Annotated in this window: 48 protein-coding genes, 4 tRNA genes and 1 pseudogene (1 of these 53 running past the window's edge); 25 read left to right on the top strand and 28 right to left on the bottom strand. The window is 44.7% G+C overall.

The genetic code is table 11. The annotated features are described in order from the left end of the window. Nucleotides 1–458: the start of an ATP-binding protein gene (locus tag MHN02_RS15635; RefSeq protein WP_239247252.1), read on the bottom strand. The gene continues 2,068 nt to the left of window position 1, outside the view; only the first 458 of its 2,526 coding nucleotides appear in the window; it begins with the start codon at nt 456–458; the stop codon falls past the left edge of the window. Between the two features lie 125 nt (nt 459–583). Between MHN02_RS15635 and MHN02_RS15630 the strand changes: the two genes are divergently transcribed. Next, nucleotides 584–943 (top strand): VOC family protein, encoded by a 360-nt coding sequence (locus tag MHN02_RS15630; RefSeq protein WP_014948877.1) that lies wholly within the window; start codon nt 584–586, stop codon nt 941–943. A gap of 118 nt (nt 944–1,061) precedes the next feature. Here the strand turns inward: MHN02_RS15630 and asd are convergent, their stop codons facing one another. Beyond that, nucleotides 1,062–2,186 carry an aspartate-semialdehyde dehydrogenase gene (gene asd, locus MHN02_RS15625; protein ID WP_014948878.1) on the bottom strand — a complete coding sequence of 375 codons (1,125 nt, stop codon included), beginning with the start codon at nt 2,184–2,186 and terminating at the stop codon, nt 1,062–1,064. Between the two features lie 480 nt (nt 2,187–2,666). Between asd and MHN02_RS15620 the strand changes: the two genes are divergently transcribed. Beyond that, on the top strand, nt 2,667–3,233 hold the full coding sequence (locus MHN02_RS15620) for a cytochrome b (protein ID WP_014948879.1): 567 nt from the start codon (nt 2,667–2,669) through the stop codon (nt 3,231–3,233). A 137-nt stretch (nt 3,234–3,370) separates the two neighbouring features. On the opposite strand, the gene MHN02_RS15615 is transcribed toward MHN02_RS15620, so the two are convergent. From MHN02_RS15615 to MHN02_RS15605, 3 genes are read right to left on the bottom strand one after another with little or no spacing between them, the layout of a single operon-like run. Then, nucleotides 3,371–4,969 (bottom strand): sensor domain-containing diguanylate cyclase, encoded by a 1,599-nt coding sequence (locus MHN02_RS15615; protein WP_336246476.1) that lies wholly within the window; start codon nt 4,967–4,969, stop codon nt 3,371–3,373. After that, nucleotides 4,962–5,405 carry a hypothetical protein gene (locus tag MHN02_RS15610; protein ID WP_014978775.1) on the bottom strand — a complete coding sequence of 148 codons (444 nt, stop codon included), beginning with the start codon at nt 5,403–5,405 and terminating at the stop codon, nt 4,962–4,964. Before MHN02_RS15610 ends, MHN02_RS15615 begins: the two co-directional genes overlap by 8 nt. A 9-nt stretch (nt 5,406–5,414) precedes the next feature. Then, entirely contained in the window at nt 5,415–6,659 is a 1,245-nt protein-coding gene (locus MHN02_RS15605) for a hypothetical protein (RefSeq protein ID WP_239247248.1), read from the bottom strand. Between the two features lie 332 nt (nt 6,660–6,991). Between MHN02_RS15605 and MHN02_RS15600 the strand changes: the two genes are divergently transcribed. Both MHN02_RS15600 and MHN02_RS15595 read left to right on the top strand, forming a co-directional pair. Continuing rightward, complete coding sequence (locus MHN02_RS15600) at nt 6,992–7,489, top strand: YgjP-like metallopeptidase domain-containing protein (RefSeq protein WP_239247246.1); 498 nt, start codon at nt 6,992–6,994, stop codon at nt 7,487–7,489. A 113-nt stretch (nt 7,490–7,602) separates the two neighbouring features. After that, nucleotides 7,603–8,022, top strand: coding sequence for a CBS domain-containing protein (locus tag MHN02_RS15595; protein ID WP_239247244.1), 420 nt, complete (start codon nt 7,603–7,605; stop codon nt 8,020–8,022). A 103-nt stretch (nt 8,023–8,125) separates the two neighbouring features. On the opposite strand, the gene MHN02_RS15590 is transcribed toward MHN02_RS15595, so the two are convergent. Both MHN02_RS15590 and MHN02_RS15585 read right to left on the bottom strand, forming a co-directional pair. Next, nucleotides 8,126–11,167 carry an efflux RND transporter permease subunit gene (locus tag MHN02_RS15590; RefSeq protein WP_239247242.1) on the bottom strand — a complete coding sequence of 1,014 codons (3,042 nt, stop codon included), beginning with the start codon at nt 11,165–11,167 and terminating at the stop codon, nt 8,126–8,128. A 3-nt stretch (nt 11,168–11,170) separates the two neighbouring features. Continuing rightward, entirely contained in the window at nt 11,171–12,253 is a 1,083-nt protein-coding gene (locus MHN02_RS15585) for an efflux RND transporter periplasmic adaptor subunit (RefSeq protein ID WP_239247262.1), read from the bottom strand. A 209-nt stretch (nt 12,254–12,462) separates the two neighbouring features. Between MHN02_RS15585 and MHN02_RS15580 the strand changes: the two genes are divergently transcribed. Both MHN02_RS15580 and MHN02_RS15575 read left to right on the top strand, forming a co-directional pair. Then, nucleotides 12,463–13,077 carry a TetR/AcrR family transcriptional regulator gene (locus MHN02_RS15580; protein WP_014976048.1) on the top strand — a complete coding sequence of 205 codons (615 nt, stop codon included), beginning with the start codon at nt 12,463–12,465 and terminating at the stop codon, nt 13,075–13,077. Between the two features lie 509 nt (nt 13,078–13,586). Further along, nucleotides 13,587–15,668 carry a TonB-dependent siderophore receptor gene (locus MHN02_RS15575; protein ID WP_239247240.1) on the top strand — a complete coding sequence of 694 codons (2,082 nt, stop codon included), beginning with the start codon at nt 13,587–13,589 and terminating at the stop codon, nt 15,666–15,668. 94 nt (nt 15,669–15,762) lie between these two features. Here MHN02_RS15575 and MHN02_RS15570 read toward each other — a convergent pair whose 3' ends face one another. The 7 genes from MHN02_RS15570 to MHN02_RS15540 all read right to left on the bottom strand — a co-directional run bounded on the left by MHN02_RS15570 (nt 15,763) and on the right by MHN02_RS15540 (nt 25,523). After that, complete coding sequence (locus MHN02_RS15570) at nt 15,763–16,254, bottom strand: GNAT family N-acetyltransferase (RefSeq protein ID WP_239247238.1); 492 nt, start codon at nt 16,252–16,254, stop codon at nt 15,763–15,765. A gap of 93 nt (nt 16,255–16,347) precedes the next feature. Then, nucleotides 16,348–19,527: an efflux RND transporter permease subunit gene (locus MHN02_RS15565; protein WP_061485278.1), complete on the bottom strand. Its 3,180-nt coding sequence runs from the start codon at nt 19,525–19,527 to the stop codon at nt 16,348–16,350. 9 nt (nt 19,528–19,536) lie between these two features. Further along, a complete protein-coding gene (locus MHN02_RS15560) occupies nt 19,537–20,685 on the bottom strand; it encodes an efflux RND transporter periplasmic adaptor subunit (protein ID WP_014948891.1) in 1,149 nt (382 codons plus the stop codon). A gap of 139 nt (nt 20,686–20,824) precedes the next feature. Further along, the gene (locus MHN02_RS15555; RefSeq protein ID WP_110287825.1) at nt 20,825–21,940 is read right to left on the bottom strand and encodes a GGDEF domain-containing protein; all 1,116 of its coding nucleotides are present in this window, start codon (nt 21,938–21,940) and stop codon (nt 20,825–20,827) included. 2 nt (nt 21,941–21,942) lie between these two features. Then, nucleotides 21,943–22,554, bottom strand: coding sequence for an ABC-type transport auxiliary lipoprotein family protein (locus MHN02_RS15550; RefSeq protein WP_239247236.1), 612 nt, complete (start codon nt 22,552–22,554; stop codon nt 21,943–21,945). A 177-nt stretch (nt 22,555–22,731) separates the two neighbouring features. After that, nucleotides 22,732–24,384, bottom strand: a complete 1,653-nt coding sequence (pqiB, locus tag MHN02_RS15545; protein WP_239247234.1) for an intermembrane transport protein PqiB — start codon at nt 24,382–24,384, stop codon at nt 22,732–22,734. Then, a complete protein-coding gene (locus MHN02_RS15540) occupies nt 24,381–25,523 on the bottom strand; it encodes a paraquat-inducible protein A (protein WP_239247232.1) in 1,143 nt (380 codons plus the stop codon). Before MHN02_RS15540 ends, pqiB begins: the two co-directional genes overlap by 4 nt. 308 nt (nt 25,524–25,831) lie before the next feature. On the opposite strand from MHN02_RS15540, the gene MHN02_RS15535 reads away from it, so the two are divergent. Then, the gene (locus MHN02_RS15535; RefSeq protein ID WP_239247230.1) at nt 25,832–26,710 is read left to right on the top strand and encodes a hypothetical protein; all 879 of its coding nucleotides are present in this window, start codon (nt 25,832–25,834) and stop codon (nt 26,708–26,710) included. A 90-nt stretch (nt 26,711–26,800) separates the two neighbouring features. Here MHN02_RS15535 and asnS read toward each other — a convergent pair whose 3' ends face one another. After that, nucleotides 26,801–28,198, bottom strand: a complete 1,398-nt coding sequence (gene asnS / locus MHN02_RS15530) for an asparagine--tRNA ligase (RefSeq protein WP_239247228.1) — start codon at nt 28,196–28,198, stop codon at nt 26,801–26,803. A gap of 325 nt (nt 28,199–28,523) precedes the next feature. Between asnS and MHN02_RS15525 the strand changes: the two genes are divergently transcribed. Next, on the top strand, nt 28,524–29,012 hold the full coding sequence (locus MHN02_RS15525) for a hypothetical protein (protein WP_014976053.1): 489 nt from the start codon (nt 28,524–28,526) through the stop codon (nt 29,010–29,012). A gap of 182 nt (nt 29,013–29,194) precedes the next feature. On the opposite strand, the gene MHN02_RS15520 is transcribed toward MHN02_RS15525, so the two are convergent. Further along, complete coding sequence (locus MHN02_RS15520; RefSeq protein WP_014948899.1) at nt 29,195–30,163, bottom strand: calcium/sodium antiporter; 969 nt, start codon at nt 30,161–30,163, stop codon at nt 29,195–29,197. Nucleotides 30,164–30,415: 252 nt separating this feature from the next. Between MHN02_RS15520 and MHN02_RS15515 the strand changes: the two genes are divergently transcribed. After that, complete coding sequence (locus MHN02_RS15515) at nt 30,416–31,903, top strand: RimK family protein (protein WP_039227337.1); 1,488 nt, start codon at nt 30,416–30,418, stop codon at nt 31,901–31,903. Then, on the top strand, nt 31,900–33,174 hold the full coding sequence (locus MHN02_RS15510) for a GNAT family N-acetyltransferase/peptidase C39 family protein (protein WP_014948901.1): 1,275 nt from the start codon (nt 31,900–31,902) through the stop codon (nt 33,172–33,174). Before MHN02_RS15515 ends, MHN02_RS15510 begins: the two co-directional genes overlap by 4 nt. Before the next feature lie 125 nt (nt 33,175–33,299). On the opposite strand, the gene MHN02_RS15505 is transcribed toward MHN02_RS15510, so the two are convergent. The 3 genes from MHN02_RS15505 to bioA all read right to left on the bottom strand — a co-directional run bounded on the left by MHN02_RS15505 (nt 33,300) and on the right by bioA (nt 36,011). Next, the gene (locus MHN02_RS15505) at nt 33,300–33,581 is read right to left on the bottom strand and encodes a hypothetical protein (RefSeq protein WP_239247226.1); all 282 of its coding nucleotides are present in this window, start codon (nt 33,579–33,581) and stop codon (nt 33,300–33,302) included. Between the two features lie 470 nt (nt 33,582–34,051). Then, complete coding sequence (locus MHN02_RS15500) at nt 34,052–34,573, bottom strand: DUF2937 family protein (RefSeq protein ID WP_239247224.1); 522 nt, start codon at nt 34,571–34,573, stop codon at nt 34,052–34,054. 172 nt (nt 34,574–34,745) lie between these two features. After that, complete coding sequence (gene bioA, locus MHN02_RS15495; RefSeq protein ID WP_039227342.1) at nt 34,746–36,011, bottom strand: adenosylmethionine--8-amino-7-oxononanoate transaminase; 1,266 nt, start codon at nt 36,009–36,011, stop codon at nt 34,746–34,748. Nucleotides 36,012–36,109: 98 nt separating this feature from the next. Between bioA and bioB the strand changes: the two genes are divergently transcribed. From bioB to bioD, 4 genes are read left to right on the top strand one after another with little or no spacing between them, the layout of a single operon-like run. Beyond that, nucleotides 36,110–37,234, top strand: a complete 1,125-nt coding sequence (gene bioB / locus MHN02_RS15490; RefSeq protein ID WP_049585902.1) for a biotin synthase BioB — start codon at nt 36,110–36,112, stop codon at nt 37,232–37,234. After that, nucleotides 37,234–38,595 carry an 8-amino-7-oxononanoate synthase gene (locus tag MHN02_RS15485; protein ID WP_239247222.1) on the top strand — a complete coding sequence of 454 codons (1,362 nt, stop codon included), beginning with the start codon at nt 37,234–37,236 and terminating at the stop codon, nt 38,593–38,595. Before bioB ends, MHN02_RS15485 begins: the two co-directional genes overlap by 1 nt. Nucleotides 38,596–38,597: 2 nt before the next feature. Continuing rightward, the gene (locus tag MHN02_RS15480) at nt 38,598–39,698 is read left to right on the top strand and encodes a methyltransferase domain-containing protein (RefSeq protein WP_239247220.1); all 1,101 of its coding nucleotides are present in this window, start codon (nt 38,598–38,600) and stop codon (nt 39,696–39,698) included. Then, nucleotides 39,695–40,465, top strand: coding sequence for a dethiobiotin synthase (gene bioD, locus MHN02_RS15475; protein WP_239247218.1), 771 nt, complete (start codon nt 39,695–39,697; stop codon nt 40,463–40,465). The genes MHN02_RS15480 and bioD overlap by 4 nt, the downstream gene beginning before the upstream one ends. Here bioD and pepE read toward each other — a convergent pair. Next, nucleotides 40,436–41,158 (bottom strand): dipeptidase PepE, encoded by a 723-nt coding sequence (gene pepE, locus MHN02_RS15470; RefSeq protein ID WP_014978798.1) that lies wholly within the window; start codon nt 41,156–41,158, stop codon nt 40,436–40,438. The two genes, bioD and pepE, sit on opposite strands and share 30 nt — an antisense overlap. 93 nt (nt 41,159–41,251) lie before the next feature. On the opposite strand from pepE, the gene MHN02_RS15465 reads away from it, so the two are divergent. The 8 genes from MHN02_RS15465 (at nt 41,252) to MHN02_RS15430 (ending at nt 49,099) form a co-directional block, all read left to right on the top strand. After that, nucleotides 41,252–41,728: a low molecular weight protein-tyrosine-phosphatase gene (locus MHN02_RS15465; protein WP_239247216.1), complete on the top strand. Its 477-nt coding sequence runs from the start codon at nt 41,252–41,254 to the stop codon at nt 41,726–41,728. Nucleotides 41,729–41,785: 57 nt separating this feature from the next. Then, nucleotides 41,786–42,763, top strand: coding sequence for an iron chelate uptake ABC transporter family permease subunit (locus MHN02_RS15460; RefSeq protein ID WP_239247213.1), 978 nt, complete (start codon nt 41,786–41,788; stop codon nt 42,761–42,763). A gap of 16 nt (nt 42,764–42,779) precedes the next feature. Beyond that, entirely contained in the window at nt 42,780–43,730 is a 951-nt protein-coding gene (locus MHN02_RS15455) for an ABC transporter ATP-binding protein (RefSeq protein ID WP_202940847.1), read from the top strand. Between the two features lie 178 nt (nt 43,731–43,908). Further along, nucleotides 43,909–45,252: a 3-deoxy-7-phosphoheptulonate synthase class II gene (locus MHN02_RS15450; RefSeq protein WP_014978802.1), complete on the top strand. Its 1,344-nt coding sequence runs from the start codon at nt 43,909–43,911 to the stop codon at nt 45,250–45,252. Between the two features lie 131 nt (nt 45,253–45,383). Next, a complete protein-coding gene (locus MHN02_RS15445) occupies nt 45,384–46,382 on the top strand; it encodes a DUF4118 domain-containing protein (protein WP_156078139.1) in 999 nt (332 codons plus the stop codon). A 4-nt stretch (nt 46,383–46,386) separates the two neighbouring features. Next, nucleotides 46,387–47,082: a response regulator transcription factor gene (locus MHN02_RS15440; protein ID WP_075176251.1), complete on the top strand. Its 696-nt coding sequence runs from the start codon at nt 46,387–46,389 to the stop codon at nt 47,080–47,082. Further along, the gene (locus MHN02_RS15435; protein WP_014948916.1) at nt 47,082–47,738 is read left to right on the top strand and encodes a TrkA family potassium uptake protein; all 657 of its coding nucleotides are present in this window, start codon (nt 47,082–47,084) and stop codon (nt 47,736–47,738) included. The genes MHN02_RS15440 and MHN02_RS15435 overlap by 1 nt, the downstream gene beginning before the upstream one ends. After that, complete coding sequence (locus tag MHN02_RS15430) at nt 47,735–49,099, top strand: TrkH family potassium uptake protein (RefSeq protein WP_239220154.1); 1,365 nt, start codon at nt 47,735–47,737, stop codon at nt 49,097–49,099. Before MHN02_RS15435 ends, MHN02_RS15430 begins: the two co-directional genes overlap by 4 nt. Here MHN02_RS15430 and MHN02_RS15425 read toward each other — a convergent pair. The 3 genes from MHN02_RS15425 to MHN02_RS15415 form a co-directional block, all read right to left on the bottom strand. Further along, nucleotides 49,096–49,419, bottom strand: coding sequence for a hypothetical protein (locus MHN02_RS15425; RefSeq protein ID WP_061094648.1), 324 nt, complete (start codon nt 49,417–49,419; stop codon nt 49,096–49,098). The two genes, MHN02_RS15430 and MHN02_RS15425, sit on opposite strands and share 4 nt — an antisense overlap. A gap of 65 nt (nt 49,420–49,484) precedes the next feature. Then, nucleotides 49,485–49,700 (bottom strand): DUF3820 family protein, encoded by a 216-nt coding sequence (locus MHN02_RS15420; RefSeq protein ID WP_014948919.1) that lies wholly within the window; start codon nt 49,698–49,700, stop codon nt 49,485–49,487. Beyond that, nucleotides 49,701–51,521, bottom strand: coding sequence for an ABC transporter ATP-binding protein/permease (locus tag MHN02_RS15415; protein ID WP_069944013.1), 1,821 nt, complete (start codon nt 51,519–51,521; stop codon nt 49,701–49,703). Nucleotides 51,522–51,845: 324 nt separating this feature from the next. Here MHN02_RS15415 and moaA point away from each other — a divergent pair, with 324 nt between their 5' ends. After that, a complete protein-coding gene (gene moaA / locus MHN02_RS15410; protein WP_069944014.1) occupies nt 51,846–52,814 on the top strand; it encodes a GTP 3',8-cyclase MoaA in 969 nt (322 codons plus the stop codon). A 128-nt stretch (nt 52,815–52,942) separates the two neighbouring features. Beyond that, nucleotides 52,943–53,470 (top strand): GNAT family N-acetyltransferase, encoded by a 528-nt coding sequence (locus MHN02_RS15405; protein ID WP_014948922.1) that lies wholly within the window; start codon nt 52,943–52,945, stop codon nt 53,468–53,470. Nucleotides 53,471–53,515: 45 nt separating this feature from the next. On the opposite strand, the gene MHN02_RS15400 is transcribed toward MHN02_RS15405, so the two are convergent. From MHN02_RS15400 to MHN02_RS15380, 5 genes are all read right to left on the bottom strand, one after another. Next, nucleotides 53,516–55,138 (bottom strand): response regulator, encoded by a 1,623-nt coding sequence (locus tag MHN02_RS15400; RefSeq protein ID WP_239247210.1) that lies wholly within the window; start codon nt 55,136–55,138, stop codon nt 53,516–53,518. Nucleotides 55,139–55,382: 244 nt separating this feature from the next. Next, nucleotides 55,383–55,458, bottom strand: a tRNA-Val gene (locus MHN02_RS15395). A 37-nt stretch (nt 55,459–55,495) separates the two neighbouring features. Next, a tRNA-Val gene (locus MHN02_RS15390) sits at nt 55,496–55,571 on the bottom strand. A gap of 37 nt (nt 55,572–55,608) precedes the next feature. Beyond that, a tRNA-Val gene (locus MHN02_RS15385) sits at nt 55,609–55,684 on the bottom strand. Between the two features lie 38 nt (nt 55,685–55,722). Next, nucleotides 55,723–55,798: transfer RNA gene (locus MHN02_RS15380), tRNA-Val, on the bottom strand. Nucleotides 55,799–56,478: 680 nt separating this feature from the next. Here MHN02_RS15380 and MHN02_RS15375 point away from each other — a divergent pair. Next, a pseudogene (locus tag MHN02_RS15375) lies at nt 56,479–57,641 on the top strand (IS256 family transposase). The last annotated feature ends 30 nt before the right edge of the window (nt 57,642–57,671 follow it).

The following is a 57,671-nucleotide window of genomic DNA, read 5'->3' as shown; positions in this document are numbered from 1 at the left end:
TCGCTGTAAGTTAATACCTGGTAAATAAGCGCGTAGGCCTTTACGCTTGGCGGAATATCAGGCGTTGCTACAACGCGGTTAAAGTGCTCGTAGGCTTTGTCGTAGTCTGCTGAAATACCATACATTCTTGCTACGCCAGTAGCTATTGTAAGCCCTTCACTCGAGTTGTCTTGCAACGCAATCAGCGAATTTAAGATTTTTTCGGAAGGGCGTTGATGTATTGAGAGTTGGTACTGAACATAAAGCGCGCCCACTTTTCTTTTTTCATCTTGCGTTAATGTGTCAGATAACAACCAAGCTTCAAGCTTTTCTATTGCTGCCCCTATAGGCGTAGGCACTAAGGTTTCAACGTCCACTTTAATTTCGCTGACCTTGTCTGAGATAGATGCATGAACACTAACCGTTCCCATACTCCAAGTTAGGGCAAGCAATAAAGCCAAACTAATAAAATGCTGCAAACTAAGTGACCCGAATAAATGCTATTTGTCTTATGTTAAACGATTAAGCACGTTTAGAATTTAATCGATAAGTCTAAAGTTGGTGATAGTATGAGCTCATCATTTTTTAAAAAGAGGAGAGTGACATGCAAGAAAGCACCAAACTCAACTATGTAGAATTTGCATCTCTAGATATTCGCCGCTCAAAAGCGTTTTTTGAAAGTGCGTTTGGCTGGTGTTTTACCGATTATGGCAGTGAATACAGTGCGTTTAGCAATGCTGGCATGGACGGAGGGATTTTTTCTGCACAACGTGTGATGAAGGCAGAAAGTGGTGCGCCTTTATTGGTGCTGTATTCCAATAACATTTCTGAATCGCAAGAATGTGTAGAAAAAGCAGGTGGAGCAATTACTAAACCGTTGTTTGACTTCCCGGGGGGCTGTCGCTTTCATTTTGTCGAGCCAGGTGGTAATGAGCTTGCTGTTTGGTCTGAGTCGGCAAAATAGCGCTATCGTGTCAACGAAGTCTAGTGATTCTGGCTTTTATAGTCTGATAAAAAACGCCTTGCGTGTAATGACACAGCAAGGCGCTCTAAATTCAGATTAATTAGCTATAAGCTTGACGTTACTTTTGCTCAAGCACAATGCGCAGCATTCTGCGAAGCGGCTCTGCGGCACCCCACAATAGCTGATCGCCGACAGTAAATGCCGAGATATATTCAGGACCCATGTTAAGCTTGCGAATACGGCCTACGGGAATAGACAGTGTACCGGTCACTTTCGCTGGCGTAAGTTCTTGCATCGTCGCGTCGCGATCGTTAGGAATCACTTTTACCCAGTCGTTGTGGTTAGCCAAGATTGTTTCAATTTCGGCTAGAGGCAAGTCTTTCTTTAGCTTAAGTGTGATAGCCTGGCTATGACAGCGCATGGCGCCAACACGTACACAAATACCGTCTATCGGCACTTCACTGCCTTTAATGCCTAAAATCTTGTTGGCTTCCGCTTGGGCTTTCCACTCTTCGCGGCTTTGACCTGAAGGTAGTTGCGAATCGATGTACGGAATTAAGCTACCCGCAAGCGGAACACCGAACTGTTCACTAGGGTAGTCTGCGCTTCGAATAAACTCAGACACTTGCTGGTCAATTTCTAAAATCGCGGTAGCAGGATCTTCAACTTTAGCTTTCACATTACTGTGAATTGCACCCATTTGATTAATTAGCTCACGCATGTGCTGTGCACCTGAACCTGAAGCGGCTTGATAGGTCATTGGCGAAGCCCATTCAACCAAGTCTTTCTCAAACAGGCCACCGAGTGCCAGAAGCATAAGGGAAACCGTGCAGTTTCCACCTACGTAGGTACGAATGCCTTTTTCAATGCCACTATCAATTTCTTTACGGTTTACTGGATCTAGAATAATTACGGCATCGTCTTTCATACGAAGCGCTGACGCAGCATCAATCCAATAACCGTTCCAGCCAGTGGCTCTTAAATCGTTGTACACGGCTTTTGTGTAGTCGCCGCCCTGACAGGTAATAATGATATCCTGTTTAGATAGCGCTTCGATATCGTGCGCATCTTCTAGAACACCAGCATCCTTTCCAGCAAAATCTGGTGCTGCACTACCTTTTTGCGAGGTAGTGAAAAAGGTGGGCTCAATGTGCGCGAAATCTTGCTCTTCTTGCATGCGCTGCATTAATACTGAGCCAACCATACCGCGCCAGCCCACTAAACCTACTTTTTGTTGTGACATTAAATTGAGAACCCTTGTTACTAAAATGAAAAGTACTTCACCACCTACGCCTTTTGCTCAACGCTAACACATGTACTTTTGAATTAACGTGTCTATCAATTGAACGTAGAATGATGTCGAACGCCGCTGCTTTATTGTGCTGGCGCAATACCTGTCGTTTTTATTTTTGTCTTTGCAGTCTAAGTGTTATTTATCCCGCTGGCTAGATGGTTTTTATAAATAATCTATCGCTGATATAAGCATTTTAGAAACGGCTAGTTCATGGCAAAAAATTTAAATAAAACACTTGAAGGAGCAATCAAATCGCAGGGTAGAGAGTGAACCTGTATTAACCCCTCATTGTGTCTATGCACTGCTTACGGTCTAAAAATTGCTTTATAAATAGAATTAATCCCTCACAATGTGTGAGGAAATATACAATATTGAGATACGCTTTAAGGAAAACGTAGTTCTTAATATGAAAATAAAAGAGAGGAACGCATGCAGTACGATAGTCATAATAAATTTGCTACCACTACAGTATTTTTGCACTGGTTGGTTGGATTAACCATTATTGGCTTGCTTGCCACTGGCATTTACATGTCGGAAAACGGTGTGTATGCACTATACCCCTGGCACAAAGCGATTGGTTTTCTTGTACTCTTTGTCGCACTAGCACGTGTGGTATGGCGCATGAAAAATGGTTGGCCTAGCGCTGCTGCTAACTATAAGCCAATAGAGCACAAATTAGCGTCAGTTGTGCACTGGGTGTTGATTATCGCCACGCTCTTAATGCCAATTTCAGGCTTGATGGCGTCGGTATTGGGTGGGCACGGGCTGTCAGTTTTTGGTCTGGAGGTTTTCGCGCCAAATTATAGTGTTGAAGATCCTGAGAAAACGCTACCGATAAATTACGAGCTTTCCAAAGCAGGTGGCGCTATACACTTCTATCTTGGTTATACCGTTATTGTCGCACTCTTGCTACACATTGCTGGCGCTCTTAAGCATCATTTCGTTGATAAAGATGGCACATTGAAGCGCATGCTAGGCAAAACCATTGGGGAGTAGTGCTTAATAACCTAGTTTTCTTGTATACCTTTGTCATCGTAAAAGTATTTTGACTGAAGTTTACACCCAGTGAGTACAGGTAGATAACTTTCACGTAGAAGCCGAGCTATTTTTGCTCGGCTTTTTTTCTCCAACATTTATTGGCTGCCATTACGTGATGCTGAGTCAGCAAAGAAGAGATAGTCATTGGGGGCTGAGACCTTGTTTTGTTTCGCTTTGTACATGGCAATGTCAGCCAGTTTTATTAACGTACTCATGTCATCGCTCATGGCAGGGAAAAATGAAACGCCGACACTCATTGAAATAAACGTTGGCTCTGGGTCGCCGTTAAAGTAGAAAGGTTGCTTTACCCCGTCATTCACTTTTTCTATGGCGCGTTTTACAGAAACTTCGTCTTCAGCTTGAAGTAATAATACAAACTCATCGCCGCCCCAACGTATCGCTACATCGTTTTTGCGAATTTTTTCCTGTAACTGTTCAGCCACAAAGATGAGTACTTCGTCGCCCGCATCATGACCGAAAATATCGTTCACCGCTTTGAAGCCGTTCAGGTCAATTAACGCGAGAGCGAAGTGGTGGTCTTTTCTCATTAACTTCGCAATCAGCTTTTCACCGCCATTGCGATTATAAATACCTGTGAGTGCATCGAAGTCTGCCTGTAAGGCCAGTTTCTGGAGTTCGTGTTTTCGACTAGAAATATCATTCAGCGTCAGCTGATAGTAGCGTTCGCCATCATCAGTGACTAAAGGGCTTGCGATTAGTTGAACCCATGTGACATCGTCAGTTTTATCTGATTTTAGTTTATATTCACCTGTTGCAAACTCATTGCGTGCAAATGCCTCCGAAAGCGAAGTTTTCATTGCAGTAGGCGCTTCAAATAGCTCCTCAAGTAGCTCGCCATAGCCTTGCTTTATCTCTAGGCCAATCTTTTCTACCAAGTCGTTGAAGGCCTTATTTCTAAGCTCGATAATTCCATTTTCCGCCATTAACACAGTGGCAGACTTTGCGTTTTCAAAAAGCATTCTGAAACGCTTTTCCAGAAATTCGATTTCTTCCCTAAGTTGACGCTCTTGAGTGAATTGCTCTTCGACTTTGTTTAACAGTTGATTGGTGTCCTGCACCAGCTCGCCTATTTCACTTCGGGAGTGATACTCCGGCATTTCAATTCTTTCTTTTGTGCCTGGAGTAATCTTATGCAGTGAACGACCCACGCGAAGCATAGGAGAGATTATGATGTAGTAGGTAATTATCAACGCAACAATGCCGACAACCACTGCTTCAACATACAATGAATAATTATTGTCAGTACTTATTTTTTTCGCCTGTTCAATAATGTGGGCAAAGTTAGGGTAAACATTGACCTCAGCCAAAGTGTCTTCAGGAATGAATGGGTGCCTCACCAAAAATACCCGAGGCTTGACGTCTTTGCTGATGGCATCGTTCACATTGAATTGATAATACATTGCATCGCTTTTAATAGACGCAGCGAGTATTTTTTCACTTTTAACTAAGCCGTTGATCGCCTCTTTTGCCAGATCTTCATCTTCTAAAAAAGCAGCGATAGACGCCGTTGAGGCAACGGTTTGGTAAAGTTCTTGAATATCGTTGTTCGCTTCACTAATTTCGTGCTCATACGTAGCGCGATAAAAAAATTCGGCGGTCGTAAGTACTACCAGCATAGCAGCAGCTATTAATATGAGTGAAAAACGAAACCCTAAGCCGTGGATGTTAATCAAAGCGGTACACTACCTTCATTTTGTCGCTGACGTACGACTCATATACATAGGCTAAGGCTGACTCATCGTCTTCTAGCCGCTGTTTGACATCTTCCATAGTTTGTTCTAGCGCAGGTGGTTTAACACGTCCAGAAAACTTCAGTCTAGACCAATACGCATTAACGCGAGCAAGGGGAAGGCCCACCAGCGATTTATAAAATTGACCTTTTAGCTCGTCGTTAAGCTCTATATCGATGGGCGTTGCCTGCCTACCGTTAGGGAAAGCCGAGTACTTGCCCATGAAGAGATCTATAACCCCTTTCTTATCTAAAACCTGCACATCATTGTTTAAGTTAGTAACAACAACGATTTTCTCTTGTGATTGCGCTACAGAGGAAAAGCTATACAAGGCAAGCACGACAGCCAGTAGGGGTGAGAAGTGTTTATAAAAAGTCATCTCCTCCCCCTAAAAGCTGAAACTTAACGCAACAAAGAGGGTGTGAATAACCCCATCTTCATCATCTACAACGAGACCATCTCTGGCGCGTAGGCCAGTTCCTCTAGCTTCAACATCAGTTCGCTCAAGCTGCACTTTAAAGGCTAGGTTTTCTTGCAAATCCCAACGCCATCCGAGAGAAAGTGTTTGTTGATGATGTGCCAAGCTACTCGCTACTTCTTCTACAGAAACGGCTAGTTGAGCAGTGCTCTCGTTTATTGGGAAGCCAGGTTGCTCTTGGCTAAGAAAGTATGTGTCTGTCTTTGCAAATGAGTATAAACCGTAGAATGTATGCGCACCATAAAGATAGCTGAGGTTGAGGAAGCCATTAAAAGAGGGTCTCAACGCAATTGAATTTGAATCGATATATGATAGCTCGCCAGAAAGCTCCCACGCATCAAAATAACGGTTGAAGTAAACGGACGTATAGTGAATGGTTGTATCTTTAAGGCTTACTTCTTTAGCAAAGTCTATGGCGCCGCTCCAAAATGGCTGTAGCTGCGCAACGGAAGCAGCGACAACTGCTAAATCTTCGTCGTCATTGTCCGCTTCGGTTTGGGTGTGTTTAAGAGCAAGGCTCCAGTCGAATGAGACAAATTCAACGCCAATTGAACGTAAGTTATTAAACCTAATCGGGTTGTAATCGTCACTAGAAAAGTCACTCTCTCCGCTTCCCCAAAAGCCTTTAATCAATAAATTAAAGCTGTCGTAAGGCTTAGTGTAGCTAATGTCTCCTCCATCAAAGCTTCTTGCGGGAACAATACCGTAAACCTCGGTGGGGACTTTCACCCAAGGATAGGCTATCGACACGTCTCTGGTATCACTGAAGTGAAAAATATCGGCCGCAAGTCTTCCTGCTCTTACTTGCCACGATGGGGTTATATCGTATCTTAGAAAAGCCATCTGGGTTATCGAATCCAGGTTTTGCTCATCTTGCTCTCGATAAACGAATTGACCCACAAAGTCTAGGTTATCAGAAACGCTGTAATCAAGCTGTACGCCAACTAAACTCAAAGGCTTGAATGCAAGGCCGCCTTTTTTCGCCGATTCAGCTTGAGACCGGTCTGAACGAAACTGATACCTGTCAGAATCGGAAGTTGCTGTTGCAACGGTGCCAAAACCACTAACCTTTACGTTCTCTTTTTCAGCAAACGCACTATTAACAATGAGGAAGCTCATCACCATAGCGATAACTGAGAAGGGCTTTTTAATCATCAATGCGTATCCAAATTCAAGCTTGTCTTTGCTAACACCTAAAAATCATACTTTCGAGCTGCTGGTTACAGTAAGAATAGTAAAGAAACAGGAAAACGTATGAAAAGTCAGCTTTTTTTATTTTTTTAACCGAGCGCTTGATAAATGCGAGTGGTATCTTCGAGCGTTGTTTGACCAGCATATCATTTAGCTTGTCGTTACTGTAGGGGGGATTCCTAATATGACTTATTGTTACTGCTGTTTTTTTATTTTCAACAGAAATGTTTGTAAGCGGCTTTCACTGTCTACGGCTCCAATTTGCTTTATAATTCCTGACGTAAAGGAGAAAAAACGTGAATGAATATGCTCGGTATTTTAACGGCTACCCTTCAACTATTGTGGAGCAAGCCTTACAGCTCATTTCCAACAATCGGCTACAGCATTATTTACTAAAAAAATACCCAGAGGCCCATGATATAACCACCGACAAATTGCTGTATCAGTACGCGACGGAATTAAAAAAGCGATACTTAAAAAATGCGCCACCATTTGGGCGCGCCGCGTTTAAAAAGCAAGGTGATATGATAACTAACGCGCTAGGTACGCATACTTACCGTATGCAGGGTAAAGCGCGCAAACACGACTTGGCCATTAATAACGATTTACTCTATGCCCCAGAGGCCTTGTTAAAAGCCCTTGTAGTGCATGAACTGGCGCACTTTAAAGAAAAAGACCACAACAAAGCCTTCTATAAATTTTGCTGCTATATGGAGCCAGATTATCATCAACTAGAGCTGGATTTACGTTTGTTCTGTGTGGCCGTATCAATGGGAGAAAACCCGTACACGTAACATGTGAACGCCTCATCAGGTGTCGCTATGTTTAAACCCGTGTTGAGTACAATTGTCGTGTGCTTGCTATAACTAAATTAAAGTCCAAGCACTGGAATTAACGAGGAGTATTAATGAGCATTGCTAAAATTATGTCTACGCGGGTGGTTAGCGTGCACATGGATGACAGTTTACAGTCATTGCGTGAGCTCTTTGCTGCTTCGGGGTTTCATCATTTGGTCGTGGTGCATGACAATAAGCTGCAGGGGATTATATCTGACAGAGACTTGATGAAATCGATTAGTCCTTTTGTAGATACCCTAAGCGAACGAAAGCTTGATCGCGCTACATTGGATAAAAAAGCGCACCAAATCATGACTCGTGAAGTCATTACACTTAACCCAAGTGACTCTGTTTATTCGGCTATTGAGCTTTTTAATACCCACAAAATTTCCTGCATTCCCATTATCGACACGAAAAGGCATCCAGTAGGAATGGTGTCGTGGCGCGATGTGATGAAGTTTATGCAAAGTAGGGTAGAGGCAAAACGTTAGGTCGGTACTCGTATGTTATTAATAGTGAACACCGCTTGAAAGGGGAGTGGTCTCTCTACCTGCGTTTATAAATTGCGGTAAAGAGACCGTTAGTTTTAAAGCGTTAGCTTTTGCGGTAGCTGACTTTAAACAGCAAACTGTAGAGTACGGGCACGGCGATAAGTGTAAGTACCGTCGCAAAGGCCAGGCCACCCATAATGGTCACTGCCATATCGGCAAAGAAGGCGTCGAACAGCAGCGGCGCCATCCCTAAAATGGTCGTTACCGCCGCCAGTGAAACAGGGCGTACACGGCTGATCGTAGCGTCAACAATCGCTTGGCGAATGGCTAATCCTTCTTCTATCTGAAGATCAATTTCTTCAATAAGTACAATAGCGTTCTTAATAAGCATGCCAAACAAGCTTAAGAAGCCGAGTAGCGACATAAAGCCAAACGGCATATCGGTACCTAATAGACCAGAGACTACACCAACAATAGCCATAGGTACTACAAGCCAGATAATCAGCGGCTGACGAGCATGACCGAATAGCAATACTGAGATAATAAACATGACTAGGAAGCCAGCAGGCAAGCCCGCGCCCAGCGCTTTTTGTGCATCGCTAGAGCTTTCAAATTCGCCGCCCCATTCTAATGAATATCCAGCTGGAAGTTCTATGTCTTCAATAAGTGGGCGGATTCTCGCTAACGCGTTGGCTGCAGTTTCATCGTCACCTGGCTCAGCTTCTACCGTAATGGTGCGAACGCGGTCGCGACGGTGAATACGCATTTCTTCGGTCATTAACTCCAAGCCCTGAGATACCTGTGTGAAAGGCACATATTGGCGCTGTTGCGTAGACCATACTTGTGATTCACGTATTGATTGAAGCTCTGTATCTTCAGCCTTACCCATCTTTGCAATAATGTTGTAAGCATAATCACCGTCTTGCACCGTACCTAGCTGAACGCCGCTACTTGCATACTGTATGGTCTGGCTAAAGTCACTATGCGAAACGCCAGCAATCCCTGCGTTGTAGTTGTCAAACTGCGTATTAATGGCAAAGCCTTTTTCACGCCAGTTATGTCGAACGTCTTTCACTTGTCCGTCAGCAAAAAGCAGTGCTTTGGCTTCATCCGCCAGTTCGCGAAGTATTTCAGTATCTGGGCCTGAAAAACGGGCCTCAAGTTTTGCACCAGAGCCGGGGCCAAACTGCATGCGCTCCATATAAAAGCTAGCGTCGAAGTCCAGGTCGGTAAGCTTACTCGCAAGCGCGCTTTGAATAGCCGGAATATTATCAAGTTCATTCGCGCGAACCATGAAAAAGGCATAGTTTTCGTTAGCACTTTTAGGTGCATAAGTGAGGGTGAAACGATCGGCACCTTGCCCTATAAAGGTGGTTACTGCCGTGACGTTTTCCATTCCCAAAATACGAGCTTCAGCTTCTTTTGCAATGACTTCAGTGGCACGTATATCTCTATCTTGCGGGCCCCAATAATGCACAAAGAACAGTGGCGCGTTTGACGGAGGGAAAAAGCCTTGTTTTACCATGCCAAAACTTCCATAAGCCACGATAGTAATAACAAACAGTGCACCAATGGTTACCCAACGAAGCTTAAGTGCGCCTAAAAGTGCACGCTTAAACCAGCGTTGCGATGCAGAGAGTTCGTTACCTGTGGTTTGCCCAATACCTTTGCGGTAAAAATATGCGCCAAGCACGGGCACCAAGGTTACCGCTAATACCCAACTTATCATGAGGGAAACCAACACTACGGCAAACAATGAATAAAGAAACTCGCCTGTAGCATCGTTTGAAAGGCCTATGCCTGAAAAAGCCGCAATACCGATAACGGTCGCGCCAAGTAAAGGCCACTGCGTACGCTTAACAATAAAGCTGGCTGATTCTTTAGCTGTAGAGCCGGTGGCCATGCGCAGCATCATCCCCTCAGCAACTACGATAGCGTTATCTACCAGCATACCCATGGCGATAACCATGGCACCAAGTGATATTCTTTGAAGCTGAATATCCATAAGCCACATGATTAGAATAGTACCTAGCACGGTGACAAGAAGCACAGAGCCAACTACCACGCCTGAGCGCCATCCCATGAACAAACATAGCGTTAAGGTAACAACCGCCACCGACATAACGAGGTTATTAATAAAGCCGGTAACCGATTCGTCGACGACTGAAGCCTGATCGTAAATAGGCGTAAGCGTAATACCGACAGGCAGTTCTTGAAGCAGCTTTTCTACTTTTGCGTTAACACGCTCGCCCACATCAACAATGTTAACGTCGGTCAACGCTGATACTGAAAGCGTAAGTGCTTCTTCGCCGTTGTAGCGCACATGAACGGGCTGTATGTCGGCAGGCTCTAACTTTAGCGTGGCAATATCAGCAACCCGAAGGGAACGGTTTGTGCCAGGCACTACCACTGACAGATTAGATATTTCTTCTAGTCTGTCTGGTGCGCGCTCTACAATTAGGCGCACATTTTTCTCGTCAACTTTAATACGGCCGCCGTTGAACGGGCGCAGGTTGTCTTCAAAAAGAGAGGCGAGATCAGGAAATGAAATGCCTAAGCCCGCGAGTTGATAAGGGTTGATATAGGCCACTATCTGTTCTTTTTGAACGCCAGTAACATTTACTTTGGCAACGCCTTCTGTAGTAAGCAGGTCACGTCGAATAATTCGGGCGAATTCTCGAAGCTCCCGGGTATCGAAATCAGGTGCACTTAACGCGTAATAAAGCCCGTAAACGTCACCGAAATCATCAAATACCACCGGGTTTTGTGCCCCCGTTGGCAACGAGCTTGCGGTGTCGCGAAGTCGCTTTCTCAACTCATCCCAAATCTGTGGCAAGAGGTTACTGTCGTAAGTACTCTTAACTTCAACGGTAATTTCGGAAAGGCCCGGCGATGAAACTGACGTCACTTCCTTTAACTGCGGCATTTGCTGAATGGCAATTTCCAAGCGTTCAGTGACTTCATGTTCTACCTTTTCAGCACTGGCTCCAGGATAGTTGGTGTATACCTTTACCTGTTTGATGGTAAACGCAGGGTCTTCTAAGCGACCAATTTTGCTCATAGCTAAAATGCCGCCTAAAAGCAGGATGACTACCATTAGCCAAATGTTGACGGGCTTATCAATTGAATAGCGTGCGATATCCATAAATTACTTCTCTCCTTGGTAAGGAAGCACTTTCATGTCTGCACGCATTTGTGTTGCTCCAGCAGCAACCACTTGCTGGCCAAGGGTGATTTCGCCCTGGCTCTTACCCTCAATAATCGCTAGCTCATTTTCAATATGCTTCACGTTTACAGCTTTCTTGGCCACTGAACTTGTTTCATCGTTATATACCCACACTGCAAAGCCTGAATCCTTGTCACCTACAAGTGCTCTTACAGGCACAACAAAGCCTTCTGGATAGAGGCTGCCTTGTAGGCTGACTTTTACCACTGCGCGCGCGCCCGGTGTTAGGGGAAGTTCTTCGCGAGGCTCCATGGCAAACACTACTTCATAAGTTTGCGACACAGGATCAGGTTGGGTAGAGTGCTCTACATAGTTCACCGGGTACCACTGGCTGCGATTGGTGGCTAATGTGGCGCTGGCTTGTTTTATCCCACGGCCAATATTGGCAGTAAGTAAGCGCTCAGGAACATTAATGTTGAAGTATATTTTAGACACATCTTGCAGGCGAGCAATCGGCGTACCTGCGGCAACAAAACTGTTATTTTCAACAAGTCGTTGAGATACCTTTGCATCAAAAGGAGCATATAGCTGAGTGTAGCTCAAATCTTGCTCTGCATTTTTTAAGTCGATAACCGCTAGTTCGTAAGATGTTTTTGCAGTATCCAGAGAGCTCTGTGCAACTAGCTTTTGAGCGAACATTTTCTCAATTCTATCAAGCTCTCGTTTGGCCTGATCAAGTCGTGTCGTAGACTCGTCCACGCGTCTTTCGAATGGTTTACGATCAATAGTGGCCAGTAACTTGCCTTTATTGATATCACTGCCTGTCACCAAGTCGGTCTGGATAAGGCGGCCTGAAACTTCAAAGCTTAAATCGACGGTTTTCACCGCCGATACAACGGCAGGGAAGGTGAATTCGTCAAAATCTGGAATGTTGCTAACCGTAGCGAGTTTGACATAACGAGGTGCAACGTTTGCTTGTTGCTCGGCAGGCTCTTCGGAAGAACATGCACTTAAAGTGGAAACCGATAAAACGCTTAGAAATAAAATGTGGGAGAATCGCATCATGGACATAGGTGTATGTAATCCATAGTCAGGGTAATTAAAGTATAGATGTGTAAACCCAGGTAGTGATGATATGCACAACGGCAGCAAAGATAGTCATTACCTAAAGTAAACTGGTGAGTGCATTTTAGTGCGGTCGCATTGAAAAGTAAACTGTTCGGTGTAAAATGATCGGGTTAATGTAGCGGATAACTAATTTTGAGAATTTCCATATGGTAGGCAACACACGTACGCGTAGCGACATCAAACGCGAAGCCATTATTCAGGCGGCAACACAGGCATTCCAAGAGTTTGGCGTTAACGGCACAAGCATGGATAAGCTGGCTGAACTGGCAAATGTGTCAAAGCGCACTGTGTACAATCACTTTTCTACAAAAGAAGAGCTGGTGATGCATTTGGTTACGCAGCAGTGGCAAACGGCTATTTTAAATATAAACAAAAAGTACGATGCTACGCTTCCGCTAGACGAGCAGCTAGAAGACCTTATTTTGCAAGACATTGAGTTTATGGTGAGTGAATCACACCTCGATTTAGCTCGGGTTGCGATTGGCCACTTCTTCTACGAGCCGGAAAAGCTAAAAGATGAAGTTGCGCAATTAAAAGCCCAAGAGACGGCTATGCACCGCTGGTTAAAGGATGCCAAAGCCGACAATAAACTCGCGTTTGACGACTTGGATCGGGTTGTCGATGAAATTGATAGCTTAGTAAAAGGGCAGTGCTTTTGGCCTCAGCTGTTCAAAATTGAAGATTCCCTCAGCGATAACGATAAGAAGAGCTTAGCAAAACACACAGTGGCTTTGATTTTAAGCCGCTATGCTGTTGTGTAGTTGGCAGGCTATATCAATGAGTTTGTTCAAGGCTCTTTCAGTATTGAAGGGCCATTGAACTTTTACTTCCCAAACATTTTTTCCGCTTATCCGTCTTCGCGCTAACTTCACAGATCCCTCTTGATTCAAACGGACTACACTTCAGATGATGTAGCCAGTAAATACCTTTTCACTTAGCTGTTTGTTCTCCCTGTCGCTCGTCCTCCGACACCTGCAATATGCTCCTCTACAATCGTACGAAATATATTCACCTGCTTATTCTTTAGTCTATTTTGGTGCAATTTGAGTCTTATTCATCTAATAAATTAAGAAAATTTATAAAGAGTTTTTAAATTTTGTCGCTTTTGCTCTCGTCATTTGTTCTAAATTTTTATAATATCCCGACCAAAAATAACAACTATTATTATTTGCAATTGCAAAGTTCGGCAGAAAGCCGGGTCGTGATAATAGGGTTTTACAGATTTTTAAAAGTAAACACACAACACTTACAGAACACTTGGAGAGCAATTTTGAAATTCAAACTTACGAGTATTGCTGCTGCGATAATTCTAAGCCCAGCAACTTTTGCTGCTGATATGGAAGATATTGAGAGACTAACGGTGAAAGGGAAGTACCTTTCGGTTAACCAGTCCAACTCAATTAAAAGCCCTACACCTATTATCGACGTGCCACAGAGCTTGTCGATTATTACGGCTGAAGAAATAACGGCTCGCGGTATTACTAGCATTGGACAAATTATTGACTACGCACCAGGTGTTAATACATCGCAAGGTGAAGGTCACCGCGACTCGGTAGTATTCCGTGGTGTGCGCTCTACTGCAGATTTCTACTTAGATGGTAACCGTGATGACGTTCAATACTACCGTGCACTTTACAATGTTGAACAGGTAGAAATTCTTCGTGGTCCAAATGCATTGCTATTCGGTCGCGGTGGTACGGGCGGTATCTTAAATCGTGTATCTAAGAAAGCGAAAACGAGCGATAAGTTTGTAAACTACAACGTATCTGCTAATACGTTTGGTGCATACAACTTACAGTTAGACACCAATGTTGACACGGGCGATAAGTCGGCCCTGCGCATTAACGCCATGTACGAAAGCTTAGATAATCATCGCGACTTCTTTTACGGAGATCGTTACGGCTTCAACCCAACGGCACGCTTTGAGTTAAGCGATGACACAATTGTTGATGTGTCGTATGAATATATCGACCACGAGCGCTTTATTGACCGCGGTGTGCCAACAGCCAACGGCGAGCCAGTTGAAGCGTTTGAAGAAATCGTGTTTGGCGATCCAGATAACAATTACCAAACATTGGGCGCTGACGTGTTCCGTGCAAACGTTGAGCACACTTTCTCAGATAACCTGAAAGGTAACTTCAACGCTTTTTACGGTGACTATGACAAAGTTTACTCGACCTTTTATGCGGCAGGTTATAACGCTGAGACTGAGCAAGTAACGCTAGACGGATACGTTGATACTACGCAGCGTGAAAACATGATCTTGTCTTCTAACCTAGTTGGCGAATTTGAAACGGGAAGCATTGGGCACACGGTTATCTTCGGTGGTGAGGTTATTAATACCAAGTCAAACCAAGATCGTTACAACCCTGTGTTTGATTCCACTGACGGTGATAGAGAAACGTTTAATATTTCACGTCCGTTAAGCTTCCGTGGTTTAACTGGTACAAATGCTGAAGGCGTAACAGTTACAGCAGACTTCTCTGACTTGAACGACGATACGCATGTAGACTTAGATGTATACTCTTTCTATGTTCAAGATGAAATTGCACTATCAGACAACTTCGACCTTGTACTAGGTGCACGTTTTGACAGCTTCGATATTGAAGTATTCAACGCGGACCCTGAAGTTTTAGAGACACGCAGCAGAAAAGACGAAGAAGTGTCACCGCGTGCTGGCCTAGTGTATAAGCCACAGAAAAATATCTCTATATACGCTAGCTACAGTGAGTCATTCTTGCCACGCAGCGGCGAGCAATATGCGAATATTAATGGCGACGCAAACGCGCTAGATCCAGACACGTTCACTAACCAAGAAATTGGTATTAAGTGGGACTTCAACGACAGCATGAGCTTTACAGCAGCTATCTTTGAGAACGAGCAGACGTCTTTGGATAACGACCCGAATGACCCCGAAAGCTTTGTTGAAGTTGACTCAGATGTATCTGGTTTTGAGCTACAGCTGCAAGGTTATATCACAGACAAGTGGTATATTACTGCAAACTACAGCAACCTTGATGGCGAAAACGCAAGTGGCGTAGAGCTTCGTGAGCTGCCTGAAAATACGATGTCTGTGTGGACAACCTACGAAGTGAATGAAGTATTTGGCTTCGGCATTGGTGCTACATATCAGGACGAAAGTAAGGTATCGACAAGTGCGTCATCGCCTGTACTACCTAGCTATACGCGCGTTGATGCGTCAGCTTACTACACGCTTAGCGACAAAATGCGCCTTCAGTTAAACGTTGAAAACTTGACTGATACGCTTTACTTCCCGAATGCACACTCTACGCATCAGGTAACAGTAGGTGCGCCAATTAATGCGCGTCTATCACTGATTGGTTCTTTCTAAACTAACCGTCAGTTTTAAAATATTGTTTAAAAGCCATTCGCGAAAGCGAATGGCTTTTTTTATCTCTGCACTTTGTATTTAGAGACTTTGTGCTCTATTCGCCTTGCTTTGCAAAGTCGATAAGTGTCTGTCCATCCATACGATAGCCTAACCATTCACTCTTTGGTTTAGCGCCAAGTGACTCGTAAAAATCGATAGCTGGTTTGTTCCAATCTAATACGCTCCATTCGAAACGCCCGCAGTCGTTTTCTACCGCTGTTTTAGCTAAGTGTTGCAATAATGCTTTCCCTGCACCCAGGCCACGTGATTTTGGTGAAACATACAAATCTTCAAGGTAGAGTCCATTGCGTCCTTGCCACGTAGAGTAATTAAAGAAATACACAGCGAAACCAATAGGCGCGTCAGCGCTTTCACACATTACACAATGCGCGGTTGCGCCTTCTCCGAATAATGTTTTTAATAGCGCTTCTTCATCTGCTTCTACTTCATGCTCTGCTTTTTCATAAATAGCAAGTTCCAGAATGAACTGGCGAATTTGTGAAATATCCTCAGGCGTGGCTGGTCTTATTGAAATGGTGTTGCTCATGGTGACTCCCATCATAAATAATCAAAAAAAATGAGCCAATAAAGGCTCATTTTAAAACAGTTAGGTGTTTGTAGCTTTTCTCAGCGATAAAAGCTAGTCCATCGATGCACTTGGCTGAGGTACATGTGTGTGAGAAGTACTATTGCCGTCGTTATCCTTAGTAGGCTTTTTGCGTACAATCTTGCGCTTAATAAACGTAAACGGACCACGTAAATCAAGCAGTATTAAGTACAAGCACGGCACCAATATAAGCGTTACAAGCGTAGCGTAAAGTACAGCAAAACCGAGTGCCGCAGCCATTGGTACAACAAACGCTGCCTGTAGGCTTGTTTCAAACATAATGGGCAGTACGCCCACAAACGTAGTGATTGAGGTTAACGTAATCGCTCGGAAGCGCGCGGTACCAGCCTCGGTCACCGCTTCTTTAATGCTGTAGCCTTGTGCACGGCGCTGGTTCACAAAGTCAGTCATAACTAGTGAGTCATTGATAACAACCCCTGCGGCAGCGATTAGGCCAAAGTTAGACATCATAGATAAGTCTAAGCCCAGCACAAAGTGGCCGAAGACTGCGCCTGTAAAGCTAAACGGGATAACCGACATGATAATAAGTGGTTGCCCATAACTTTTAAGTGGTACAGCAAGAAGGATATACACCATGATCATGGCAGCTAAGAAAAACAATATCTGCTCATTCTGTTGCGCTTGCTGCTCCTCAATGTCACCGCCAAGTTCAGTCATAACCGACGGGAACGACTCTTTTAATTGAGGAAGTAGCTTCTCTCTAATTTCAGTGACCACTTCGTTTGGCTCAATCTTTTCTTCATCGATATTGCCCCAAATGTAAACGCTTCGGTATCCACCTTCACGGCGAATGTAGCTTATACCTGGTTTCTCCTCTAAGGCCACAACGTCACCCAGCATAACTTCCTGACCATTAGGCGTGGTGATCAAAGAGTACTTCAAGTCGGCGAAGCGTTCGCGGGTAAGTTCTGGGTAGCGCACCATTACTTTCACTTCTTCACCGTTTCGAATAACACGTTGTGCCTCGCCGCCGTAGAAGCCTGCACCTACTTGAGAAGCGATGTTAGATAGAGTAAGACCCAAGTCGTACGCAACTGGAAGCAATGTCATTTGTACTTCTTTGCTTGGAGGGTCGATAGTTGAGCTAACGTCAAACAAGCCCTCTTGCTGCTGCAGCATTTCAATAAACTTAAGACCTGCTGCGTTTAGGGTGTCGATATCAGGGCCAAAGAGTAAATAACCAAATTCGCCGTCATCACCATCACCGTTTACGTCATCAACTACGGTAAATGATTTCATGCCGGTAATTTCAGGAATGGCTTCGCGCCAGCGACGAGCAAGCTCAAACGTGTCGATAGGGCGGTCTTCTTCATTAACTAATGGCGTTAAAATACGGCCTTCAGTTCTGTCATCGTTAAACGCCAGGCGGTCTCTTATCATGCCTTGACCAAACTCATCGATGATTTGTTCTTCAACGTCTAAGATTGTTTGCTCAACAATTTTTAACGCGTTAATGGTTGCTAAATCTGAGACGTTTTCATTCATCTCTATTTTAACGCTTGGGAAGTCATGAGGTACTTTCGGATTGGGGACCATTCTTACGTAATTAGCACCAATAAGCCCCATACTTAGCATTAGCATTGCGACGAACATCATGAGTACAGCCCAGCGCCATTCAATCGCTTTCGCTAGAGAACGCTTGTAAGGACCGTTAACAAAAGCAAAGAATCGCTTGTTAAAACGCGACCGCCAGCTATTTTGTTTAACTGGGGAAAATTTAGTGTGGGCTAAGTGCGCCGGCAGAATGAGCTTAGATTCAACTAGACTGAATGCTAAACACAAGATTACGACAACAGCGATATTATAGAAGAACGCGCCTTCAGGCCCGCTGCTTAGCGTGAACGGAGCAAACACGGCGATAGTGGTTAAAACACCGAATGTGGCGGGCGTAGCTACGCGCTTGGCACCGCGGATTACATTGTCAACACCGCCACCTTTGCTTTCAATTTCGGTGTAAGCACTCTCGCCAATAACGATCGCATCATCAACCACAATACCCAGTACCATGATAAATGCGAACAGCGAAAGGATGTTTATGCTTACACCAAACAAAGGCATTAGCATCATGGCACCAAGGAAACATACCGGTAAACCAACCATAACCCACACGGCAAGCCTAAAGCGCAAGAACAGGGTTAACATTAGCGCCACTAGAATTGAGCCTTGAACCAGGTTCGACAACATCATGTCTAAACGAGCGTTAAGGTAATAGGTCATATCAACCAGAATTTCTAGACTTACTCCTTGAGGAAGGCTTTCGTTTTTCTGATCAATATAGGCTTTTACGGTTTCGGCTACAGGAATGGTGTTTTGGGTTTTAGTGGCTTTAACGGCAATGTAGATAGCGTTCATGCCGTTGTATTTAAAGTAGCGTTCACCTTCAACAAATCCATCGTTGATATAAGCGACATCGCCCAAGGTTACCTTAGCGCCGCCCGCACCGATTTTGATGGGAATTTGCTTAAACTCATCGCCGCTGTAGTACTGGTTTTCAACACGTACCGATACGATACCTGAGTTAGTTCTAAGCTGACCTGCGGAAATGTTGGCAGAGTAACTATTAATTGCCTGTGTGACATCGGCAATAGTTAAGCCGTACTTCCTAAGCGTATCAGGTTTAATTTCAATGGCAATTTCATCGTCCGGCGTATTGGCTTCAACCAAAGAGATAGAGCCAAGTTGTAGAAGCTCATCTTCCACCTCTTTTGCCAGCACTTTGAGTTCTGATAAAGGCAAGTCACCGACAATAGGCATTTCGATAACTTGCTGCTGGAACTCTACTTGGGAAACATTAACCGGCTCCATGCCTGCAGGGAAGGTGGCAATACTGTCAACGCGAAGCTTCACCTTATCAAGTACATCTGTTAATTCAGCTTTGGTATCAATTTCCAGTGTAACTGCACCGCCACCGCGAAATGCACGTGAAACCGTACGCTTAATCTCAGTAATGTCTTTTACCGCTTCCTCAACTTTAATGAAAATACTCTCTTCAATCTCTTGAGGTGAAGCTCCAGGGTAGTTGGCTTCAACGGTGATGTAGTTTATTTCGATGTTTGGAAACATCTGACGCTGAATAGTGAAATAGCTCGCTATCCCCATGATGATGATAAAAATCATCAGTAGGTTGGCGGCCACGGAGTTTCTGGCGAACCAAGAAATAATGCCGGTTTGTGTATCGTTGTGGTTTTCCATGACAGCTCCTTAGTTCGCTTTTGCTGTCACAATTTCGGTCGTTGTCTCAATGACCTTAACAGGCATACCGTTTTGAGGATATTCAGGCAAACTCATCACGACTTTTTTGGCATTGAAATCGCCTTGAATAAGGAAGTCGCCATTTTCTTCGCGAACAACTTTAACCTTTTGCGATTTTAATCTGTCTTCGTCATCTAACGTCCATAACAATCGATTGGTTACTAACTCTTGAGGTACGCGGTATACGTCGCTAAGGGTTTTTCCTTCAAATGCGATTGTGCTATATGAACCAAACTTCACGATAGGCTTCGACGAATTTATGGCGTAAGGATCTTCAATACGGGCAACGAAATAGCTCATACGCGTGGTGTTATCTACCACACCCGTATCACGGTGAATGGTACCTTTTACAGTAGCGCCCTGCACATCATCTACTTCGATGGCGATTTCACTACCAATGGTGTTGTCTGCTAGAAAAACACGGTCAAAGCCTGCTACAGGGAAGGTTACTTCAGCGTATTCGATGTTGTTAATGACAGCGACTGGCGTGCCTTGAGTTACATAGTCACCAGTGCTGATATCTCTCGATACTATAAGTGCATCGTAAGGTGCTTTTACCTTACAGTTGTCTAAGTCACGCTTGGCGATTTTAAGCTGCGCCTCTGCTGATTTTACGCCAGCTTGCGCACTCATCACTTGAGGTTTGCGAAGGTAAAGGTCAGTAACCCGTGCGTTAGGCATCGTTTTCGCTTCTTTGGCAGCGACATCAGCTTGGGCTTGTTCTTGGATAAGCTGTGCTTGCGCGCTAGCGAGGTTAGCTTCAGCCAGCAACAATGCCGCTTCATATGCGTCAGCTTCTATTTCAAATAAGGTTTCGCCACGTCGAACCAGACCGCCGCTCACAAACTTAGGGTTCCAGCGCTCAACTTCTCCCGATACCTGAGCTGCAAGGTTTGTGGTTTCAAGGGGCGTTATTTCGCCATACGAGGTAAGTTGAACGCGCACGTCTTCTGGCGATAAAGCTTCAATAGTCACCGTTGGGCGGGTATCAACTTCTTCTGTAATAGTATTATCAGAGGCAGAGGCTTCGATTCCTTTCATACCTAAGTAGCCTACTAATAAAACACCAATAGGCAGTGCAACTTTCATCCATTTCATGGCTAAATCTACTTTTATAGCGAATACTTTACATAGTGTAGCGCTAAAGTGTTTCAGGAATACAGCGCAAATGTAACTAAACATGAGTCAATTTTTTGTAAAGTCAGTTATCCGTGCTGATTTAAACAGGGAAATTGGTTTAGTTTTCTGAAAAAGAGGGGGAGCTCAACGACGAAAATTCACACACGCAATCTCGACCATTATCTTTGGCATAGTAAAGTGCTTGGTCTGCTCGACGAACGGCGCAGGAAATATCTATGTCGGGATTCACTTCGCTCACCCCGAAACTACTCGTTACATGGATCTCGCTACCGTTAATATTAAGCGGTGCGTTGTTCAAAATATCTCGAATATTTTCCAAAGCATTTACAGCACCCGCTTCATCAGTGTCGGTAAAGATGAACATGAATTCTTCGCCACCCCACCGTGCGAGAATATCTTGTCCTCGCAGACGAGAACTAAACACTTTTGAAATCTGACGAAGGACCTCGTCACCTTGTTCATGGCCTAAGGTGTCATTAATACTTTTAAAGCGGTCAATATCTGCAATGGCGACCGAAAATTTACGTTTGCTTCTCAGCATTCTTGCGTACTCGCGCTCTAGACACTGCTGCGCGCCTCGCCGGTTTAACAACTGAGTTAAGTGGTCATGCTTGGCCTGGCGCTCAAACTGCTCACTTAAATAGAGTGCGGTGTCGTAACTCTTTTGTCTACTGTACTCATAAAACGCCGACAGAAATGAAACGGTTAAAAAAGAATACAGTAAACGAGTTTTAAACGCGTAGGTGTAGTTTGCTACAAATGAAGCGTCATTGAAGCCGAACAGCACGATGGCGCTAACTAGCGTATAGGCAATAAGTGCGATGAGGCCTCTGACAAAGCCTGCAAAAAACATAGTGACTGGCGGCACCAAGTAAATCCAAAGGGGACCGGTATTGTCTTTACCACCGGTAATCAGCAGCAGGAGAGTCAGTACCATTAAACAGATAATGAGAAGTGTTATAGACCATGTACGAGCTTTGGCTGACGCAAACCGAACTTGTAAGCGCTGTGAAATAGCAAATACTACACTGGCAGTATAGAGCGTAGTTGAAAGGGAATATTCACCGTCAATAAAAGCCCTAGAGCCAAGCAAGAACGTGATAGACATACCCACTGCCGCAAAAAGGTTCACCACCATAATGCGTCTGTTGGTTTCATCTTTGTAGTGACGGCTTACGCCACTAAATACGTATTGCTTGAGAGAGCCGAACATGATTAAGCAGATTTTGTCACAGTTTTTCTAATATCTTCTGCGAGTTGTTGGATAGTATTTCTCATTGCTTTGATACTTGGAGAAAATCCATCATCTTCCAGGGGCGTTTTGAATAAAAATGGGTAGCTTTGCGTTTGGCCTTTCACGTGAGTAATCACATATTGTCCAGATAGAATAACTTCCCCTTCATAGGTGCTGACAAAATCATTGAGGTGCAACGCCATATGAATGGCTTCTTCACTTGCGTAGTGATCGGGGCGAAGCAATGACACTTGCTTTGATGATAACGCGCTGGTTAGCGCCTTAGTAAGCCCTTCGTCTACAGGTTCGGCCCATAAGTGACTGGTTGAGATATGCAAGTTGGTGTCACTGGTTTGGTACACCAGCCCACGGTGTTTGAGATATTCCGGCAGGGTTATCTTATCTATTACAACAGTCGTTGATGCTTTGTTTACGGTATATGCACTGTCACCCGTGGTGTGAAGTAAGTAGTATGTCAGCGAACGAGGCGCGCTACTACACGCCGATAATACGCAGGTGAAAAGCGCAAATACACCGATAAACAGTGCTTTACCTGTAGGTTGAGATGGGAAAACCTTAAACTGCTGTATCATTCTATTTATTCCTTCCATCCTTGTTTTTGGATGTTTCGCTATGGCAATACTGTCAATTGACATTCACTGTAGCGTATTACTTTCTTAATATCGGCTAATTATCAAGGATAAAGAGCATTCATTTTTTACGCCATTGCTGCTCGAAAATTAACCGCGCATTTGTTTGACTCTACTGCGCTAATTCTTCGCTTTAGGTTGAATGTCCGTTTCATCATCCTTTGAAAATATTAAACTATTCGGAGACTGGTTTAGCTTTAACAATAAAGGCTGAATGTTGCGCATGGTTTCTTGCAGCGCATCAACGGTCTCTTTTATCTCAGACTGGTTAAAACCACCCTCGCTGTAATTTTTAAGCAGGCCATCAAGGCTAACAAGAACCTGATTAAGATTACTATTTAATGCTTTCGCATCAATATCAGCGATAAGTACATCAAAGTCGCTGCTTGCCGTTTCCACAGACTCAGCAGCTAAACGCATGTCTTCAACGGCTAACTGCACATTTTCCACCATTTCCTTAAGCGGAAGCTGATTGATTTTGTCTAAAATTGCGTCGGCCTTTTGCGTCAATTGTGTGAACTCGTTACTAACAGTAGGAATTACTTCGTAGCCGTTAATCACTTCAATGCCGCTGTTACTGTCAGCGTCGGGTACGTGCTGTAAATCTACATACAAGCCACCTGTTAATACATTACCCATGCGTAGCGATGCGCGGAGATCTCTTTCTAGCCAGTTTCGAATAGTTTGCTTTATTGCACTAAGGCCTTCTTTAGTATCTGGCTGCCTTGCTTTACCGGGGTAAATATTAATAAGCACTGGGATGGGATAATCTCGCTCCAAAATGTTGCCATCCAAAGCAGGGAAGGAGTTGATAGCAGTCACGTTGCCAATTTCAATACCACGGTATTCAACCGGGGCGCCAACGGTTAGACCTCGAACACTTTCATCGATAAGTAGCAAGTATTCAGCGGCGACTTTATAACGTGCATCTGAGGCGGATGTGCTATCTCCATAAATAGTAAAAAAGGCGTTATCTAGCACTTGTTCACCTTTTGGCACGCCGTCAGGGATCCCAAAGGTAATGCCGTTTGCTAATAGGGTTTCCAAGCTGCCTGTTTCAACGCTTACACCGTTCGATTCAAGCAACAATTTAACGCCGCTGACATCCCAGAAACGTGTCGTGTTGGTTATGAGTTTATGGTAAGGCGCTTCAATAAATGCGTCGTAATACACCACACGTTCTTCAATATTAAAGGTAGCGTCTTCAAACTCGCCAACTTTAAACCCTTTATAAATAATAGGATCGCCAGGTTTGTAGGCAAATTCGTCGTCACTTTTTAACATAACATGCAGCCCTGGAGTACCAGGAGGCGTAACCGGTGGGCGCTCAAGTGCCGTAAAATGGAGTTGCTCTTTGCCTTTATCATGGGCTGACATAGCAATATAGCTGCCAGACAAGAGGGTGTTGAGCCCTGAAACTTCAGAAAAACTTATACGGGGGGCGACAACCCAAAATTTTGCATTTTCATTGAGTAGATGGGCCGCGCTTGCATCAATTCTGGCCGTGACAAGTACGCCGTTTAAGTCAGGTTTTAGCGTTATCTTTTTTACCTGTCCAATATCTAAGTCGCGTACTTTTATCGGTGTTTTGTTCACCTCAATACCTGTTGCTGAATGCAGCTCTATCGTAATAAGAGGGCCCTGATTCTTCCATTGGTAGTACACCATCCAGCCACCAATAACGATAACAAGAATTGGGATAATCCAAATGCGAGAAATGGACGAGGTCGGTTTGACCTTAGCTTCATTAATGTTCGGATCGTTTGTGGTCATGGTAATTGCTTCCACTGCTGCCAAATTAGCCTCGAATCAAACGTCATCGCGGCTATCATCGTTACAAATACAACGGCACAAAAGGCGAGTGCCGCTTGGCCCGGATAAATAGACATGGTATTCCCCATCTGAATAAGGGATACCAGCACTGCTACAACAAAAACGTCTATCATCGACCAGCGGCCTATCGCCTCAGTGATGCGGTAGTAACGTATACGTAATTGTTTTGAAGTGGTTTTCTCTCGCTGTACGGAAAAATTGAGCCAAGCAAGAATGATAATTTTTGCCACTGGCACTACCACGCTGGCAACTAAAATAATTATCGCCACTGGGTATGAGCCCGATTCCCACAACGATATGACACCACCAATAATCGTATTGGGCGTCTCTTGGCCAAAAAATTCAGTATACATAATTGGCAGTACATTAGCAGGAATATATAAGATACAAGCGGTGATCAACAACGCCCACGTACGCTGAATACTCTCTTGCGCTTGTGCTTCACACAGTGGTTTAGGTTGTGGTGGTTGGCCTTGAGACATCCACATGGCGTAGCGTGTGGGATCAAATTGGGATATACAAAGAGCCGTGAACGCTGAAAAGCCAACGAATGCGTAAAATGACAGGCCTATGGAAACGTCGGCCAACTCGGTAATTTTGATAAGGCTAACCAAGGTACCAACAAGAAAAATTTCTGCCATGCTCCACGGTAAGAGGGCTTTCACAAGTTTGTAAAGCCGCGGCAAGTAAAAGGGGCGTCGGTTTTGTAATTGAGCTAACGATAACAATAGCAGGCCGCCGAGTACCATTCCGGGCAGCAGTAACGTCGCTAAGCTGGTTATTATCGCTAGTGATAAATAATCGTTTTCAATGAGTACGGTAATGCCGGTGGGCAAGTCAATACTGTGCTTTTGACCGCTAGCTTTAAATGTCAGAAAGTTAAAAGGTAACGAAAGTAATAAAAATATCAGAGCACTGAAAGTATAAGCGAGCAACTTTTCGCTTGCGCCATCGCGATGAGATATTAGTGTGTGGTTACATACTGGGCACACGGCCCGTTGCCTGTGTGCTAGGGCGGGAATGTGTACCTGAGTATGGCATTGCTCACAAACTATAGATAACGTATTTGATTCAGCCATATGCTTTTGCACGCCACTTTTTGTATGCTCGTTGTATGATAGATAGCAGCCTAGAGGTATAACCCGTTGATTTTTAGAATCAACAGCATAGCTTATTGCGGGCATGTCGGGAAGTATAGCCAGTCGTATTTAGCAGTATAACAACAATAATTGACGATTAAGTGATGGAAATAGCAAACGAAATTCGTAGTGTATATGGAAAAATTAAGAAGCAGGTAAGTCGTTTATTCCTGAAAAGGCGTGTTGGTTTTTTGCGTTTTTGGATGAGTATTACCTTTGCTCAGCGATGTTATTTTTTAGCAACCAGCATGCTTTTGTTGCAAATATTTCTGAACATAGAAAATAGACTGATTGAAGCAATAATGTTTGGTTTTGCACTTACGGGCATTGTTAGCGAGACATGGCCCAGGTTCATGACACTTTGGAACAGCTTACCAGGTAAAGCTGTGATTCTGTTTGTATACGCAATCATCGCAAACTTTGCACTCGCCTCTGCAAGTGGGTTAGTGAATAGCATAACTGGCGTATCAGCAAACGCCTTGCCTTACAGTCACAACTTTGCGCTTATTCTTATGGTGCCAAGCTGGTTCTTTGTTACCACCATGTTAGGGCTCGTGGGTGGTATGCTTCTTATTATTTTCTATCTGTTTTTCTTACTGTTATTGAAGCCGTTTGGCGTTGCGCGGTTTTGGCATCCAAAACACTATCGGTTTGCTACCTCTACCACATTGGCAAGACTAGCATGGACACTTGGCGTGGCGCTGCAGCTGGGAGTTTTAGCTGGGCAAGTTGGGCTACTCTCTGAATTTAGTAGTGAAAGTGCTAACCCTTTAATAAGCATAGAAAACGTAACGGAAAATGAGCTTGAAAATGGTGAAGCGCAACTTACTAAGGAACAAGCGGAAGATATTTCTGAGTTAGAAAAGGACTTAACCACGCTACTGACTAACGCAAAACAAAAGAGTGTTGATTACAAAAAGTCACAACGACGTGCCTTAGCCTATTTCATTTATGAGTTTGAAGCTGACTCACTCTCACGCTGTGCTCATCCTGAGGGAACCCGCGTTGTAGAGCTTAACGACTACGAAATTTTGCAGATTGAAAAGACAGATGAAGTGGAAGAGGGATTTGTTTACACGGTTGAACCTTGTCGCTCTGCTGCAATTGGAATTTCAGTAAGTCCGTAAACTAGCGCTGAGATAATAACGGTTCAAGAAGTAAAAAAGCTCGCGACAGCAAACTGTGGCGAGCTTTTTATTTATTAGTCAAGCAACTGCTTAGAAGCTAGCGTTGCCCGGTGTACGTGGGAATGGGATCACGTCACGTACGTTTTGCATGCCAGTTACGTATGCTACAAGACGCTCGAAACCAAGACCGAAACCTGAGTGAGGTACGGTGCCGTAGCGGCGAAGGTCGCGGTACCACGCGTAATCTTCTTTCGATAGGCCCATTTCGTCAAGGCGTGCATCGAAAACGTCTAGGCGCTCTTCACGTTGTGAACCACCGATGATTTCACCGATACCTGGCGCAAGTACATCCATTGCTGCAACTGTCTTACCGTCGTCATTAATGCGCATGTAGAACGCTTTAATATCTTTCGGGTAGTTCTGCATGATAATTGGCGCACCAACGTGCTCTTCTGCAAGATAGCGCTCGTGCTCAGAAGATAAATCGATACCCCATTCAACAGGGAATTCGAATTCTTTGCCGCAGTTTTGCAGAATTTCGATAGCGTTTGTGTAGTCCATGCGAACAAAGTCAGAGCTTACTAACTTTTCTAAACGCTCAATGGCGTCTTTCTTAATACGCTGAGCAAAGAACGCCATGTCGTCAGGCAGTTCTTCAAGCACGGCCTTACAAACATATTTCAGCATGTCTTCAGCAAGCTGTGCGACATCTTTCAATTCAGCAAACGCCACTTCAGGCTCAATCATCCAAAACTCGGCAAGGTGGCGAGATGTGTTTGAGTTCTCTGCACGGAACGTAGGGCCGAAGGTGTACACCTTAGACATAGCTGTGCAATATGTTTCAACGTTAAGCTGACCTGATACCGTTAGGTAGGTTTCCTTGCCGAAGAAATCTTCTGAATAGTCAACATTGCCTTTGTCGTCGCGTGGAAGGTTCATCATATCAAGGGTTGATACGCGGAACATTTCACCTGCACCTTCTGTATCGCTTGCCGTTAGAATAGGCGTAGAGATCCAGAAGTAACCTTTCTCATGGAAAAAGCGGTGAATCGCCTGAGACAAACAGTTGCGAACACGGGTTACCGCGCCGATAACGTTAGTGCGTGGGCGAAGGTGCGCATATTCGCGAAGGTACTCAATGCTGTGACGTTTAGCGGCCATTGGGTAGGTATCAGGGTTTTCTACCCAACCCAAAACTTCAACGTCAGTCGCGTCAATTTCAACGGCTTGGCCTTGGCCCTGAGACTCTTTCACTGTACCGGTAACCGATAATGAGCAGCCTGCTGTTAAGCGCTGGATATCGGCATAATTTGACAGAGAATTTAGCGCAATAACTTGTACAGGATCGAAGCAACTACCGTCGTGTAGTGCAATAAATGATAACCCCGCTTTAGAGTCGCGGCGTGTTCTTACCCAACCCTTTACGGTTACCGATTCGCCAACGGCGTACTTACCTTTAAGTACGTCAACTACGGGCGCATGCGTCATGTTAATTTCTCCGTCTTACTAATTTTATGTTGTTGCTTACTATTGAGTCATTTTCAACAACACAGTGCATTAAACTGTGAATGAAAAAATGCACTAAAATTTGCTTTATAGTCAATGTTTTTGGATTGCCATGCCGATAACTTACTAGAATCTGTATTAGCTTTTCGCTTTTCAAAAAGGCATTTCGCAATTCGCTTGGTGCCAAGTATAAGCAAAATACAGATCGAAACATGACTTGGTGATGTAAAAATAACCAATGAAATACAATCCAATAGCACGCTAGTATACCCAACATAAAGCGGGATGCCAGAGAACAGAGTGACAAATGGGAAATAAAAATGATTCGAACACGCCAGTGTCTCAGCAAGCACAAGAACCGAGTGCTACGCAAAGTGACGCTGACCGTTCTAGCGATGCCGAAAATGAGAGAAGTTCTATGACTTACGAGCAACTTGCAGAGCGACGTTCAACGCCCCGTTCTAAAACGCCTTTTTATAAGGTGATGCTTGGGTTAAACATCGTTGGCTGGGTTGGCATGGTTGTCGTACTCATACTGTTTCACTATGCGCGCCCAGACTTTATCAGTGGCGTGCAGCAGTACTGGGGAATAAAAGGCGATACCAGTTGGTCTGAAAGTCATTTATCGGCCATGACCATCATGCTGCAGGTATGTTTAATAGTGAGTTTGGTTAGCATAATTATGCGTGCCAGAAGAAACCGTCGTCAAAGCGATAGCTTTGGCATAAACCTATTCATTCTATTTGCTATTGCGGCGATAAGCCTAATCACGCTGGCTACCACACTGGGCCTGTAAATAGAGAAAGCGCTCTACATGCAGTGCACGACAAAAATATAACTCAAGGACAAATAACAAAGCCTTGTAAGTAGCGCTTTCGGCAAACGGTGTTTATGTCACTTGATGGGGTTGCTGTGAGCTTCCCATCAAGTGAGCGATGCATAATAAGCGTTATTATTTACAAGGCTTGCGGCAATAACTTAAATAAAAGCTGCTTGGATAAGCCAGTACGTATAGGCCGCGTAGGCCAGCACAAATGCTCCGCCTTCCAGACGGTTTAAACGTCCTTGGCGCTTAATGCCAATACAGAAAATGAATAGGGCAATGGTTGATGCGAACATCACCATAACGTCGCGGTATAAAAACTCAGAACCTACAGCCATTGGCTGAATGGTGCCTGCAATGCCCACTACTGCCAAGGTGTTGAACATGTTAGATCCGATCACGTTACCAATGGCTAAATCGTGTTCGCCTTTCTTCACCGCCATTAGCGATGATGCAAGTTCTGGTAACGATGTACCAATTGCGATAACCGTCAACCCGATAATAGTATCGCTAACACCAAAGAAGGTGGCGACTTCTACCGCGCCCCATACCAGCATACGCGAGCTTGCAACTAGCAATAAAAGCCCCGCAATCAACCACATTACGTGGGTTTTTACCGTACCTTCGTTGCTATTAATCTCTTCATCGTATTCGTCGGCGAGGGCGTCTTTGTCGCCTTTCATACCGTGATAAATACTCCAAGAAAGCAGAAGCACAAACAGTCCTAACAAAGAGAATGCGTCGTCTTTCGAGATATTTAAGTCCCACACCTGCCATGCGGCAAAGAAGGTGATGCCAAGTAAAACAGGCAGCTCTTTCTTAATGATTTCTGATTTAACCGCAATAGGACTAATGATTGCGGTAAGGCCAAGGATTAACAGGATATTGGCGATATTAGAGCCATAGGCGTTACCCAGCGCTATGCCAGAGTTGCCTTGAATAGCTGCAAACACTGAAACGATGATTTCAGGGGCCGATGTACCAAACCCAATAATGAGCATACCGATGAGCAAGGGTGAAACACCGAAATGATTGGCTACCGATGCGGCACCACCTACAAACTTCCCTGCGCTCCAAAGCAAAACCGGTAATCCGATTAAAATAGCCAAGCTGGCTAATAACATACGTACTCCTTAAACCATTCGTATCTTGTTTGCTTACTTCAATGTATAGGCAAACTCAATAAACAAAAGTCGTTTCAATCTATTCAAATGCACATTAGTTTTTGTTGTCTTAACGATGAAAAAAAGCCGTGCTGATAATGCTATGCAAATGATGAGTAAAGCGTAAACTCAGCGCTACTTTAATCGTGTTTGTAAATTGAACAAACACAGTAATAATTGTAACTGACAACACACTATTTAGAAGCGAATTACATGCACAATACACTGATTGTTACTGATGATGTTACTCCTTTTTGTAACACAGCTTTAACCGTGCTGACTTTTCAAGATTATCTTGCTGAGTTTCCAAAGTTGAACGAGCCCAAAACACGCGTTATCAACATTTGTGATACTACGCGTTACTTAAGCGAAGGGTACTATTGTTCACTTTTGGCTCAGGCACGTAATCACTCTGTATTGCCTTCTGTAAATACCATTAACGATTTACGCATGGCGGAAGAGAAAAGTATCGATCGCATCGTCTTCTCTTTGTCGGTATCTCAAGACAATACGGAAATTACTGATGAGCCTATATTAGTACTTTTTGGCGAAGTGAAAGATCAGCGCTTTAAACGTTTGGCGCGCCAAGCATTTGAAAAATATCCGTACCCTGTTTTGGTGTTAAGCCCAACGGTTACCGATACTAAAGTGTCACCTAAAGCCTCTGGGAAAGTGCAAATTGAAGGCTTTGCGAGCGTGCAGGCAAAAGCGTTTAAAGACTTAAACGCCAAACAACAAGCGCGTTTCATTGAGCAATTAGAAGCGCACACAAAAATACAATGGAAAGCCGGTAAAACGAGCAAACGCACACGTTGGGATATGGCTATCTTGGTTAATCCAGAAGAGAGCACACCTCCTAGTGATGAACGCGCCATTAAAAACTTTGTTAAAGCAGCTGAAAAAGTGGGCTTTCGCGCAGATGTGGTGAGTCGCCTGTCGCAAGAAGAATTGGGTCACTATGATGCATTGTTCATTCGTGAAACGACGGCGATTGACCATCATACTTACCGTTTAGCCCGTGCCGCAGAGCGAGAAGGCATTGTGGTTATGGACGATACGCAGTCAATTCTGCGCTGCTGTAACAAAGTGTACTTGCAAGATGCGTTTGCTTATCAGAAAGTGCCAGCGCCGAAAGCGACGTTTGTATCGAGCGCTACTGATGAAGTATGCGAAAAACTCATAGCTGACTTTGGTTTGCCGCTTGTTTTAAAACTGCCAGAAAGCTCGTTTTCCCGCGGCGTGCATAAAGCTGAAAATAAAGAAGCGCTGAAAACGCGTTTAGAACAGATGTTGGCTGAATCAGCACTTGTTCTTGTTCAGGAATATATTTTTACTGAGTTCGACTGGCGAATTGGTGTTTTAGGTGGCAAACCTATCTATGCTTGCCAATACTTTATGGTCCGCAACCATTGGCAGATATACAACCATCAGGGAGACCGATTCTCTTCGGGTGGATTTGCCACAATGCCAACATTTGAAGTGCCTAAGCCGGTGTTACAAGCTGCTATCAAGGCCGCTAAAGCGGTGGGTGACGGCTTGTATGGTGTAGACATCAAGCAAACCGGCAATGCAGTTTATGTTATTGAAGTGAACGACAACCCAAGTATCGACTCGGGTGTTGAAGACAAATATTTAGGCAAAGAACTGTACGAATTAATTATGCAGGAATTTGCTGACAGGTTGGAGCAAAGAGGGCGATGATTACATCGGCTGAGCGAGTAATTGAAGTGAATAATGCAAGTCCACAGGAAAGCGCAAATCGTGCATATGGCCTAGCTGAGGGCGCATCTAATACTAAATCGACAAATAGTGTTGGTGTGCCTTCTACGCAGTCGAGTGTAGTGCTGCGCATTGCGACATTACACGATCTTGCTTCGCTTCAGCACATTGAGCAAACTTGTTTCACCACCGACAGGCTAAGTAAAAGTCGTTTCAAATTTTACATTGATGCACAGCACGCAGAGCTTATTGTGGCCGAGCGTGAGCCGTCGACTTCAAGTTCTAACCTCGACAAAAATAAGCCGAGTGTAAATAGCATTGTTGGCTATGGACTGTTGCTACTGCGTCGTGGAACGCAGCTCACTAGACTGTATTCTATCGCAGTCTTGCCTGAGGCGAGAGGGCTTGGCGTTGCTGAAAAGCTCATAAATAGCTTGGGGGAGCGGGCGCTTTTGCGGGGAAAGCGATTTATGCGCCTGGAAGTGGCAGTAGGTAATGCCGGCGCCATTGCTCTGTATAAAAAATTAGGGTTTAGTCAGTTTGGTATGTATACCGATTACTACGACGATCACACTGACGCATTACGTATGCAAAAAGTGTTGGTGCCGAGTAAATCAGTTAAGCCAGAGGTTTATCCGTGGTACCAACAAACGACTGATTTTACCTGCGGTCCATCAGCATTAATGATGGCAATGTGTGCATTGAACAATCGCTATGAAATGACCCAAGAAAAAGAACTATCGTTGTGGCGTACTGCGACCACGATATTTATGATGTCAGGTCATGGCGGTTGCCACCCGGTGGGATTAGCGCTCGCCGCGGTAAACGAAGGTTATGCAGCGAAAGTGGTCATCAATCAGGATGTCCCGCTTTTTGTTGATGGCGTTAGAGATACTAACAAGAAAGCGATAGTCGAAAATGTTGAGTCGCAGTTTATGGCAGAGGCACGTAGAAAAGGCATTTCTGTTGAAATCTCTGACTGGCGAGTTGATGTTATCGACCAAACCCTTAAAGCTGGCGGGGCAGTATTGTGCTTAATCAGCACATACGCGTTCGATAAGAAAAAGGTTCCCCATTGGGTTGCGGTGACTAGCTGCGATTCTCATTGCTATTATCTGCACGATCCAGATGCGAGTGAGGGGCAGCCTGTCGAGTATCAACACATTCCGGTTGCCCGCGAAGACTTTCTAAGGCTTGCCAGCTATGGCACGCGTAAAGTAAGAACATTGGTACTCCTTAAAAAGAAAAAGTAACACGAATTTTTGCTTAGGCCTGAGGCACGGAGAATGCTTGAGGCCTCATACCATTAGTCCGCAAAGATAAATACCCACTCAGCGAAACTTAAAATAGCCATAACCGTGGCGTGTCATCGCAGGTATTAGTGATGAACTCGTGTAACGTTAACCTTTTTATTTAGCGTTTTAAGTTGTTTTACTAATTGAGAAAGCTCTTTCACCGAACCTGAATAATCAATGTGCTTATTCATTTCCTGGCCCTTCACAGCACTTCTATAAAGCGCCTCACTTTCAAAACACGCAGTTTGCTCATTAAGCGTGTTCCATTCCGCTTTTAGGCCGCTTGGAATACAGTGGCGTTTTGCAATAATTTTGTCTTTTATTTGCAACACTTTCCCGATTAATAATTGCGCATCTGTTGGCATAATAATATCTCCTGTATAGCTTTTTGTGTTTAAGTTGCTGTTTATCAAAGGTATTAAGTGTTTACTTTGATAGGCGTAGTGTAAATTCAGCAACATCTCAACACACACTCTCAATAAGTGTTGCAGCAAAGATGCCAACTCTTACTAGATGATGACCTAGAACACGCCAAATGTGCCTAAATGCGGAGCGCGACTGTTGAGGCTCACTAAAGCGAGAAAAAGAGAGCGTGGAAAAGAGATGAAAAGAAAACGAGGAAAAGCTATACGAAAAAAATAGCTAAGCCGGCTGACGGATAGAGAAAGGTCCGAGCGATTTTAGTGCATGCCGTGTATAACGCCTTGAAATCTCGGGCCACGAAATATCAGAGCCATGCAGCTCATTAAGATCTAATGTGTTGGTTTAGTGGGACTGGTAGAAGTGGCTTTCTAAAAAAATAATAAACCACGTATTAACAAGATAAACCCAAGTGCTATTTATAAGCGTAGCGCTTGGGTTTATTCTTAATATTCTTAACCTGACAATAGCAGAAGTGTGGCGTCCAAATTAACAGATTAAGTAAGATAGCGGTAACAAGGCTGAACACAATTGACGAAGGCGTTAGTGGGACAGAGGGGCTGAAATTATCTAACACGCGCTTCAGCGTACCATATTGAGAAGGCGAGGCCATAAACACAAGCTTTTCGAAGTAATGACCGTGCTCTAGCTTCCTCATGCCTTGCTCTAAAGTGGTGATCTGGGCGAAGCGTGTGGCTTTCATCGAGGCATTCTCTCGCACAACTGGCTCACTGTTTTTCTGTAAGCTTTCAAGCATGGCTTCAACCGAAGAAAAACCATGCTGCTTGGCGAGCGCTGACGAACTAGAAACTTCATCTCTCAGTGCATCATAATAACCATTGAGGTATTGACGATAATGATCCGCCAAGATGGGGACTTGAAGTGTAATGATAAACAAGACTGCAAATACAACTTTATCTAAAACACGTACTATCATTCAAATCTCGCTATAAACACTCTGCATTAATGATCTAATTAGTGACCCGCTTTAAAGTTGAATGTTCACTCTATAACAAAACTAACATCAACCCTCGGGCCAATTGACGTCAACTGGTGGTTCAAAACTCCTATTTCAGCCAAGAAGATAGTTAGCGTAACAATCTCACACACTATTTCAAGGCGGTGTAAATCGCATGGGTCAGCTTACTTAACTGCTCGGAAGATATAATGTAAGGAGGCATAATGTATACCAATTTCCCGAATGGCCGTATCCACACGCCATGTTTCACAAAATGGCGTTGAATTTCGGCAACATTGACGGGATTTACCGTCTCGACTACCCCTATAGCACCTAACACCCGTACGTCAGCGACTCGCGGCAAGTCTGCACATTTTGCCAATTCGGTTTGTAATTGTTTCTCAATGACAGGGACTTGTTGCTGCCAATGATTTTCGTTAATGAGCGACAGGCTGGCATTGGCCACCGCGCAGGCTAACGGGTTGCCCATGTAGGTTGGACCGTGCATAAATACGCCCGGCTCCCCTTGGCAAACCCCTAAAGCCACGTCTTCGGTACACAAGGTCGCGGCCAGTGTCATATAACCACCCGTAATCGCTTTACCCAAACACATGATGTCAGGCGAAATACCTGCATGCTCGCAAGCGAAGAGCTTACCTGTACGGCCGAAGCCAGTAGCAATTTCATCGCAAATTAAAAGTACGTCGTAGGTATCGCAAAGCTGTCGGCAGCGCTTTAAGTATTCGGGGTGGTAAATACGCATGCCTCCCGCGCCTTGAACAACAGGTTCTAGGATAAGGGCTGCCATCGTGTGATGATGCTTTTCAAAAATCTCTTCAAGTGGAAGAATGTCATCTTCGCTAAACGTTTGGCCAAAGCGAGTTTGAGGAGCGGGCGCAAAAATCTGCTTGCTTAGTACACCCTCAAATAAACTATGCATGCCGTTAACGGGATCGCACACGCTCATTGCAGCGAACGTATCGCCATGGTAGCCATTGCGCGGCGCGACAATGCGTGACTTCTCTGAGCGCCCTTGACACGCCCAATACTGAATCGCCATCTTTATCGCAACTTCAACAGACACTGAGCCAGAGTCTGCTAAAAATACACGCTCTAAACCTGCCGGCACCATGTTCAGTAACGATTTACACAAATCTACCGCCGGCTGGTGGGTAATACCGCCAAACATAACGTGAGAAAATGCGTCAATTTGCTTGTGCGCAGCATCGTTGAGTACAGGATGGTTGTAACCGTGAATAGCTGCCCACCAGCTAGACATGCCATCTACTAGCACTTCACTTGTGGCCAAGGTAAGTTCAGCGCCTTTTGCACCAACTACTTCATAGCAGGGAAGGGGATTAACCGCCGAGGTATAAGGGTGCCAAATATGTTGTTTATCAAATTCTATATTGTTCACAAATTAGCCGTTAGTAAAGGTTTTAAATTGGTCAGAGTTGACAACTCGATATTGGGGCATAGACTAAGCCAGCAATAATAATTAGTAAAGGACAGTCAATGACGCTGGCTAGTGCGCCTTCTGCGCAAACGACAACTATTCGAAACGATTGGACCAAAGCCGAAGTCGAAGCTTTGTTTGCCATGCCATTTAACGATTTACTGTTTAATGCCCAAGTAGTGCATAGACAGCATTTTAATCCGAATGAAGTGCAGGTCAGCACGCTTTTGTCGATTAAAACCGGTGCTTGCCCTGAAGACTGTAAGTACTGCCCGCAAAGTGCTCGGTATGATACGGGCCTTGAAAAAGAACGATTACTGGAAATTGAAAAAGTCATCCAGCGTGCGAAAGAAGCAAAGCAAGTAGGCTCAACCCGTTTTTGTATGGGGGCCGCTTGGCGAAACCCACGCGACAGAGACATGCCTTACATTTTGAAAATGGTTGAAGAGGTGAAAAGCTTAGGCTTAGAAACCTGTATGACGCTAGGTATGTTGACCCGCGATCAAGCTGTGGCCTTAAAACAAGCGGGCCTTGATTATTATAATCACAACCTTGATACCTCTCCGGAATACTACGGCGATATTATCACGACCCGTACTTACCAGGACCGATTGAATACGTTAGAGAACGTGCGTGCTGCAGGTATGAATGTTTGCTCTGGGGGAATTGTTGGCATGGGAGAAACGGTGAGCGATCGGGCTAGTATGTTAGTGCAATTAGCAAACCTTCCTGAGCAGCCTCAAAGTGTACCTATTAACATGTTGGTTAAAGTAAAAGGTACGCCACTCGATAGTGTAGAAGACTTGGACTATTTTGAGTTTATTCGCACTATTGCCGTTGCCCGTATTATGATGCCTAAGTCACATGTGCGCTTGTCGGCAGGCCGCGAAGCAATGAACGAACAAATGCAGGCGCTTTGTTTTATGGCAGGCGCGAACTCTATTTTCTATGGCTGCAAGCTGTTAACCACGTCAAATCCAGATACCCATGAAGATGTAATGCTGTTCAAAAAGCTTGGTATTAATACTGAACGCACAAGGGATTACTCAGACGAAGCACATCAACAAGTGTTAGAAGAAGAAATTGCCCAGCAACAAGAGCAAGGCGACGACAGTAACGACTTGTTTATTGATGCAACCAAGCCTAAGGTAGCGCCAAAGAAACAGCATTTAACGGAGGCGTAATGGCCTTTCACTGGTTAGACGATTTGCTGAGCGCGCGTGCCGAGCAAGGCTTGCTGCGCCAGCGCCACTGCCAACAGTACGAAAAAGACAGTATTATTTGTATTAACGGTGAGCACTACCTTAATTTTTCAAGCAATGACTACTTAGGCATGCGCCAGCATGAGGGTGTATTGCAAAGTTGGGTTGAGGGGCTGGCGCAGTTTGGTGGTGGCAGCGGTGCATCGCCTTTGGTAACTGGACACACACAGGCTCATTTGGCGCTAGAAGCCTACATTGCCGATGGGTTAAACCGAGAAGCTGCGCTGTTGTTTAACTCTGGCTTTGCCGCCAATCAGGCACTGTGCATGGCACTTTTTCCTCACATGTCTCACCCGAATAAAAGCGCGAGAGCAGGGCACATAATTGCTGATAAGCTCATGCACGCTTCGTTTTTAGAGGGGGCGCAATGTGTATCTGATAGCGCCAAGCTTCGCCGTTTCAAGCATAACGATCTAAGTCATTTAGAGAGCCTGCTATCGAGCGTTTGTCAAAGCCAGGTGCCCGATGCGGTTGGTAATTCTGATGCAAACCAGCAAGACATTCTGATTGCCAGTGAAGGTGTGTTTAGTATGGACGGTGACGTAGCGCCTTGCGAAGGTATCGCTGAACTGGCCGCCAAATATAATGCATGGTTCATGTTAGACGATGCACACGGTATGGGTGTATTGGGTGAAAACGGCTTCGGTACAGCAGAAGCACTAAACTTAAGCCAGCAACAAGCGCCTATTGTTATGGGAACATTTGGCAAAGCAGTGGGCACGGCCGGCGCCTTTATTGCGGGAAGCCAAACCCTAATTGATTATCTGGTGAATTTTTCGAAGCACTATGTGTATTCCACTGCCATGCCACCAGCACAAGCGGTCGCGACCTTGTACTCTCTTACACATATCGCCAGTGATACTGCCCGCCGCGAGACGCTACAAACCAATATCACCTATTTCAGAGAGTCGTTTCGAAAACGTTTTGGACAGACACTTAATATAAGCGCGAAAGGCGATGCACCAATTGAAATCACTTTGGGGCAATCACAAAGTGCGATTCAGCCCATTATTGTTGGTAGCCCAGAACGTGCAATTGCACTAAGTGATGGGCTAAAACAGCGCGGCATTTGGGCAACGGCTATCAGGCAGCCTACTGTACCGAAAAACCAAGATAGGCTGCGCATAACGGTTACGTCAAATCATACATCACAAGATATTGACGTATTGCTTGATGCGCTAGAGCTTTCACTTAATAACTCGGCGTTGAGTGAGACTTCAGTAGAAAAAGAATCAGACAGCGCTGTGAATACTCCTGATTCTGTAAGTAAAAAAGAGATGTAACGATGTCACTAAGTCCCGCCGTAAAAGCTGCTATGTCGGCAGAATCGAGAAGTCTCTTCGACGGTAAGCTGTCGCGTGACGCGGCGCAGGCGGCTTTTGAGGCAAACGGGGCTTTTTCGTCCGAGACATCTTTTGAATCCGAGAGTGCGACCTACGCTAAAGGGACTCTCACAGTTAATACTGCTTCCCCTTCAGATAGCTCCTTCAAAGCTGCGGCACATTTGAGTGCAGAGAAGAGCGCTAAGACTGAGGGTCATGTTACCGCTGAGGGCCATGTTACAGCTGAAGGCTCTATAACAACTAAAGGCGCTGCAAAAGCTGAACGCAATAATACTGCTTCAGCAATTAACGAGCAGGACGTTGCACATCGCTTTTCAAAAGCAGCCGCGCAGTACAACAGTATTGCGGGTGTTCAGCGCATTATTGCCAAGCAGGCATTAGCGAACTTACCGATAGACCTACAGGGTACGGCTCTTGATATCGGCTGTGGTACTGGCATTCACACCCAAACCCTTGCAAATAAAGGTGCAGCTGCAACTGGCGTAGACATTGCCGAGGGCATGTTGGCGCAGGCCAGAAAAATGTACTCTGACCCCATTTTCGTAGAAGGTAGCGCTGTTGATTTGCCTTTCTGTAATAGCCAATTTTCAACCGTATTTTCATCTATGGCGCTTCAGTGGGTCAGTGATACTGGGCTTGTTGCTAATGAGATAGCGCGAGTGCTTGAAAAGAGTGGTATTGCCGAGCTGGCTATCATGGTGGCGGGGTCATTTAGTGAACTTAAAACGGCGCGCAAAGTAGCGCAGCTTCCGCAAGCCGAAACTTATATGCCGACAACCGCACAATGGATAAATGGCTTCAAGCAGTCGGGCCTTTCTTTGCAACGGGTGATTACTAAGAACTATGTCGATACTCACGGCGATATTATGTCGCTACTGCGCTCTGTGAAAGGTGTAGGGGCAGGAGAGACCGGCCGAAAACAACCGCCGCTCACCCGTCGAGATATTAAAAAATTAGCCATGGCTTACAGCAATATGAGCGGTGTAGAAAGTAAGTTACCGCTTACCTACCGCGTAAGTCATTTTAGATTGGAAAAACGATGAAGCAGTATTTCATTACCGGTACCGACACCGAAGTAGGTAAAACCTATGTGACCTGCCAATTGCTAAAAGCCGCGCAAAAAGCCTCGTTAAGCGCCATCGGCTACAAGCCTATCGCAGCCGGATGCGAACAGATAAACGGCGAGTGGGTTAACGAAGATGCGCTAAATATTCAGAAAGCGTGCTCTAAAATACGCGCAGATAAAGCCATTAAAATTACAGATAATCACCAGCTAAAAAGCGCAAATGAAAACAACGAAGAAAGTGGACAGACACTTCCTTTGCATCAAATAAACCCAATTGCACTAAAGCCGGCTATTGCACCACATATTGCTGCCCTTGAAGAAGGTGTTGCGTTAACGTTTGACGAGATTGCAAAAGGGCTTGACGAACTGCACGCCTATCAACCAGATCTTCTGTTAATGGAAGGTGCAGGTGGGTGGCGTTTACCGCTAACGGTAGGTGATGAGTATACGCCCACTTACTATCTTTCAGATGTCGTGAAAACACTCAAAATGGATGTGATTTTAGTTGTAGGCATGCGTTTGGGTTGCTTAAATCATGCGTTATTAACTGCAGAAGCAATTCGCGCTGATGGACTTACCATTAAAGGATGGGTTGCGAACGACATCACGGGTAACATGACGCGATACCAAGAAAATCTGCACTCTCTTAAAGCCATGTTACCCGAACCGCTACTGGCAGAAATTCCTTACCAGGTAGCGCCCAACGATGAGGCGTTATTCGCCGCTATCAAGCAAATAAGTTAAATCATCACCTGAATGAATTGGCGTTTTTTCTTCACCTAGAAAGATAAAGCCGTCTTTTTCACCCACTAGGGTAAGTTGATTATGAGTAAGGCGCAGCGCTGTGCCTTCGCGAATAGCAACTACTGGCGTGGTTGGATTAAGCGTGGTGAACTCTGCCAAACGTTGGTCGCGGGTTTCGCCATTGTGACCCGGCGGCTGATAATCGGTGTAATGCGGGTTTAACTGAAACGGCACGATATCTAGTGCATCAAAACTCGGCGGCTCGATAATGGGCATGTCGTTAGTGGTTCTAATTGATTGACCACAAATATTCGAACCTGCACTCCAGCCAATATAAGGCGTACAATCGGCGATGGCGTGCTTTATTGGCACAATAAGCGCGTTTGCATAAAGAGTAGAAAGCAGGTGAAAGGTGTTTCCACCGCCTACAACAATGGCTTGGCCGTTTTTCTTTGCGTTATTTACCGCGGCAACCGGATCTTCAACGGAATGTAGCCCAGTAACCTTGCACTCTGGCAGGGCGGTAGCAACGGCGTCTACATAGCTATCGTACGTTTGAGTGACGGCGGCATAAGGAACAAATAGAAGGTCGCGAATTTCGCCTAAGTGTGCAAAAATAAGCGCTCTAGCGTGCTCTAAGTAAGCCTCGTCGCCTTGACGTGAGCTACTTAGCATAAGTACATGTGCGGTCATACTAACTCCACAATTTTTCTGACGGCGTATCATACGTGAAACTAGGCATAAAGTTTAGTCGCGCTCCGTCACTGCGTTGAAATAGGATTTTGAATGAAACAATCTACATCGGTGTTGTTCGTGTGTTTGGGTAATATTTGTCGTTCTCCAACCGCAGAAGCCGTGTTCAAACACAAGGCTGCACAAGCCGGATTAAATATTGAAATTGACTCAGCGGGAACCCACGGCTATCACATTGGTAACCCGCCCGATAAGCGTTCGCAAGCCGCAGGCGTAGAACGTGGCTACAGTTTCAAAGGGCTAAAATGCCGACGTGTGGATGAACGCGACTTTGAGCGATTTGATTTCATTCTTGCCATGGATAACAGCAACCTTGCTAATTTGCACGGTATGTCGCCTAGCCAGTACCACGATAAAATTAAGCTGTTTCTTGATTTTGCAAATGCAGACGATAAAGAAGTACCTGATCCATATTATGGCGGCAAGCGCGGCTTTGAGCTGGTGTTGGATCTTATCGAAGAAGCGTCGGACGGTTTGATTGCGCATATTAAACAAACCCAACAACAATAAACGCAAATCATATTGATAAACCATCTCGAAAGCCCACGTTGAGAACCCGTATTGACAATGACAGGAACTAAATGCACCGCCGTCACTTTGGTTGTAATAACAGTACTTTTGTCACTCGTCATAGGTGTGGTAGGGGTTGTTGGCGTGACAGGGCTGTCTGATACAGCGGCTGAACTAAAACAGCATATTATTGTTCAGCTTCAAATACCGCTTATTCTCACTGCGTGTTTAGTAGGGGCGGCACTGTCTACAAGTGGCGCTACCTTGCAAGTAGTGTTGCGAAATCCCCTGGCAGATCCGGGAATTATTGGCATTACGAGTGGCGCAAGCTTGGTTGCTGCGCTTTTGCTATTGCTAACCCCACAATGGGCTACAGCGTACCTACACTATTTGCTGCCTTTGGGATGTTTTATTGGTGCGTTGTTATCTACATTTATTATCTACCGCTTAGCAAGAAAACTGCTGGGTTCCTCTACGGCTGTTATTCTAGCGGGTATTGCCATCTCTACCCTTAGCGGCGCCGTTATAGCGTGGCTTTACATGTTCAGCGACGCTAATGCCCTGCGCAATCTTACTTTCTGGTTAATGGGCAGCTTGTACCAAACTAACTGGTTAATTTTGTCAGTGGGCGGCCCGTTAATCGCTGTTGCTGTCGCATTACAGCTTTATTTCGCCGGCGATTTAAACAAGCTCTATGCTGGTGAACTTGCAGCAAAAAGCAGTGGTGTGGATGTGGAGAAACTCACTGAGCGCGCACTCATTGTCTGCGCTATTGCTGTAGGCACTGCGGTGTCTATGGCAGGCTCTATTGCTTTTGTTGGCTTATTAGTACCGCATATCTTACGTTTGATCATCGGGCATAATAATCGCTATTTGTTGCCGTTAAGTGCATTAAGTGGTGCAAGCCTGCTGATGCTGGTTGCGTTAAGCTCTGAAATGACCCGTGCCATTACGCTTCCGGTGTCTATGGTAACAGCTACGTTAGGCGGTCCATTATTAATTTGGGCATTAGCAAAAGGTCAAATAAAAGGGTAGTGAAGGGGGAAATGAAATGACGACAAACAATAGTACTACCCACCAACGCCCAGTTTCGACCAGCGATGTAAAAATAAATACAAGTGGCCATGCCGCACTTGGTGTTAACACAAAGCAAAACAGCAGCAAAAATGGTGTAGGAGAAAGTCCAAGCGAAGCGGATAGCAATAGCCCAGCGAATAGCCATAACCTAGCAGATAGTCGTACCGTTTTAAGCTTACAGAATGTAAAAGTAGCATCGCGACTTTCGGTGGAAGGTTTACGTGCAAAAAAAGGCGAGTGCGTTCACATTATAGGGCCAAATGGGGCAGGGAAATCAACGCTGTTGCTTACCCTTGCGGGCCTTATTGACGCTGATGAGGGCACCGTCATGCTGCTAGGTAAACCAATGAACGATTGGTCGCTGGCAACACTTGCGAGTGTGCGCACCTTTTTAGCGCAACAAAGCGAAAGTGGTTTTCACTTGTCGGTAAAAGAGTACCTAAGCTTTTATGCAACAGCACAGCAAGATGTACTAATTCCTCCGGTTTTAGAAAAAGCACTCGAAATATCGGGTTTCTTGAACCAAATTGTCACCCAGCTTTCTGGCGGTGAGCGTCAGCGAGTAGAAATTTGTCGTTCGCTTTTGCAAATATGGCCGCAGTTAGAGCGCGGAGAGGGGGTTGTGCTTTTAGACGAGCCATTGCAAGGACTTGATATAAGACATCAATATGCACTGGCTAGTTTGGTAAAATTCCTTTGCGACAAAGGGAATACCCTACTTATGACGTCTCACGATATCGCGCTTAGTGCCAACTATTGCGATAGTTTATGGCTTATGCAAAAAGGTCGCATGGTAGCGTTCGGTAAGCCACAAGAGGTGGCCACGCAAACAAACTTAGAAAGTGTGTTTGAATGCCATTTTGCTATAAGCAAGCACGATAACTTTCTAGAAATTCAAGTTTGCGCACCTATTTCCCTAGAATAAATGTGGTAAAGTGCCCCCAGCATTTTTTTAGATTCACATTTTCACATTAGACTGATTAGAAAAAAGCGCTACAGACGCACTGTTAAGCGCGTTACAGTCTTTTTATTCGAAGCATCTAGCTTCAATAAATATTTTCAGTAAAACGTTTGCCCTACGTTTTTTATTCAGGAGAACACCGTTGAGTAATTGGCAAGTAGACAGTTGGAGAAATAAACCTATTCTTCAGCAACCAGAGTACGACGACAAAGTACGTTTAAAAGAAGTAGAGCAAACATTAAGTTCTTATCCACCGCTTGTATTTGCTGCTGAAGCCCGTGAGCTTAGACGCCAGCTAGGTGAAGTCAGCTTGGGTAAAGGCTTTCTTTTACAAGGCGGCGACTGTGCTGAGTCGTTTGACGAATTTAATGCGCCTAAAATTCGCGATACCTTTAAAGTTATTCTTCAAATGGCCATTGTGCTTACCTTTGCTGGTCGTTGTCCGGTAACTAAGGTTGCCCGTATGGCAGGCCAGTACGCCAAGCCGCGCTCATCAGATTTCGAAACCCGCGATGGCGTGACCTTGCCAAGCTATCGTGGTGATATCATCAACAACTTCGAATTTACCGAAGCGGCCCGTCGACCAGATCCTGACCGTTTGTTGGAAGCCTACCATCGCAGTGCGTCAACCCTGAATTTACTTCGCGCGTTCGCACAAGGTGGTTTGGCCGACCTTCATGAAGTTAACCGCTGGAACATGGCGTTCGTTGAAAACAATCCGCTTAAAGAGCGTTATTCTGATATGGCCAACCGTATTCAAGACACCCTTGAGTTTATGGATGTTATTGGTATTAACGCACAAACCAGTTCTACGCTGCACGAGACTTCACTGTTCACGTCGCATGAAGCATTGCTGTTGAACTATGAGCAGGCGCTAACACGCATCGATACCCTTACCGGTAAGCCTTACGATTGTTCGGCTCACATGGTGTGGATTGGCGAGCGTACCCGTCAACTTGACCATGCGCACGTTGAGTTTTTCCGTGGCATTCACAACCCAATTGGTGTGAAAGTGGGGCCAAGCATGCAAGAAGACGAGCTTATTCGTTTGATTGATGCGCTTAACCCGCTAAACGATCCAGGTCGTTTAACGCTAATTACGCGTATGGGCGCCGATAATTTAGCCGACAATTTGCCACGCTTATTGCGTAAAGTGAAAGCTGAAGGCAGACACGTTGTGTGGAGTTCTGACCCGATGCACGGCAATACGTTCTCGGCATCGAGCGGCTATAAAACCCGTAACTTCGATGCAATTTTGAAAGAAATTAAGCAGTTCTTCCAAGCTCACGAAGCAGAAGGTACTCACGCAGGTGGTATTCACCTTGAAATGACCGGTCAGCACGTAACGGAGTGTACAGGCGGTGCTTATGAAATTAGCGATGAAGACTTAGCGCAAGCCTACAAAACGCAATGCGACCCGCGCTTAAATGCAGACCAAGTACTTGAAATGGCATTCTTGGTGGCTGATCATTTGCGTAATGCTTAAAGTGACCAACATCGCATTGGCAAGTTGAAGAAACGGCATCATTGAGATGCCGTTTTTTTTACCTAAATTTTACGCGTATATTTGAGGTTAGGTTGATATGCTCATTGTGTTGAAGTAAACACGATTGACCTATGACCCAATTTAAACACGGTTTCTATACACTCTTTATTATGGCTGTGGCTATTTTAGGGTGTTTAGCACTTAGTAACTGGTTACTGCCGCTTGGCGGTATTCTGCTCATTCTACAGCTCGCGTGTGCCATTGTGGCGTTAACGACCTCAAGGTTTTACGGCTTGCTTGCAGGGGTAGCCGGAGCACTGAGCTTTAATTACTTTTTCACCGAGCCTTTGCACTCATTTCAAATTGCAGAAGTTGAAGACAGCATAAATTTTGTCGTTTTCATCATTGTAGCCATCCTCATTAGCGAGCTTGCTGTCTACGTCAATTCTCAACAACATGCACTACAGGTTGTTAAAACACAATCTAGTGTCCTTCGATCTGTGTCCCACGATTTGCGTACGCCGCTCTCTACCATTATCGGTTCTGTTGAAACCTATATGACATATCAAGACAAGCTTGATGACATTGAGAGACAGGCACTGTTAAAAGGGGTTCACGATGAAGGTAAACGCCTTTATGTTTACGTTGAGAACCTGCTTCAAGCCACACGAATTGAGCATAACGCGTTAGCGCTAAATTTAACCCATGTAAACCTGACTGCCTTTTTAGCTAACCTTGAAAGTCGTATTAACAGTGGTCGACTAAAAGTGATCAACAACAGTGACAGTCGCGGTATAACTGTGTCTGAATCACTGTTTGAACAAGCTTTATTTAACGTAATTGATAATGCCCTTAAATTCAGCGATGACAGTGTATTGCTGATGGTTAGCCACTCTGATGGAGAGTTTAAGTTTCAAATAGCCGATAAAGGCGAAGGGATCAGCGATGAACAGCTACAAGCGCCAATACAGCTTTTTCAAACCAGTCGTCGCAGCGATAGTGGAAAAGGCGGCATTGGCTTAGGACTAAGCGTAGCAGCAGGCATAGTTCACGCCCATAGTGGTGCTATCAAGCTGTCGAATACCACACCAGGCCTTCTCGTCAGTATTACAATTCCAAAAAGGGATTAGCGCAATGAGCCACACCATTCTACTTGTTGAAGATGATGCGAATATTCGTCAGATGCTGAGCATTGCGCTAGGTGCAGAAGGCTACCTTTGTGTAGAAGCTGCTTCGGTTCGAGAAGCTTTGTCATTGTTTAATCAGCACCGTCCTGACCTTGTCATACTCGATTTAGGGTTACCTGATGGTGAGGGGAGTGAAGTACTTAAACGCATAAGAGAATCTAGTCGCCTGCCAGTGCTCGTGTTGTCTGCAAGAGATCAGGAGTTAGACAAGGTCGACCTGTTGTCCCGGGGGGCCAATGATTATGTTAGCAAGCCTTTTGGGATCAGAGAGCTTGTCACCCGGGTGAAAGTACTGCTTAGAGACTTCAATCCTGTGGTTGAGCCCACAACGCCCACACGACAGATTGGCAAGATAGCATTGGATATTACCGAGCGACGGCTGCTCGTTGAAGGCGAAGTTATCGCGCTCGCCCCAAAAGAAGTTCAGCTTCTTGACGAGCTTACAAAACAGCCTGGGGCGTTTGTTAGTCAGCAAGAATTGTTAAGAAGAATATGGGGTCTGCATCACAGTGAAGATACCCACTACATCCGCGTTCTTGTAAGACAGCTAAGAAAGAAGATAGATCCGTTCGAGAAAGATTTAATAGAGACAATGCCTAAACAAGGCTACCGAATAGCGGTTGATAAACCGGAGGCTAATTAATGTCGCACTTTAGTGTAATTGGGCTTGGCAAGTTTGGCTTAACGGCCAGTTTAGAGTTAATTCATATGGGACACACCGTTACAGGAATTGACCAAAGTGAAAAGCTGGTTGAACAGTATGCAGGTGAGTTTACACAGTGCGTTGTGTGTGATGCCAGTGATGAGCGTGCACTCAAGGAATTAAACTTGTGTCAGAGCGAAGCCGTGCTTGTTGCTATTGGCGAGGATATGCAAGCTAGCTTACTGTGTACGTTGGCACTAAAAAACTTGGGCGTAGCCAATATTTGGGTGAAAGCTAATAGCTCTGCTCACCACGCTATTTTATCCAAGCTGGGTGTGTCGAAAATTATTCATCCTGAAGAAGAGATGGGAGCAAGGGTGGCGCAAGCGCTTAACTACCCAATGGTGAATGACTACTTGGGTATAGGGCACGGCGTTTATATCGTTGATGTCATTTTGTCTGATCACTTTTCTTCACAGCGCTTAAAAGACGTGCTGTCCGTCGGTAAGGGGCAAGTCTCTTGTTTGTTAGTTAAGCGAGGTCACCAGCTACATCATAATCCATCGTTAGACTTTGAAGTTACTTCGAAAGATACCGTTATCCTCTGCGGCCATAGAGAGAACCTTGTTAAAATAGCGCCTAGGCTAGCACAATGAACAGATGGGATCCTAGCTACAGACCGATAGAGCGCTCGCCTAAAGGTATTAATAAAATTCAGGTAGGGCCGCCTCTTATTCTCTCTCTAAGCTTTGTGGCGGTGATTTTCTTAGGCACCGTTATCCTAAAATTACCAATGATGACTCATGAGCCCATCTCGTGGATCCAAAGCCTATTTACTTCCACATCGGCGGTGACAGTAACGGGTCTTGTGGTAGTCGATACCGGATCTGTTTTTACAACTGCTGGACAAGCGGTGATTGCGGTTTTAATTCAGCTGGGGGGCCTAGGGCTGATGACGTTTGCCATCGTCACGCTCATTGCCTTAGGAAGTAAAATCAGTTTCTTGCAGCAATCGGCAGTGAAGGAGGCGTTTAATCAAACAGATTTATCAACGCTTGTGTCTACAGCAAAGTCGGTACTGATTTTTGCCTTCTTCGTTGAGTTAGCGGGTTTTTGTATTCTGTCGGCCTACTGGATGCAGGAAAAAGGAGTAAGTGAAGCGTTATTTCACGCGTTTTTTTACACCATCTCTGCATTCAACAACGCAGGATTTGCATTAAGTGGGGATAGTCTTTCCGCCTATGTGGGAGACCCGATTATCAACATCACTATTTCTGCATTATTTATTATTGGTGGTCTCGGGTTCTCCGTTTGGATAGAGCTTCATAAAAAGCGCAGATGGCAACGCATCTCTGTGTATGCCAAGACAATGATATTGGGTACGCTAATTGTCAATGTAACCGCCTTTTTGCTTATCTTTGTTATTGAAAGTGATAATCCTGCAACCTTGGCGAACCTCGATACTCAAAGCGCATTATGGGCATCATGGTTTCAAGCTGTTACTCCAAGAACTGCCGGATTTAATACGCTGGATATAGCGTCGTTAGAAGATCCAACGACAGCATTAATGTTGTTGCTAATGTTTATCGGCGGGGGCTCAATGAGTACCGCAAGCGGTATAAAACTGATGACTTTCATCGTTTTGATCATTGCCGCATACAACTATATTCAGCGGGGAGCTGCGCCACGACTCTTTGGCAGAACAATTTCAAATGACACTATTAGCAAAGCGCTAGCGCTTACGATGATTTCCATAGGTATTACGTGGATAGCTATTTTTCTTTTATTAATGTCAGAAAAAGCTGACTTTTTGGATATCGTGTTCGAAGCGGTTTCTGCTCTTGGGACCGTGGGTCTTTCCAGAGGGCTAACTGGCGAGCTGTCAAACAGTGGTGAGTGGATCATTATCTTACTGATGTACGCGGGTAGATTAGGGCCTTTGACATTGGCTTATTTTATTGCCAGCCCTCGAATAAGCCGCATTAAATACCCAGAAGCTAAACTAGCAATTGGTTAACCTGCAAAAATAGCGGCTCGTTCATCTTCACTTAAAATACCGACGAAGATGGTTTCTCTTCTTAAGTTGGCTGTGCGCTCGTCGTCAGCCAAAAGAAGCGCCTTAAATACGTCTGGTTGATGGCGAGCCTCAATTATTCCTTTCCAAAGAAGGTAGCTTCCATAGCGCATCATTTTGTTGTGATAACGGGTTTCTAATGTTTTTTCGACTTCTTCAAATAGTTCTGGTTGCAACATCAGTTTGTCGGCAATGGCATTATGTATTTTTTTGATACGTTCGTTTACGTCACTTCGACGTTGCTTTCTGGGTCTTGCTAACATAAATCTTAGTGTGGTTAGAGTTTACTCATTTTGCCATTAGGGGACGCTGAGTCCCCGTGTGATTGCTAGTCGTCATTTAATAGCGGTTCTACAACAGACTCTAAGCCGTTTAGCTTAATTTCATACATTAAAGCGAGCTGTTCACCAAGCTTGTTTTCTGGAAAGCCTTGCTTGTGAAACCAGACCAAATAGGGTTCAGGTAAATGAAATAGGCGTCTTCCAGCGTATTTGCCAAAGGGCATCACTTGGTTAATAGCGGCTTTAATAAGCGTTGGGTCCATTTACTGATTACCTTTTGTCTTGGGATTTTCGTTGAGGTCTTCATCTTCACGTTGTTGTGCTTGCCATAGTGCTGCGTATTCACCACCTTGCTCAAGCAAATAAGTGTGTGTCCCTTCCTCTACAATGGTACCGTTTTTAAGTACAAGGATCTTGTCGGCATCAACAATTGTGGACAGTCTATGGGCGATGACTAAGCTGGTGTGTCCTTTAGCAGCGTCGCGAAGGGCCGCTAATATCGCACGTTCTGACGTGCTGTCTAACGAGCTGGTGGCTTCATCAAAAATCATGATTGGCGCGCCTTTAAGTAAGGCCCTTGCGATAGATACGCGCTGCTTTTCGCCACCAGAAAGTTTTAGGCCTCGCTCACCTACCGTTGTGTCTAGCTTTTCAGGTAGGCTTTCTACAAATGCTTCAAGATGCGCGAGTTTGATAACTTGCCTAATGTCTTCATCGCTGGCATCAGGGTTACCATAGCGAATGTTCTCCAGCAAGGTAGTGTTAAACAGCACCGTATCCTGAGGGACAATGCCGATATGTGAACGCAGACTTTGTTGCGTAACCGATGTGATGTCTTTTCCATTTATCGTGATGTCGCCCTGTTGAGGCTCATAAAACCGAAAGAGTAGTTTCATCAGCGTTGATTTTCCCGCGCCGCTTTCACCCACTACCGCTACTTTTGAGCCTGGCGGTACATCAAAGCTTAAGCCGTTAAGTATTTGTCGTTTCTCAGTATATGCAAAATGGACATTGTTAAATCGCAGTGCGGGGTTCGCACAGGTTAATTCCGTAGCGTCGTGGGCATCTTTTATGGCCGGAGTTTGAGCGAGAAGGTCAAACAGTTTATCGATATTCGCAAGGCTCCCTCGAATTTCACGGTACACAAACCCCAAGAAGTTTAAGGGCATAAAAATTTGCATGGTGAAGGCGTTTATCAATACAAAGTCACCTATGGTCATCTCGCCATTCATGACGCCAAAGGCAGCGTTTGCCATCATAGATGTCATGGCGATAGCGATAATGGCAGCTTGGCCGCCATTCAATGCAAATAGCGACAAGCGGTTTTTTCTTCGTGCCTTTTCCCATGCAGCTAAATCCGTGTCGTAGCGATTGGCTTCAAAGGATTCGTTGTTAAAGTATTTAACGGTTTCAAAATTTAGCAGGCTGTCTACCGCCCGGGAATTGGTGGTCGAGTCAGCTTCATTCATCTGAGTAACAAAGCGAGTGCGCCAATCCGTGGCTTTCATCGAAAAGCCAATGTAAGCCACCACGCTAACTACAATAATTAACGCGAAAGATACGCCAAACTGAAACAAGAGTAAGCCTACAACAAGAGTGATCTCTAACAGGGTAGGAACAATATTAAACACCATAAAACGCATGAGGAAGCTTACGCCGTTGGTACCGCGCTCTATATCTCGTGACAATCCGCCTGTGCGTCGATTTAAATGAAAGCCCAAGTCTAAGTTGTGCAAATGTTTAAAGACTTTTAGGCCAAGGCGGCGCATGGCACGCTCTGTAACCCGACCAAATAGCGTGTCGCGTACTTCGCCGAGCAAAACATTCAGTAAACGCAGTGTTCCGTAGGCAACGATAAGGCTGATAGGTACCGCTAATGCAAGCGTGGTTAGGTCGCCATTTAAGCTATCGACGGTGTATTTCAATACATAGGGTAGGCCGATGCTGGCAAGCTTTGCTGCTACTAGGCAGAGTAGAGCAAGAAATACACGGTGCTTGAACTCTAGGAGATAAGGCCAAAGCTGTGAGAGAACGTGCCATTTAACAGGTTCGTCGACATTGGTAGGAAAACGGTTTTTTCTCATTTTATAGTGTGCTTTATTATTGTGTTTACAGTGTTATGAACGCGCTGATTTAAAAAATCGCTTTTCGTAAACGTTGTAATAGATATTGAGCTAACCTGCTCGTGTAGGGCGATTTTCGCTTTTTGAAGTACGTTTTGAAATAGGCTAGAGATTAAAATGGTCTTATTTATAGCGATGAATGTGTTTAATTTTGGTTTCTCCGCGCGTACACTAGAGGTAGTTTAATTTAGTTACCTTGTTATTCACTCAATGTTTTACTGGCTTTTGTTAGATTGAGAAAGCCGTGAATTGAATGACTAAGCAGCACAGGATTAAGGAGTTAGTTTGTTAGAAGATAGTTTCGGTAGACAGTTTCATTATTTACGTTTGTCAGTGACCGAAGCGTGCAACTTTCGTTGTCAGTACTGTTTGCCAGACGGATATGAAGGCCCGACGAGCGATCAGTTTATGACGCTAAACGAAATTGATACCTTGCTCAAAGCGTTCGCTAAGCTAGGTACGTCGAAAGTGCGCCTAACAGGCGGCGAACCAACGCTGCGAAGAGACTTTCTTGATATTTTACGGCTAACAAGTAATACGCCTGGTATCGAACGTGTAGCGATGACAACACATGGAGCGCGAATGGAAAAGTTTGCGCATCAGTGGAAAGAAGCAGGGTTACACCAAGTAAATGTAAGTATTGACAGTTTAGATCCCCGTCAGTTTGCCGCTATAACAGGACAAGACAAGCTTAAAGCTGTACTTCGAGGGTTAGACGCAGCGATTGATGCCGGCTTAGACGTGAAAGTGAACTCTGTCTTACTCAACGATTTTTCAGATAGCCGTCTTCATAGGTTTCTTGCTTGGCTAAAAGATATGCCAGTAACGCTCCGGTTTATAGAGCTAATGGAGACAGGCAACTTAAATCAGTTTTTCAATAAGCAACATCAAAGTGGTACGCCGCTAAAAAGTACGTTGTTAGACATGGGCTGGCAGCCTTTGTTGCGTAGAAAAGATGCGGGGCCAGCGCAAGAGTTTTACCACCCTGACTATGCCGGTAAAATTGGCTTAATCATGCCTTACAGCAAAGATTTTTGTAAAACTTGTAATCGACTACGTGTTTCTGCCCCAGGAAAGCTTCACCTATGCTTGTTTAGTGAAAATGGGATAGACATGAGACATCTTCTTGCCACTGGAAATGTGGATGAAGTGGTCGCTTTTTTACAAGATGTGCTGGGTCAAAAACACGAAACACACTATTTGCATGAAGGTAAAACAGGGGCAACCAAGCACCTTGCCATGCTGGGAGGCTAGTTAATTGGCTCTACGTTAAAGGAAAATGTAGGGCAAAATAAATACATCGAATAAGTTTGGTTTGTTGTAAAAATGAGCTATATTCAGCGGTGTAAGTATATTAAAAATAATAACGATAAAGGAAGTATATGCATATCAAGGACAGTGCGCGTCTTTCCTACCATTATATCACCGAACAAGACGCAGACTTTTTATGGGAGCTCGACCAAGATGAGCTTGTCATGAAATATATCAACGGTGGCAAGAAGTCTTCTAAGGAAGATATTCGGGAAATCTTTGTTCCTCGTTTCCAAGCCTATTCCAATCCAGCTCTAGGGTGGGGACTGTGGCGCGTGGAAACGCTAGTCGAAAAGGAAAGCATTGGTTGGATTTTAGTTCGACCCTTTGGCTTTTTTACTCAACACCCCGAAAGTGACAATATGGAACTAGGATGGCGTTTTAAGCGCCATACGTGGGGCAAGGGCTACGCAACAGAGGCTGCGGAGTCTGTTAAAGAAGCGCTGTATGATATAGGTGTTGAAAAATTCTCTGCTATTGCTAACCCGCAAAATAGTGCGTCTATCAATATTATGAAAAAGCTAGGGATGACGTTTAGTCACGAGCTTGAGTATAAAGACAAACTCTATCACGAGACAGTAGTCGTCTACTCTAATTAAGTAATCGTATTGGTATAAGAAGGGCGAGGGGAATGACTGACGTTATCATTCGCTCTTTAGAATGCTTTTTACGTTCTCGTAGCGAGAATACTGATCTTCTGACAAAGCTGCCGACTCGAGTGTTTCTCTACATTTTTTGATGGCCGAAAGGGTGTCGGGAAGCATAGGCGCGTTAGCTTTTCGGGCCCTTACTATTGCTTGAAGGTAGTTAAGCGCAATAGAGGGATTTTTAGGCATGACGCGGAACGCTTGAGCAAATGTTGTGTAAGACTGCTCTAAATTACCCCGTTTATACTGTGCAACGGCGGTGTTGTTAAGTATTTTAGGGCTTAGCGTAATCGCTTCTTTTTCTTCTTTCTCTTGTTTTAAATAGGTGGCCATGAGGTTTAATTCATCGTTCTCCTCATCCTGCCTTGAGGAAATGGCGTCTAAAATCGCAAGGGACTCTTTCTTCATTCCTACTTCATGAAGGGCTTTGGCTCTATCAAGCAAGGCTTCTGTGGAGTGGTGTTGGGCATGATCAATGTGAAAATCTGACAACAGCATTTGTGCTTTCACTGTGTCGTCTTTCAAATAATGAAGACGCGCGTCAATCACCGTCAGCTCATCGTTTAAGGCTGCTTTCGGGTGAGCCTTTTTCAACTGTCGCAAATACTCATTAGTTTGTTTAACTATGCTGTTTACGTGTTCGGGCTCAGATGTCATAGCAAAATCAACACCCGCTCTTGCGGCAGTTAAATAAATATCTGGCTTGTCATGGATAGAGTCTTTCGCGTAGCGGACCACCTTTTTAGCGCTGTTAAACTGACTTTCGTAATCATGGGTGATCCGCGCTAAATTTATCGCTAACTTATGTCTAGCAATGTTTTGAGGTGAGATATTGCACGCCAGCGATGTACACTCCAGCGCTTCGTCAAAAGCTAACTGCTTAATTTGCAGTTTGGCGAGTAAATCATAGGCCTCAAGCGCAGAGTCAGGTCGCATTGCTAACTGGATAACTTCTCTTTCGGCATCGTCCAATTCATTGAGCGCCAACAGACTCTTCGCGATCCCCATTTTTGCCCAGCTAAAATCTTGAACGTTAATTATCGATTCAAAGAAGGCTACGGCTTCTTGAAACCTTTCTGTGATAATCAACAAATCGCCTTTAATCTTCATCGCTAGCGGAAAGTGTTCGGCTTGCTCAGGCTGCAATAGAAAGAACTCAACCTCGGCCAGGGCTTTTTCGTAGTCCTTTTTATCCATGAATGAATAGATATTCTTTAGCGCTTTTTTCCTTGATAAAACCCTGGAAAGTCGCCTGTCTAACTCGTTAACCGAAAAGGGCTTAGCGATAAACTCATCCGGCTGTAACTCTATGATGGCGTGTACGACTTCTGCTGAGGTATCTGCACTGGTGAAGATGAATGCGCTGGTGAGGGGTAGTGATTGAGTTTCGTTTAGTTGCTCAAGTAAAAAATAACCGCCTTGTTCAGAGCGCAAATTATAAGAGCAGATAATGGCGTCATAATCATGTTCTTGTAGTGCCGAAAGGGCATGAGAGGGCCTATCAACATAGTTCATGTTCTTGAAACCTAACTGCTCAAGTGCATAGTGCATATGGCTTTTCGCCAGCACCTGGTCTTCAGCAATTAACAACTTAGTATTTCTAGCTAAGTGTAGTTTCATCAATTAGTAGCCTCTGAAACATGAGAACCCTTATTTTTCTTACCATATCACGGTAAGTACACCTTAAGTATAGTTCTTTATGGAGACTATCGCATAATGGAAGCTGCTCGTAGCTGAATTTCAGTACTGGTTATTGATAATGATTGCTGGATTTGGTGTAGGAGTAGCCAAAATGCTTTAACGTGACAACGACTAAGACATAGTTAAATTGTTGTGTTTCTAAAGATTGATATATTGAGAGGGATGGTGGACGCTACTGGGCTTGAACCAGTGACCCTCGCCTTGTAAGGGCGATGCTCTCCCAACTGAGCTAAGCGTCCGTATTTTTGATTTCACTGTTTAACCACGGTGAGGAAGTGGTGGACGCTACTGGGCTTGAACCAGTGACCCTCGCCTTGTAAGGGCGATGCTCTCCCAACTGAGCTAAGCGTCCATATTTTTGATTTCACTGTTTAACCACGGCGAGGAAGTGGTGGACGCTACTGGGCTTGAACCAGTGACCCTCGCCTTGTAAGGGCGATGCTCTCCCAACTGAGCTAAGCGTCCATATTTTTTGATTTCACTGTTTAACCACGGTGAAGAAGTGGTGGACGCTACTGGGCTTGAACCAGTGACCCTCGCCTTGTAAGGGCGATGCTCTCCCAACTGAGCTAAGCGTCCATATTTCTTTAAAGCTTGCCTAAGCAAGTGGGGCGGTATTATAGAGTCGGTTCCGTTAGTGTCAACAATAAAATTAAAGAAAAATGACTGTGTGCCCGAATTTTAGACACTCTGGCTGCATCTTAACTAAATTGATGAAAAGAACAGCGTTTTTAATCGCATTCTGAATTCATTGATAAACAAAAACTGCAGCGTGGTTTTTTTCGAATCGGTTGGAATTGGACAGACACTTGCTTCTTACTAAGAGTTGAAACGGGAGCTTGGGTGGACAGACACTTGTTTTTTACTAGAAGTTGAAATGGAGGTTGGGTGTAATTGAAGTGGACAGTTACTTATTTACCACAAACATATAATTAAATTGGCTTCGCACAATGGACACACACTCATTTTTTAAAAGAAGAAGTGGCAAACAAGGACAAAGTGCAAGCGCAAAGTGGACACCCACTTATTTTTTCGTAGCTTAACGCTAGTAAAACTAACACAAATAAAAGTGGTGCTTACTTTATTCTTGAAGTATCAATTGAATTACCAAGTGGACAGTCACTTAAAAAACACGCAACGAAAAAACAAAGGAGAGAAGGAGAAAGGACAGACACTCACGTAAACCGAGACTGTAACTAATTTTGTGTAACTGCCTATCTCAATTTACTCTATAGAGAGTTAAGGATAGGCAGATGAACATGAACAAAAAAGAGCTTGAAGCTTTCGCAAAGGAAGCGGCCAAGGGAATTAAAACTCCTGAGGACTTAAACGAATTTAGTCAGATGTTGAAGAAAATCACCGTGGAAGCGGCATTGAACGCAGAAATGGATGAGCCGGTAAGAGCAGTAAGCGAGTTAAAACCGAAGATGGTGAGTTTGAACTCGATACACCTCGTGACCGTGAAGGCTCCTTTGAACCTAAACTCGTTAAAAAACATCAGTCTCGCTTTACGTCAATGGACGATAAAATCCTCTGGCTTTATGCACAGGGCATGAGTACTCGTGAAATCGTCAATGCGTTTGATGAATGGTACGGTGCTGAGATATCGCCAACATTGGTTTCTCGCGTCACTAATGCGGTTATCGAGCAAGTGGTCGAGTGGCAGTCACGCCCGTTAGATGCTATTTACCCCATCGTTTACCTCGACTGTATCGTGGTGAAAGTACGCCAAGATAAACGCATCATCAACAAATCTATCTTCCTGGCCTTGGGCATCAATACCGAAGGCCACAAAGAGTTGATGGGCATGTGGATTGCCGAGAATGAAGGCGCTAAGTTCTGGCTAAACGTGCTAACCGAACTTCAGCAGCGCGGCGTAGAAGACATCCTTATTGCTTGTGTAGATGGTCTGAAAGGCTTCCCTGATGCGATTAATGCTGTGTTCCCACAAACACATATTCAACTCTGTATCGTTCACATGGTGCGTAACTCACTGAAATACGTGTCATGGAAGGACTATAAAGCTGTCACAGCGGATTTAAAGCGCATATACCGCTCAGCAACAGAAGATGAAGCTCTGCTTGAACTAGAACGGTTTGCTGAAACATGGGACGGCCAGTACCCTCAAATTAGCAAGTCATGGCGCACGCACTGGCATAATCTCAACACCTTGTTCAATTACCCTGAGGACATCCGCAAGGCGATTTACACCACTAACGCCATTGAATCTCTGAACAGCGTTATCCGCAAAGCTATTAAAAAGCGGAAAATCTTCCCCAGCGATGATTCAGCAAGAAAAATGGTGTATCTAGCAATAAAAGACGCCAGTAAAAAATGGTCGATGCCGATTCAAAACTGGCGTCAGGCGATGAGTCGATTTATTATCGAGTTCGAGGAACGCCTCGAAAAGCATATTAACTAATGGCAGTTACACAGAATCTGTTACAGGCTC

This window comes from Alteromonas sp. CNT1-28 (assembly GCF_022348345.1).
Lineage (GTDB): Bacteria > Pseudomonadota > Gammaproteobacteria > Enterobacterales > Alteromonadaceae > Alteromonas > Alteromonas macleodii.
The sequence above is the reverse complement of the archived record's forward strand: the minus strand, read 5'-3'. Positions and strand labels throughout refer to the sequence as shown.

Excerpts from the sequence above, each read along its gene's own strand:
- MHN02_RS15445 (WP_156078139.1), top strand. The coding sequence starts at position 45,384 with ATGACCCAATTTAAACACGGTTTCTATACACTCTTTATTATGGCTGTG.
- MHN02_RS15400 (WP_239247210.1), bottom strand. The coding sequence starts at position 55,138 with ATGAAACTACACTTAGCTAGAAATACTAAGTTGTTAATTGCTGAAGAC.
- MHN02_RS15420 (WP_014948919.1), bottom strand. The coding sequence starts at position 49,700 with ATGGACCCAACGCTTATTAAAGCCGCTATTAACCAAGTGATGCCCTTT.
- MHN02_RS15510 (WP_014948901.1), top strand. The coding sequence starts at position 31,900 with ATGATTACATCGGCTGAGCGAGTAATTGAAGTGAATAATGCAAGTCCA.
- MHN02_RS15580 (WP_014976048.1), top strand. The coding sequence starts at position 12,463 with ATGGTAGGCAACACACGTACGCGTAGCGACATCAAACGCGAAGCCATT.
- MHN02_RS15460 (WP_239247213.1), top strand. The coding sequence starts at position 41,786 with ATGACAGGAACTAAATGCACCGCCGTCACTTTGGTTGTAATAACAGTA.
- MHN02_RS15540 (WP_239247232.1), bottom strand. The coding sequence starts at position 25,523 with ATGGCTGAATCAAATACGTTATCTATAGTTTGTGAGCAATGCCATACT.
- MHN02_RS15570 (WP_239247238.1), bottom strand. The coding sequence starts at position 16,254 with ATGAGCAACACCATTTCAATAAGACCAGCCACGCCTGAGGATATTTCA.
- MHN02_RS15590 (WP_239247242.1), bottom strand. The coding sequence starts at position 11,167 with ATGGATATCGCACGCTATTCAATTGATAAGCCCGTCAACATTTGGCTA.
- MHN02_RS15485 (WP_239247222.1), top strand. The coding sequence starts at position 37,234 with ATGGCCTTTCACTGGTTAGACGATTTGCTGAGCGCGCGTGCCGAGCAA.
- asnS (WP_239247228.1), bottom strand. The coding sequence starts at position 28,198 with ATGACGCATGCGCCCGTAGTTGACGTACTTAAAGGTAAGTACGCCGTT.
- MHN02_RS15405 (WP_014948922.1), top strand. The coding sequence starts at position 52,943 with ATGCATATCAAGGACAGTGCGCGTCTTTCCTACCATTATATCACCGAA.
- MHN02_RS15630 (WP_014948877.1), top strand. The coding sequence starts at position 584 with ATGCAAGAAAGCACCAAACTCAACTATGTAGAATTTGCATCTCTAGAT.
- bioB (WP_049585902.1), top strand. The coding sequence starts at position 36,110 with ATGACGCTGGCTAGTGCGCCTTCTGCGCAAACGACAACTATTCGAAAC.
- MHN02_RS15515 (WP_039227337.1), top strand. The coding sequence starts at position 30,416 with ATGCACAATACACTGATTGTTACTGATGATGTTACTCCTTTTTGTAAC.
- MHN02_RS15535 (WP_239247230.1), top strand. The coding sequence starts at position 25,832 with ATGCTTTTGTTGCAAATATTTCTGAACATAGAAAATAGACTGATTGAA.
- MHN02_RS15620 (WP_014948879.1), top strand. The coding sequence starts at position 2,667 with ATGCAGTACGATAGTCATAATAAATTTGCTACCACTACAGTATTTTTG.
- MHN02_RS15425 (WP_061094648.1), bottom strand. The coding sequence starts at position 49,419 with ATGTTAGCAAGACCCAGAAAGCAACGTCGAAGTGACGTAAACGAACGT.
- MHN02_RS15430 (WP_239220154.1), top strand. The coding sequence starts at position 47,735 with ATGAACAGATGGGATCCTAGCTACAGACCGATAGAGCGCTCGCCTAAA.
- MHN02_RS15560 (WP_014948891.1), bottom strand. The coding sequence starts at position 20,685 with ATGAAATGGATGAAAGTTGCACTGCCTATTGGTGTTTTATTAGTAGGC.
- pqiB (WP_239247234.1), bottom strand. The coding sequence starts at position 24,384 with ATGACCACAAACGATCCGAACATTAATGAAGCTAAGGTCAAACCGACC.
- MHN02_RS15500 (WP_239247224.1), bottom strand. The coding sequence starts at position 34,573 with ATGATAGTACGTGTTTTAGATAAAGTTGTATTTGCAGTCTTGTTTATC.
- MHN02_RS15595 (WP_239247244.1), top strand. The coding sequence starts at position 7,603 with ATGAGCATTGCTAAAATTATGTCTACGCGGGTGGTTAGCGTGCACATG.
- MHN02_RS15555 (WP_110287825.1), bottom strand. The coding sequence starts at position 21,940 with ATGTTCGGCTCTCTCAAGCAATACGTATTTAGTGGCGTAAGCCGTCAC.
- pepE (WP_014978798.1), bottom strand. The coding sequence starts at position 41,158 with ATGACCGCACATGTACTTATGCTAAGTAGCTCACGTCAAGGCGACGAG.
- MHN02_RS15465 (WP_239247216.1), top strand. The coding sequence starts at position 41,252 with ATGAAACAATCTACATCGGTGTTGTTCGTGTGTTTGGGTAATATTTGT.
- MHN02_RS15610 (WP_014978775.1), bottom strand. The coding sequence starts at position 5,405 with ATGACTTTTTATAAACACTTCTCACCCCTACTGGCTGTCGTGCTTGCC.
- MHN02_RS15455 (WP_202940847.1), top strand. The coding sequence starts at position 42,780 with ATGACGACAAACAATAGTACTACCCACCAACGCCCAGTTTCGACCAGC.
- MHN02_RS15550 (WP_239247236.1), bottom strand. The coding sequence starts at position 22,554 with ATGATACAGCAGTTTAAGGTTTTCCCATCTCAACCTACAGGTAAAGCA.
- MHN02_RS15565 (WP_061485278.1), bottom strand. The coding sequence starts at position 19,527 with ATGGAAAACCACAACGATACACAAACCGGCATTATTTCTTGGTTCGCC.
- MHN02_RS15585 (WP_239247262.1), bottom strand. The coding sequence starts at position 12,253 with ATGATGCGATTCTCCCACATTTTATTTCTAAGCGTTTTATCGGTTTCC.
- MHN02_RS15505 (WP_239247226.1), bottom strand. The coding sequence starts at position 33,581 with ATGCCAACAGATGCGCAATTATTAATCGGGAAAGTGTTGCAAATAAAA.
- MHN02_RS15415 (WP_069944013.1), bottom strand. The coding sequence starts at position 51,521 with ATGAGAAAAAACCGTTTTCCTACCAATGTCGACGAACCTGTTAAATGG.
- MHN02_RS15520 (WP_014948899.1), bottom strand. The coding sequence starts at position 30,163 with ATGTTATTAGCCAGCTTGGCTATTTTAATCGGATTACCGGTTTTGCTT.
- MHN02_RS15435 (WP_014948916.1), top strand. The coding sequence starts at position 47,082 with ATGTCGCACTTTAGTGTAATTGGGCTTGGCAAGTTTGGCTTAACGGCC.
- MHN02_RS15480 (WP_239247220.1), top strand. The coding sequence starts at position 38,598 with ATGTCACTAAGTCCCGCCGTAAAAGCTGCTATGTCGGCAGAATCGAGA.
- bioD (WP_239247218.1), top strand. The coding sequence starts at position 39,695 with ATGAAGCAGTATTTCATTACCGGTACCGACACCGAAGTAGGTAAAACC.
- MHN02_RS15525 (WP_014976053.1), top strand. The coding sequence starts at position 28,524 with ATGGGAAATAAAAATGATTCGAACACGCCAGTGTCTCAGCAAGCACAA.
- asd (WP_014948878.1), bottom strand. The coding sequence starts at position 2,186 with ATGTCACAACAAAAAGTAGGTTTAGTGGGCTGGCGCGGTATGGTTGGC.
- MHN02_RS15440 (WP_075176251.1), top strand. The coding sequence starts at position 46,387 with ATGAGCCACACCATTCTACTTGTTGAAGATGATGCGAATATTCGTCAG.
- MHN02_RS15605 (WP_239247248.1), bottom strand. The coding sequence starts at position 6,659 with ATGATTAAAAAGCCCTTCTCAGTTATCGCTATGGTGATGAGCTTCCTC.